Annotated in this window: 45 protein-coding genes (2 of these 45 running past the window's edge); 20 read left to right on the top strand and 25 right to left on the bottom strand. The window is 73.5% G+C overall.

Annotated elements, in window-relative coordinates; translation table 11 throughout:
• Window positions 1–713: the end of a cellulose binding domain-containing protein gene (locus SRB5_RS13700; protein WP_153452206.1), read on the top strand. Its footprint begins 2,359 nt before the window's first position; the window shows 713 of its 3,072 coding nt (coding positions 2,360–3,072); its start codon lies off the left edge, out of view; the stop codon is at window positions 711–713.
• A gap of 45 nt (window positions 714–758) precedes the next feature.
• Here the strand turns inward: SRB5_RS13700 and SRB5_RS13695 are convergent, their stop codons facing one another.
• The 9 genes from SRB5_RS13695 to SRB5_RS13655 all read right to left on the bottom strand — a co-directional run bounded on the left by SRB5_RS13695 (window position 759) and on the right by SRB5_RS13655 (window position 16,583).
• Window positions 759–2,594 carry a serine/threonine-protein kinase gene (locus tag SRB5_RS13695; RefSeq protein ID WP_153452205.1) on the bottom strand — a complete coding sequence of 612 codons (1,836 nt, stop codon included), beginning with the start codon at window positions 2,592–2,594 and terminating at the stop codon, window positions 759–761.
• Window positions 2,595–2,684: 90 nt separating this feature from the next.
• A complete protein-coding gene (locus SRB5_RS13690; RefSeq protein WP_153452204.1) occupies window positions 2,685–3,407 on the bottom strand; it encodes an SIR2 family NAD-dependent protein deacylase in 723 nt (240 codons plus the stop codon).
• Window positions 3,408–3,453: 46 nt separating this feature from the next.
• On the bottom strand, window positions 3,454–4,872 hold the full coding sequence (locus SRB5_RS13685) for an Hsp70 family protein (protein WP_153452203.1): 1,419 nt from the start codon (window positions 4,870–4,872) through the stop codon (window positions 3,454–3,456).
• Entirely contained in the window at window positions 4,872–7,013 is a 2,142-nt protein-coding gene (locus tag SRB5_RS13680) for an Hsp70 family protein (RefSeq protein WP_153452202.1), read from the bottom strand. The genes SRB5_RS13685 and SRB5_RS13680 overlap by 1 nt, the downstream gene beginning before the upstream one ends.
• Window position 7,014: 1 nt before the next feature.
• On the bottom strand, window positions 7,015–7,470 hold the full coding sequence (locus tag SRB5_RS13675; protein WP_153452201.1) for a nucleotide exchange factor GrpE: 456 nt from the start codon (window positions 7,468–7,470) through the stop codon (window positions 7,015–7,017).
• Between the two features lie 19 nt (window positions 7,471–7,489).
• A complete protein-coding gene (locus SRB5_RS13670; RefSeq protein ID WP_153452200.1) occupies window positions 7,490–7,939 on the bottom strand; it encodes a hypothetical protein in 450 nt (149 codons plus the stop codon).
• Window positions 7,936–13,350, bottom strand: a complete 5,415-nt coding sequence (locus SRB5_RS13665; protein WP_153452199.1) for a CHAT domain-containing protein — start codon at window positions 13,348–13,350, stop codon at window positions 7,936–7,938. The genes SRB5_RS13670 and SRB5_RS13665 overlap by 4 nt, the downstream gene beginning before the upstream one ends.
• Before the next feature lie 13 nt (window positions 13,351–13,363).
• Window positions 13,364–16,114: a hypothetical protein gene (locus SRB5_RS13660; RefSeq protein ID WP_153452198.1), complete on the bottom strand. Its 2,751-nt coding sequence runs from the start codon at window positions 16,112–16,114 to the stop codon at window positions 13,364–13,366.
• 4 nt (window positions 16,115–16,118) lie between these two features.
• Window positions 16,119–16,583, bottom strand: a complete 465-nt coding sequence (locus tag SRB5_RS13655; RefSeq protein WP_153452252.1) for a hypothetical protein — start codon at window positions 16,581–16,583, stop codon at window positions 16,119–16,121.
• A 141-nt stretch (window positions 16,584–16,724) separates the two neighbouring features.
• Between SRB5_RS13655 and SRB5_RS13650 the strand changes: the two genes are divergently transcribed.
• Genes SRB5_RS13650 through SRB5_RS13640 form a run of 3 tightly spaced genes read left to right on the top strand, consistent with a single transcriptional unit; the run spans window position 16,725 to window position 20,846 of the window.
• Window positions 16,725–18,521 carry a gamma-glutamyltransferase family protein gene (locus tag SRB5_RS13650; RefSeq protein WP_153452197.1) on the top strand — a complete coding sequence of 599 codons (1,797 nt, stop codon included), beginning with the start codon at window positions 16,725–16,727 and terminating at the stop codon, window positions 18,519–18,521.
• A 31-nt stretch (window positions 18,522–18,552) separates the two neighbouring features.
• Complete coding sequence (locus SRB5_RS13645) at window positions 18,553–19,383, top strand: inositol monophosphatase family protein (RefSeq protein ID WP_323377873.1); 831 nt, start codon at window positions 18,553–18,555, stop codon at window positions 19,381–19,383.
• 50 nt (window positions 19,384–19,433) lie between these two features.
• Entirely contained in the window at window positions 19,434–20,846 is a 1,413-nt protein-coding gene (locus SRB5_RS13640; protein ID WP_153452195.1) for a phytoene desaturase family protein, read from the top strand.
• 10 nt (window positions 20,847–20,856) lie between these two features.
• On the opposite strand, the gene SRB5_RS13635 is transcribed toward SRB5_RS13640, so the two are convergent.
• Window positions 20,857–21,990, bottom strand: coding sequence for a helix-turn-helix domain-containing protein (locus SRB5_RS13635; RefSeq protein WP_153452194.1), 1,134 nt, complete (start codon window positions 21,988–21,990; stop codon window positions 20,857–20,859).
• A 149-nt stretch (window positions 21,991–22,139) separates the two neighbouring features.
• Between SRB5_RS13635 and SRB5_RS13630 the strand changes: the two genes are divergently transcribed.
• The 7 genes from SRB5_RS13630 (at window position 22,140) to SRB5_RS13600 (ending at window position 29,257) form a co-directional block, all read left to right on the top strand.
• Window positions 22,140–22,547, top strand: coding sequence for an ATP-binding protein (locus SRB5_RS13630; RefSeq protein ID WP_153452251.1), 408 nt, complete (start codon window positions 22,140–22,142; stop codon window positions 22,545–22,547).
• Between the two features lie 263 nt (window positions 22,548–22,810).
• Complete coding sequence (locus SRB5_RS13625; protein ID WP_153452193.1) at window positions 22,811–23,620, top strand: ABC transporter ATP-binding protein; 810 nt, start codon at window positions 22,811–22,813, stop codon at window positions 23,618–23,620.
• Complete coding sequence (locus tag SRB5_RS13620; RefSeq protein ID WP_153452192.1) at window positions 23,617–24,435, top strand: ABC transporter ATP-binding protein; 819 nt, start codon at window positions 23,617–23,619, stop codon at window positions 24,433–24,435. Before SRB5_RS13625 ends, SRB5_RS13620 begins: the two co-directional genes overlap by 4 nt.
• The gene (locus SRB5_RS13615; RefSeq protein ID WP_323377872.1) at window positions 24,432–25,322 is read left to right on the top strand and encodes a branched-chain amino acid ABC transporter permease; all 891 of its coding nucleotides are present in this window, start codon (window positions 24,432–24,434) and stop codon (window positions 25,320–25,322) included. The genes SRB5_RS13620 and SRB5_RS13615 overlap by 4 nt, the downstream gene beginning before the upstream one ends.
• Before the next feature lie 4 nt (window positions 25,323–25,326).
• Complete coding sequence (locus SRB5_RS13610) at window positions 25,327–26,364, top strand: branched-chain amino acid ABC transporter permease (protein WP_153452250.1); 1,038 nt, start codon at window positions 25,327–25,329, stop codon at window positions 26,362–26,364.
• A gap of 37 nt (window positions 26,365–26,401) precedes the next feature.
• The gene (locus SRB5_RS13605) at window positions 26,402–27,691 is read left to right on the top strand and encodes an ABC transporter substrate-binding protein (protein WP_153452191.1); all 1,290 of its coding nucleotides are present in this window, start codon (window positions 26,402–26,404) and stop codon (window positions 27,689–27,691) included.
• Window positions 27,692–27,790: 99 nt separating this feature from the next.
• Entirely contained in the window at window positions 27,791–29,257 is a 1,467-nt protein-coding gene (locus tag SRB5_RS13600; RefSeq protein ID WP_323377871.1) for a hypothetical protein, read from the top strand.
• 338 nt (window positions 29,258–29,595) lie between these two features.
• Here the strand turns inward: SRB5_RS13600 and SRB5_RS13595 are convergent, their stop codons facing one another.
• A complete protein-coding gene (locus tag SRB5_RS13595; RefSeq protein ID WP_323377870.1) occupies window positions 29,596–30,747 on the bottom strand; it encodes a glycerate kinase in 1,152 nt (383 codons plus the stop codon).
• 143 nt (window positions 30,748–30,890) lie between these two features.
• Here SRB5_RS13595 and SRB5_RS13590 point away from each other — a divergent pair, with 143 nt between their 5' ends.
• From SRB5_RS13590 to SRB5_RS37485, 3 genes are all read left to right on the top strand, one after another.
• Window positions 30,891–32,321, top strand: a complete 1,431-nt coding sequence (locus SRB5_RS13590; RefSeq protein WP_153452189.1) for a BCCT family transporter — start codon at window positions 30,891–30,893, stop codon at window positions 32,319–32,321.
• A gap of 11 nt (window positions 32,322–32,332) precedes the next feature.
• The gene (locus SRB5_RS13585) at window positions 32,333–33,118 is read left to right on the top strand and encodes a nucleotidyltransferase domain-containing protein (RefSeq protein ID WP_153452188.1); all 786 of its coding nucleotides are present in this window, start codon (window positions 32,333–32,335) and stop codon (window positions 33,116–33,118) included.
• A gap of 142 nt (window positions 33,119–33,260) precedes the next feature.
• Window positions 33,261–34,490, top strand: a complete 1,230-nt coding sequence (locus tag SRB5_RS37485; protein ID WP_323377869.1) for a vanadium-dependent haloperoxidase — start codon at window positions 33,261–33,263, stop codon at window positions 34,488–34,490.
• 55 nt (window positions 34,491–34,545) lie between these two features.
• Here the strand turns inward: SRB5_RS37485 and SRB5_RS13575 are convergent, their stop codons facing one another.
• From SRB5_RS13575 to ccrA, 9 genes are all read right to left on the bottom strand, one after another.
• A complete protein-coding gene (locus SRB5_RS13575) occupies window positions 34,546–35,058 on the bottom strand; it encodes a methylated-DNA--[protein]-cysteine S-methyltransferase (RefSeq protein ID WP_153452186.1) in 513 nt (170 codons plus the stop codon).
• 6 nt (window positions 35,059–35,064) lie between these two features.
• Window positions 35,065–36,543, bottom strand: coding sequence for an AlkA N-terminal domain-containing protein (locus tag SRB5_RS13570; RefSeq protein WP_153452185.1), 1,479 nt, complete (start codon window positions 36,541–36,543; stop codon window positions 35,065–35,067).
• Window positions 36,544–36,672: 129 nt separating this feature from the next.
• Window positions 36,673–37,524, bottom strand: coding sequence for a CDP-diacylglycerol--serine O-phosphatidyltransferase (gene pssA, locus SRB5_RS13565; protein ID WP_153452184.1), 852 nt, complete (start codon window positions 37,522–37,524; stop codon window positions 36,673–36,675).
• Window positions 37,511–38,158 (bottom strand): phosphatidylserine decarboxylase, encoded by a 648-nt coding sequence (locus tag SRB5_RS13560; protein ID WP_153452183.1) that lies wholly within the window; start codon window positions 38,156–38,158, stop codon window positions 37,511–37,513. Before SRB5_RS13560 ends, pssA begins: the two co-directional genes overlap by 14 nt.
• A gap of 166 nt (window positions 38,159–38,324) precedes the next feature.
• Window positions 38,325–39,530, bottom strand: a complete 1,206-nt coding sequence (locus SRB5_RS13555; protein WP_153452182.1) for an acyl-CoA dehydrogenase family protein — start codon at window positions 39,528–39,530, stop codon at window positions 38,325–38,327.
• 3 nt (window positions 39,531–39,533) lie between these two features.
• Window positions 39,534–40,040, bottom strand: coding sequence for a MaoC family dehydratase (locus SRB5_RS13550; RefSeq protein WP_153452181.1), 507 nt, complete (start codon window positions 40,038–40,040; stop codon window positions 39,534–39,536).
• A 2-nt stretch (window positions 40,041–40,042) separates the two neighbouring features.
• Entirely contained in the window at window positions 40,043–41,008 is a 966-nt protein-coding gene (locus tag SRB5_RS13545) for an HpcH/HpaI aldolase/citrate lyase family protein (protein ID WP_153452180.1), read from the bottom strand.
• The gene (locus SRB5_RS13540) at window positions 41,005–43,017 is read right to left on the bottom strand and encodes a protein meaA (protein WP_153452247.1); all 2,013 of its coding nucleotides are present in this window, start codon (window positions 43,015–43,017) and stop codon (window positions 41,005–41,007) included. Before SRB5_RS13540 ends, SRB5_RS13545 begins: the two co-directional genes overlap by 4 nt.
• Entirely contained in the window at window positions 43,014–44,351 is a 1,338-nt protein-coding gene (ccrA, locus tag SRB5_RS13535; protein ID WP_323377868.1) for a crotonyl-CoA carboxylase/reductase, read from the bottom strand. Before ccrA ends, SRB5_RS13540 begins: the two co-directional genes overlap by 4 nt.
• Window positions 44,352–44,897: 546 nt before the next feature.
• Here ccrA and SRB5_RS13530 point away from each other — a divergent pair.
• Window positions 44,898–45,980 carry an RDD family protein gene (locus tag SRB5_RS13530; RefSeq protein WP_194292922.1) on the top strand — a complete coding sequence of 361 codons (1,083 nt, stop codon included), beginning with the start codon at window positions 44,898–44,900 and terminating at the stop codon, window positions 45,978–45,980.
• Window positions 45,981–46,438: 458 nt separating this feature from the next.
• On the opposite strand, the gene SRB5_RS13525 is transcribed toward SRB5_RS13530, so the two are convergent.
• The 3 genes from SRB5_RS13525 to SRB5_RS13515 all read right to left on the bottom strand — a co-directional run bounded on the left by SRB5_RS13525 (window position 46,439) and on the right by SRB5_RS13515 (window position 49,836).
• Complete coding sequence (locus tag SRB5_RS13525; protein WP_153452178.1) at window positions 46,439–47,221, bottom strand: TetR family transcriptional regulator; 783 nt, start codon at window positions 47,219–47,221, stop codon at window positions 46,439–46,441.
• A 22-nt stretch (window positions 47,222–47,243) separates the two neighbouring features.
• Complete coding sequence (locus tag SRB5_RS13520; RefSeq protein WP_153452177.1) at window positions 47,244–49,055, bottom strand: 3-hydroxyacyl-CoA dehydrogenase family protein; 1,812 nt, start codon at window positions 49,053–49,055, stop codon at window positions 47,244–47,246.
• Window positions 49,056–49,296: 241 nt separating this feature from the next.
• Window positions 49,297–49,836, bottom strand: coding sequence for an SRPBCC family protein (locus tag SRB5_RS13515; protein WP_153452176.1), 540 nt, complete (start codon window positions 49,834–49,836; stop codon window positions 49,297–49,299).
• Between the two features lie 129 nt (window positions 49,837–49,965).
• On the opposite strand from SRB5_RS13515, the gene SRB5_RS13510 reads away from it, so the two are divergent.
• Complete coding sequence (locus SRB5_RS13510) at window positions 49,966–50,589, top strand: HEAT repeat domain-containing protein (protein WP_153452175.1); 624 nt, start codon at window positions 49,966–49,968, stop codon at window positions 50,587–50,589.
• A 6-nt stretch (window positions 50,590–50,595) separates the two neighbouring features.
• Here the strand turns inward: SRB5_RS13510 and SRB5_RS13505 are convergent, their stop codons facing one another.
• Complete coding sequence (locus SRB5_RS13505) at window positions 50,596–51,636, bottom strand: Rv2578c family radical SAM protein (protein ID WP_153452174.1); 1,041 nt, start codon at window positions 51,634–51,636, stop codon at window positions 50,596–50,598.
• 456 nt (window positions 51,637–52,092) lie between these two features.
• Between SRB5_RS13505 and SRB5_RS13500 the strand changes: the two genes are divergently transcribed.
• On the top strand, window positions 52,093–52,449 hold the full coding sequence (locus SRB5_RS13500) for a YciI family protein (RefSeq protein WP_153452173.1): 357 nt from the start codon (window positions 52,093–52,095) through the stop codon (window positions 52,447–52,449).
• A gap of 7 nt (window positions 52,450–52,456) precedes the next feature.
• Here the strand turns inward: SRB5_RS13500 and SRB5_RS13495 are convergent, their stop codons facing one another.
• Window positions 52,457–53,653, bottom strand: a complete 1,197-nt coding sequence (locus SRB5_RS13495; protein WP_153452172.1) for an RNA polymerase sigma factor — start codon at window positions 53,651–53,653, stop codon at window positions 52,457–52,459.
• A 104-nt stretch (window positions 53,654–53,757) separates the two neighbouring features.
• On the opposite strand from SRB5_RS13495, the gene SRB5_RS13490 reads away from it, so the two are divergent.
• From SRB5_RS13490 to SRB5_RS13480, 3 genes are all read left to right on the top strand, one after another.
• Window positions 53,758–54,201, top strand: a complete 444-nt coding sequence (locus SRB5_RS13490) for an SRPBCC family protein (protein WP_153452171.1) — start codon at window positions 53,758–53,760, stop codon at window positions 54,199–54,201.
• A gap of 199 nt (window positions 54,202–54,400) precedes the next feature.
• Complete coding sequence (locus SRB5_RS13485; protein WP_153452170.1) at window positions 54,401–56,839, top strand: MFS transporter; 2,439 nt, start codon at window positions 54,401–54,403, stop codon at window positions 56,837–56,839.
• A 196-nt stretch (window positions 56,840–57,035) separates the two neighbouring features.
• A protein-coding gene (locus tag SRB5_RS13480; RefSeq protein ID WP_153452169.1) for an ATP-binding SpoIIE family protein phosphatase crosses the window boundary here: on the top strand, window positions 57,036–57,671 show its 5' end (the start). Its footprint extends 1,770 nt past the window's final position; 636 of the gene's 2,406 nt are visible here — the first part of the coding sequence; it begins with the start codon at window positions 57,036–57,038; the stop codon falls past the right edge of the window.

Genomic DNA, 57,671 nt, shown 5'->3' with positions numbered 1-57,671 from the left:
ACCTGCGGCTCACCGCCGTCACGGCCGACTCGGCCACCCTGACCTGGACCGCGTCCACCGACGACACCGGGGTCACCGGCTACGACATCTACCGGGACGGCGCCCAGGTGGGGCAGTCCACGACGCCGGCGTTCACCGACACCGGCCTGGCGGCGTCGTCGTCCTACCAGTACCGGGTCCGCTCCCGCGACAGCGTCCCGCGCGTCTCCGAGCTCTCGGCGCCGATCACGGTCGTCACCGCGCCGGACACCCGGCCCACGGGCGCCCTGACGGTCCGCTACCGCAACGCGGACTCGAGCGCGACGGACAACGCGATCCGGATGAGCCTCCAGGTCGTCAACTCCGGCACCGGGCCGGTGGACCTGGCCGGCGTCACGCTCCGCTACTGGTTCGCCGAGCCGGGCTCCGCGACGTACCAGACGTTCTGCGACTGGGCGCAGCTCGGCAGCGCGAAGGTCACCCACCGGGTGGTCGCCGCGGCCTCCCCGAAGACCGGCGCCTCGCACTACCTCGAGGTCGGCTTCACCTCCGCGGCCGGCCCGCTGGCGGCGGGCGCCTCGACGGGGGAGATCCAGCTGCGGGTGCACAAGGGCGACTGGTCGGCGTTCGACGAGGCGGACGACTACAGCCGCGGCACGAACACCTCGTTCGCGGACGCCCCGAAGGTGGGCGCCTATCTGGGCGGGGCGCTGGTCTGGGGGACCGCGCCCTGATCGAAGGTCCGCCCCGGGGCCGCGCGTCCCCCGGGGCGGACCGGGTCAGCGCCGGCGCCTGAGGGTCCAGGGGAGCCGTTCGAGGTTCCACGCCTGCTCGGAGAGCGCGTCGCGGGCGTAGGGGTCGTCCGGGCCCAGGACGCGGATGTAGGCGTCGATGAACGCGTCGTACGCGTCGGCGGCCTCGCGGTGGCGGCCGCACATGCTCAGGTTCCAGGCCAGGTTGTGGTGGGCGCGCAGGGTCTCCCGGTGCTCGAGGCCGAGGACGCGGTCGGAGTCGCGGACGACGCCGGTCAGCTGGTCCGCGGCCTCGGCGTGGCCGCCGGACTTGCCGATGCACCAGGCCAGCCCGTGCCGGGCGTCCAGCATCTGCGGGTGGTCGGCGCCGATCGCCCGGATGCCGGCGTCCAGGACGACGCGGTAGTGGCGGGCGGCGCCCGTGTAGTCGCCGCTCTCGCTGAGGTTCCAGGCCAGGTCGTGGCGGGCCTTGCGGCAGTCCGGGTGGCCGGCGCCGAGCACCCGGGCGGCGTCCTGGACGACCTGCTCGAGCAGCAGTGCCGCGCGGGTGTGGTCGCCGGTCTTGCCTATGTTCCAGGCGCGGTTGTGGCGGGCGCGCAGCGAGTCCTGGTGGTCGGAGCCGAGGACGCGGATGTACGCGGACGAGAAGGCCTCGTACTCGGCGACGGCCTCCGCGTGGTAGCCGCAGTTGCCCAGGTTCCAGGCCAGGTTGTGGCGGGCCTTGAGGGCGTCCGGGTGGTCCGGTCCGTGCACCCGGGCCAGATCCTTCACGGCCTGGGTCAGCAGGGGTACGGCCTGCGCGTGCTGCCCGGTGTTGCCCAGGCTCCAGGCGTGGTTGTGGCGGGCGCCGACCGTCTCCGGGTGGTCGGTGCCGCGGATCGCCGCGCTGCGGCGGGCGAGTTCGGCGTACCGGGTGGCGGCCTCGTCCCAGTTCTCCGCCCCCGTCGCCGCGGCGGCCTCGGCGGCGAGCCGGGTCAGGTCCCCGGTGCCGGGCGGTTCGGTGGCCGGGGGCGGTTCCGTGCGGGTCTGCTGCCGGGTGGTCGGGCCGGCGGACTGCGACAGGACGCGGCGCAGCCGGTCGCGGACCTCGGCGGCGGTGGACGGGCGCTCCCCGGGGGTCTTCGCGAGGAGTTCGGCGACCAGCGCGTCCAGGGCCGGGGGGATGCCCGCGCGGTGGGAGCTGGGCGGGTCGGGGACTTCCTGGACGTGTGCGTACACGACCTGGGCGAAGTTCGCGCTGCCGAACGGGGGCTGACCGGTGAGCAGTTCGTACAGGACGCAGCCCAGCGAGTACAGGTCCCCGCGGCCGTCGCCCGCCTTGCCCGCCAGCCGCTCGGGCGGCATATAGGCGGGAGTGCCGATGACACGGCTGGCGAGGGTGGCCGCCGAGACGTAGCGGGCGATGCCGAAGTCGAGGATCTTCACGGATCCCGTCGACGTCAGCATGAGGTTGTCCGGCTTCAGATCGCGGTGCACCACGCCGGCCTCATGGGTCGCGGCGAGCGCGTCGGCGGCCAGCGCCGTCCACTCCACGGCCTGTTCGACCGTCAGGGGCTGGTCCTGGCGCAGCACGGAGCGCAGATCGCGGCCGGTGACCAGCTCCATCACCAGGAACACCGAGTTGTCCTCCGCGCGCCCCAGGTCGTAGACCGTCACCACACCCGGATGGGTCAGGGCGCCGGCGGTGCGGGCCTCGCGGAAGAACAGCTCCTGCGTCTCCTCCGACGCCGCGTGCTCGTGGATGATCTTCACCGCGACCCGCCGCTCCAGCAGCCGGTCCTGGGCGGCCCAGACCTCCCCCATCCCGCCCCGCCCCAGCATCCGCTCGAGTTGGTAACGCCCCGACAGCACCCGCCCCAGCACAGAACACCCCTCACGACCCGCGTCGGTCAACAGCCGGAGCCACCAGCATGGCGGATCCCGACCCGCCGCGAGCCGTGATCGGCGACGAGATCAGGCCAGGTCCCCCAGCAGCTTCGGCAGCGCCGTGCCGATCGGCTCCCGGATGACCTCGGCGGCCAGTACGTCGTACGGGGTGGGCTCGGCGTTGACGATCGTCAGCCGGGCGCCGTGCTCGGCGGCGAACATCGCGAGACCGGCGGCGGGCTCGACCTGAAGACTGGTCCCGACGGCGATGAACATCTGGCACGCCTTGGTGATCGCGACGGCCTCCCCCAGCACCATCGGGTCCAGCTGCTCACCGAACATCACGGTGGCCGTCTTGAGGATCCCCCCGCAGTTCGGACAGTCGGGATCGGCCTCCCCGGCGTCGATCCGCGCGAGCGCGTCCGCCATGGAACCGCGGGCGTGGCACGTCGTGCACACGACGGCGCGGGCGGTGCCGTGCAGTTCGATCACCTTGCGCGCGGGCATCCCGGCGAGCTGATGCAGCCCGTCGACGTTCTGCGTGATGACCCGCACCGGCACCCCGGACCGCTCCAGCTCGGCGATCGCCCGGTGCGCGGCGTTCGGCTCGGCGTGCAGCGTCTGGTTCTCCCGCCGCATCAGCCACGACCGCCGCCGGATCTCCGGATCCCGCATGTAGTAGTCGTACGTCACCAGCTTCTCGGCGTCGGGATCCCGCCGCCACAGCCCGTTGGGGCCGCGGTAGTCGGGGATACCGGAGTCGGTGGAGATCCCCGCTCCACTGAGGATGGCGACGAGAGGCTTGTCCATGCCGCCGAGGGTAGGCCCGCCGCCCGGCGGGGGCGAGCGGATATCGTCATCCTCCCAGCCGCTCGAGCAGCGCCTGTGCCCGGCGGTGGTCCGGTTCCAGGGAGACGCACTTGGTCAGGGCCTCGCGGGCCTCCGTCGGGCGGTCCTCGGTGGCCAGCGTCACCGCACGGGCGTAGAGGCGGGCGGCCAGGAGGGTGCGGACGCGGGTGTCGGACGGGTCGTGGAGGAGGGCGCAGCCCAGCCAGCGCTCCGCCGCGTGGGGGTCGACGCCGTCCGCGTTGGCCGCGTCGATGTGGACGGCGAGCATTTCTTCGAACACGTCGGGGTCCAGGGGGCGCAGCTCCCAGGCCAGGTGGGACGTCTTCACCGCCGCGTCGAACTGGCGCCGGTCCAGCAGCCGCCGGGCCTCGGCGAGTTGCGGCGGCGGTACGGACGGTGCCGGGCGCAGCTCCGGCAGCGCGGGGGCCGGCAGCGTGACGGTGGGGTCCGCCGGAGCCTCGGCGAACGGGGCCGGCGGCGCGTCCAGGCCCGACGCGTACGCCAGGGCGCCGCGCGCCGGCAGCTCCGGCGTCCCGTCGGTGAGCCGGTCGTGGCCGGCGGCGAACACCTCCCGCAGCCCCGCCGCCGCCGTGCAGCCGCCCGTCAGCAGGACGGTGTCGACGTCGCCCGCCGTCACCCCGGCGCGGTCCAGGACCTCCGCGGTGAGCCGGCGGACGGCCGGCGCGTAGTGGGCGTACAGCGCCTCGACGTGCTCCCGGTCCAGCAGCACCCCCCGCCCGCGCCGCGGGTCGAGGTACACCGGGACGGGGCGCGGTGACGTACCCAGCCGCTCGCGTGCCGACGCCACCTGTGCCCGGAGCGTCAGCCAGTCACCCTCCGAGAGGGCGGACGGCCGTACGAACCCGGTGAGCGCGTACAGCAGATGCAGGTCGAACAGCGATCCGCTCGGCACCGTCACGCCCTCGTGCGCCAGCGTCCGGCAGCTGTCCCGCACCCGGCGGACGACCGCCGTCTCGTAGCCCCCGTACCCCAGACAGTGCACGAGATACGTCCGCGCCCGCCCGCCCCCCTCCCGCCCCAGCACGGCGGCCACCGCGTCGCTCAGCAGCCGCGGCGCCGGCAGCCCCGCCCCCGCCGCCGCCTCCCGCAGCGCACCCCGGGCGGCGGACCCGAAGCGGAAGGGCACGGACACCACCAGCGAACCGACCCTCCCCCCGGTGTCCTCCTCCACCATCCGCCGCACCCGCGCCAGCGCCCCGGCGACCTCCGTCACCGCCGCGGGGGAGCGCCCCAGCCGCTCCTTCGCCGTCCAGAACGCCACCGGCAGCGGCCCGCCCGCCACCGTCTCGCAGCGCGGCCACGACCAGTGCTCCTCCGCGAGCCGCCCGTCGCGCACCGAACCGTCGTCCGCCGTCCACGCGACGCGCAGCCCCGTGCTGCCCAGGTCCAGCCCGACGTCCGCCATCAGCCCTCGTACCGCGGCAGGTACTCCTCCGAGACCTCCAGCAGCCCGTCGCGGTTCAGGTCGTCGCCCCCCGGCACACTCCGCTGCACGAACACCCGCGCCACCAGAGCCTTCAGCAGCCGCGCCTGCTCCGCCGCCTGCTCGGTGTTGCCGCCGCGGTACGACCGCTGCACGCTGGCGACCGCCGCGTTGATGTCCCGCGCCAGCTGCGGCGGCGCCCCGTCCGCCGCCCGCTCCGCCAGCAGGAACTGGGAGGCGATGCCCGAGCTGTACATGTCCTGCCGCAGCAGCGCGATCATCCGCCGGCACTCCGGGGTGTCACCGAAGTTCAGCACGTGCTGCGCCTGGTCGATGTCCCGGCGGATCTTCATCGTCTGATGCTCCTGCACGAACTCCCCGTAGGAGTCGAGGAACCGGTGCGCGTCGGAGATGGTGTACGTCAGCTGCTCGCGCACCGTCGCGGCGTCGTCCTCCTTCTCCTGGTCCGGCGGCGGAGTGCGCCGGGTGTCGGTGCGCAGAGTGGTCTCCTTGGCCATGTCCGTGCCCGGCACGGAGATGAGCACGGTGACGATCCGGTCGGAGTCGTAGTTGAACGTCACGTCCACCCGGCTGGCGGCGCCGATGTCCTGCGGCAGCTCGAACTCGATGACCCCCTGCTCGTTGTTGCGGCTGGCCACCGGGTTGTCGCCCTCGTACACCGGCACCCGGATCCGCCGCCCGTCGGTGGCGTTGAACGACTTGCGGCGCGGCTCGGCCAGCGGATACGGCGTGCCGCGGGGGATGATCGGGACGAAGATGTCCCGCTGGGTGCCCTTCACCGCGCCGATGCCCAGCGCCATCCCCGTGACCTCGTAGATCACCGGCGCCTGCAGCGGCTGCGCGCCGGCGAGGGAGGCGTCGCACGACTCGCAGACGGCGGCGGTGTCCTCGTTGGACTTGCCGCACTGCGGGCACTCCACGCCCTGCATCGTCCCCGCGAGCAGCCCGGCGCCGAGCGCCACGCACTCCATGGGGTTGATGTCGCGGCGGACCTTCCCGGCGCCGAAGAAGCTCTCCACCGTCTGGTAGACGAGCGGGGTGAGCGTGGAACCGCCGACCAGCAGGACGTCGGTGATGTCGTCGCGCTCGAGGGACTGCCGGTTCAGCGCCTCCTTCACCAGCCGCATGGTGCGGTCCACCAGCTCGCGGACCATCGCGTTGAACTCGTCGCGGGTGAGCGTCATCTCCACGTCGACCAGCGGCCCGCCGTCGTCCGGGCGGAACGCCGCCGGGATGATGATGTCCGCCTCCTGAACCTGGCTGAGCTGCCGCTTCGCGGACTCGGCCGCGGCCTTGGCCAGGTAGCGGAACTGCCGGTCGCCGGACGGGTCCACCCCGCACTCGGCCTTCACCCACTCGACGATCCGCTCCACGATCGCCAGATCGAAGTCGTCGCCGCCCAGCCAGCTGTCCCCGTGGAAGTCCAGCACCTGGAACTGGCCGTGGCCCTGCGTGCCCTTGACCATGTTGAGGATCGAGATGTCGAACGTGCCGCCGCCCAGGTCGTACACCAGGATCCGGCGCCGCTCCTGCCCGGCGTCCATGCCGAACGCGATGGCCGCCGCCGTCGGCTCGTCGATGATTTTCTTTACGATCAGCCCGGCCTGGTGCCCGGCGTCCCGGGTGGCGGCGCGCTGCGAGTCGTGGAAGTACGCCGGGACGGTGATCACGGCGTGGGTGACCTCGTCGCCGACGAAGCGGGAGGCGTCCTGCTTCAGCTTCTTGAGGATGAGGCCGGACACCTCGGCCGGCCGGTAGCGACGGTCGGAGAGCATGACGTGGGCGCGCGGGTCCTCGTCCGGTCCGGCGACGATCGGGTACGCGAGCCGGTCGCGGGCCTCGACGACCGCCGGGTCGGCGTAGTCCCGGCCCATCAGGCGCTTGACGGAGACGATGGTGTTCTGCGGCTGCCGGCCCGCGTAGTTGACCGCCGTACGGCCGACGAGCAGGGACTCCTTCCCGTCGCGCGAGCGCATGGCGACGACGGACGGGGTGAGGACCTCCCCCTCGCCGTTGGTGAGGACGGTCGCGGCCGAGCGTCCCTCGTCGTAGCGCGAGATGACGCTGTTGGTGGTGCCGAGGTCGATGCCGATGGCCTTCACTTCACTGCTCCTCGTTCCGGTTGCCGGCCTCGTCGGCCTCTGATGGGACTGCGTCCGCTGTCTGGACCACGTCCGCCACGGCCACCCGCGCGGGCCGCAGCAGCCGTCCGTCGGCGCTGTGCCGGTAGCCGCGCTGCAGGACCTCGAGCACCTCGTCGGCGCGCGCCCCGGCGGCCACCGGGCGTACCTCCGCCGCCTGGTGCACGGCGGGCTCGAAGTCCTCGCCGACCGCCCCGACGGGCTCCAGGCCCATCGAGCGGGCGAAGCGCTCCAGCTGTCCGGTGAGCATCCGCAGCCGCTCGTGGCCCGCCGCCGGATCCGGGTCGGGGCCGGCGGCCAGCACCCGGTCGAAGGAGTCCAGCACCCCCGCGAGTTCGAGCAGCAGCGCCTCCTGCCGCTCCTGCGCGGCGAACACCAGGAACCCGGCGTAGTCGGCGTCCGACAGTGGTTCGTTCATCGCTCCCTGTCCCCCCGGATCAGCTGTCGAACGTCAGGAACTCGTCGAGCAGGGCCGGCGGCTCCACCCGCTCCAGCTCCGCGACGGCCGGTATGGCCGGTGCCTGCGCCTCGAGCGGCCGCAGTTCGTCCGCCAGCCCGTCGAAGTCCGCCCGCCGCAGCGTCAGGCACTCGCGTACCTGCGGCGGCTCCTGGGCGTCCGCGGGCTCCTCGGCGAGGGCGGCGAGCAGCGCGGGGATCTCCGCCGCCGGGTCGGCGTCGAACAGCACCAGGTCGATCAGCAGCCGCTGCTCCACGGAGCGCAGCTCGTGCCAGGCGGTCTGCGTCTCGGTGCCCATCAGCCCGTGCTCCATCAGCGCGAAGGACACGTCCTGCATCTCCTCGTGCGTGGTGTCCGGCGTGACGCCGGCGGGGGCGAGCACGTCGTACGGGAACGGGGACGGCCACTGCAGCCCCGGGTCCTTGATCATCGGGTGGGCTCCTGCGGGGTGTTCGGTCCGGTCAGTTCGGTCAGCCGCTGCTCCACCGCGCCGATCAGGCGGCGGCGGACGTCGGAGTTGTACGGGTCGGCGCGGGTGGCCCGCACCAGCCGGTTCAGCGCGCCGGTCGTGTCGCCCGCGAGGAACCGCTGTTCGGCCTCCTCGGCGAGCTGCACGGCCTGTTCGGCGGGCGGCAGGGGCGGGCCGGAGGGCGGCACCTGCTGGATGCCGGTGATGAGCTCCTGGAGCGTGAGGTTGCCGAACACGATGGTGTCGACGTCCGTGAGGGCCTCGCCCAGGGACTCGTGGTAGCGCCGGTGCCGGGGCAGCCGCTCCAGGCCCTCGTGGACGAGCCGCAGCGCGTCCAGCACCACGGTGAGCCGGTCGACGGCGCTCGTACCGGAGTCCAGGCCAAAGACGAGGGCGCGGACCAGATTGTCGCGGGCCTTGGGAGACTCGGGGTTGAGCTCCAGGGCACGGCGCAGGTCCTTCTCCGCGGGCACCCACTCGCGTTCGCGGCCGTACGCGGAGCAGCCGAAGCCGTACCAGATGCCGCGGCTGGAGAGCAGTTCGGCGAGCCGGGCGGTGAGCGGTTCGCGGCCGAATCCGCCGAGCAGGGGGAGGGCGCGTTCGATCAGGGCGATGGCCTCGCCCAGCGCGTCGCCGCGGGTCTCCGTCTCGTCGGCCGCCAGGGTCTCCGCGTGGCCCAGCACCATCCGCAGTACGGCCCGTTTGGTCCGTACCGCCGTCTTGGCCTGGCCCGCGACGGCGATGGCGGCCGTCCAGCCGGTGAACGCCCGCTCCAGTCCGCCGTCCGCGTCGGCCAGGGCGGCGCCCGCGAGGGCGAGATGGGCCCGTACCGACAGATCGGCGGTGTCCTGTACGAGGCGGGCGCGGCGGTGGGGGAGCAGCAGATACGCCGGGTCGGTGTCCAGCCAGCGGCGGCAGTGCCCGCAGTCCGCGAGGTGTCCGTCCCGGGTGCGGGGCTGCGGCGGGCAGTCCTCCGCCAGGGCGCTCAGGTCGTCGACGGCGGGCAGCGAGCGCAGTGCCTGCTCGAACCGGTGGCGGCTGAAGTAGCTGAGGGACGCCGACAGGGAGCTGAAGGCGCAGCGCACCGCCTGCACGGTGAGCTCGCCCGGCTCCTCGCCCCGGCGCACGGCGGCGTCCAGGTCCGCGACGCGGGCGGCGACGGCGCGCGCCAGCTCCTGCCGGCCGGTGTACGCCGGGCCGGCCGCGAGGACGGTGCCGTCGTCGAGGGGCAGTCCGCCGGCCTCCTTCAGCCGGCGGGCGGCCTCCAGCTCCTCCTCCAGCGCGGTGATCAGGTCCTCGTGTCCGCGCGCCTGCTCGGCGCGGCCCTGGGCGGCGTGCCGTTCGGCGTGGGCGGAGAGCCGGTCGAAGAGGTCCTGGTGCAGGTCCCAGCGGAGCTTCGACAGCGCCTCGGCGGTCAGCGCGTGGCCGAAGCAGTCGGCGCGGCCGGTGCGCCAGCGGGTCCAGTACGTGTCGTCGGTGAGGACGGCGGGCCAGTAGGCGAGGGTGTGCCGCCAGGCGGTGACGGCGTGTTCCCAGGCGCCGCTGTGTTCACGCTCCTCCGCCTCCCACAGCCACGCCACGGCCAGCGCGTGCGCGGTGCGCATGTCGCCGGGGCTCTCGCGCAGCCGCCGCTCCCACAGCTCGATCGCCTCCTGCCGGCCGCGGGCCAGCAGCACCAGCAGCGGCGCGTCGGCGGGCAGCCGGGCGCAGAGCGTGGCGAGCAGCGAATCGCCGTCCGCCGGAGCGAGTTCCGCCAGAGTTCCGGCGAGCTCGCGCGGCTCGCGCAGGGCGTACAGCTGGGCGTCGAGCAGCAGCCGCCCGGCGGGCTGGCGCAGCTGGTCCAGGGCGACGCGCTGGCGCCAGTCCATGCCGCCCTGCTCCATCAGCGTGTACGCGGCGTTCTGCACGTCCTCCGTCGAGGAACCGGGGGTGATGCCGGCGGCCCGCAGCGCCTGATACGGATGCGTGCCGTCCCCGACGGCGAACCGGTCGGCCACCAGCCGGCCCTCCGCCAGCCCGTCGGCCCAGGGCAGCGCCTCCCGCAGCCGCCGCACCCGCAGCAGCCGCTCCCCGTCCCCGGCCGCCTCGTACGCCTCCGCCGCCGCCGTCCACTGCCCCGTGGCCTCCAGCAGCCGTCCCCGCGCCCGCGCGGCGCGCTCCCCGGCGTCGGCGCGGTCGCCGCAGCCGGCGTAGCACTCCACGGCGGCCGTCCAGTCCCCGGCGTCCTCCGCCAGCCGCCCCCCGGCGTACGCCGCGAGCCCGGCGGCGTCGCGGTAGCCCCCCAGGCCCGCGGCCTCCGTCCGCGCCCGTGTCCAGTCGGCGGCGGCCTCCGCACGGCGCGCGCGGGCGTAACCGGCGCGCAGCCGGGTGTCGGAGAACTGCGCGGGCACCGGCCCGTACGCCTCCGCCACGGACCGCCAGCCCGCCGTGCCGTCGGCGCCCTCCTCCGCGATCCGCGCCCGGGCGTAGGCGGCGCGCGTACCGACGTCCGCGTGGTCGTCGGGCAGCGTGTCGTACAGGGCGAGCGCGCCCGCCCAGTCCTCCGCCAGCTCCGCGGTGCGGGCGCGGGCGTAGTCGTGCAGCACCCGCAGCTCCGGGTCCGCGTCGGCGACCTCGGCGTACGCGGCCTGCGCGCGCGCCCACCGCCCGCCCGCCTGCGCGGTCATCCCGGCCGCCCGATGCCGCAGCAGCCGTACGCCGCCCTCGCGCGCCTCGTCCGGCACGCCCTCGAGCAGCGTCGTCACCGCCGTCCACTCGCCGCGTCCGGCGGCGAGCCGGGCGCGGGCGAACCGGCGCCTGCGGCCGACCTCGCCGTCCGCGTAGCCGTCCGCCAGCCGCCCGAAGCCCTCGATGACGGCCGCCCAGTCGCCCTGCGCGTCGGCGAGCCGTCCGCTGACCCACAGCATCCGGTCGGCGGTGTCGTGCAGATGGGGCGGCAGGCCGGCCAGATACTCGCGGGCCTCCTCCCACAGCCCGCCCAGCTCGCAGGAGCGCGCCCGGGCGTACGCCAGCCGGTCCGGCGCGTCGGCGCGCGCCGTGGCCTGGAACGCCTGCACGGCCGTCGCCCAGTCGCCCGCCCGTTCCGCGAGCCGCCCGCGTACGTACGCCGACCGGTCCGCGGCGTCCGGCAGCACCGCCAGCAGCCCGGCGGCCCGCTCGAAGTCACCGCCCGCCTCGCACTCGGCGGCCAGCTCCGCCACCCGCGCACGCGCCGCCGCCAGCTCCCCGCCCGGATCGCCGCCGGCCTCCCGCAGCTCCTCGAACGCCCGCACCGCCCCCGGCCAGTCACCCTCCGCCCCGGCGGCCCGCCCCCGCGCGTACAGCAGCCGGTGCGCGCCGTCCAGCACCCCGCCGGAGTACGCCCGCGCCGCCTCCGCCCAGTCCCCGGCGTCCTCCGCCAGCCGTCCCGCCGCGTACCCGGCCCAGCCCTTGCCCAGGTCCACGCACCGCGCGAACGCCTCCCGGGCGGCCGCCCAGTCACCGTCCGCCGCGGCCCGCCGCCCGCGGGCGAAGTGCAGCCGCCCGCCGGCGTACCCGGGGCAGTCCTCGTACGCGGCCACGGCGGCCGTCCAGTCGCCGGCGTCCTCCGCGATCCGCCCCACCGTGAAGCAGGCGCGGGCCACGGAGTCCCGGTAGCCCTCCGGCCGGCGTCCGGCGATCCGCGCGTACGCCTCCCGCGCCGCCGCCCAGTCACCGTCCTCCTGGGCCGCCAGGGCCGACTCGTACACCTCGTCCAGCTCCAGCTCCTCCTCGGCCAGCGCCATCAGCCCGGCCGCGTCCAGGAAGCCGTTCGGTCTTCGTCCCAGCACCCTCGCGCACCCCTCCCGTACCGTCCGCCAGTCCTCCGCCATCCGGGCGGCGTCCAGCAACTCCCCCAGCTCCCGCGCCTCGGCGGCCTCCACCCGCAGACAGCGCGCGTACCCCTCCGGCAGCCCCGCGACCAGCGTCTCGGCCGCCCGCCGGTCACCCAGGACCAGCGCCCGGCACAGCTCCTCGACCCGCGGCCACGCCAGCTCCACGGCCGCCTCCTCCTCCAGCGCGGCGGCCTCGTCGGCGTACCCGCGGGGCAGCTCCCGGGCCAGGCGCCGCACCTGCTCCCAGTCGCCGCGGATGTCCCGCAGGAACCGGGCCGCGCCGAGCATCTGAGCCGGTGTCACATGGCCGAAGGGATGCTCGTACGACCGCCACGCCCGCAGCCCCTCGGCGAGGGGATCCTGCCCCTCCTCCGCCTCGTCACGCACCTCCCGGGCGCGGAACAGCCAGCCGTGCCGCAGCTTCTCGTGCAGGAACACCGCGGGCACCGTCCACTCGTGCGTGGTGTGCCCCGGCAGATCGGAGATCCGCCGCCGCGCCGTCGTCATCGCCTCGTCCAGCGAACAGTTGCGCCCGACGGCGCGCAGCAGCGCGGGGGAGAACACCGCCGAGGCGGTCTCCGTGATCCGCGACTGCATCGCCACCACCGCCGGCAGCCCGCGCCCGACGAGCGCCTGCGCCAGCCCCGAGTACGGTTCCAGCCGTGTGCTCTCCGCCCCCGAGCAGAGATTGAGCACCACCAGCCGCAGCCCCGCCGCCCGCACCAGCATCCCGCCGAGCACCGAACCGGGCACCCGGTCGCTGCCGCCGTCCTCCGTCTCCAGCAGCACGAAACCCTCGCCGCGCGCCCCGTCGTACACCCCGTGCGCCGCCAGCAGCAGCGCCGTGGGCTCGTCACCGCGCTCCGTCAGCAGCTCCTCCAGCCGCGACCGGGTGGCGCCGTGCAGCACCTCCATCCGCACCGCGACCCGCGGCAGCTGCGCCTCCAGGGCGGCGATCTCCGCCGCCGACAGCACCGGCGGACAGCCGCGCGGCGAGGCCGTCGCCACCAGCAGCCGGATGTGCGTGGGACGGCCCGCCGGATCGGGCAGCCGCGGCTCGGGGCTGTCGCCGTTCAGCGTGCGGATCAGCGACAGGTTGTGGTTGACGGCGAGGGACTGCTGCGGCTGCTGCGCCGGGGCGGTCAGCGTCTCCAGCGGCAGCTCCCGCAGCTCCGGCGGCAGATCGAAGCGCAGCCGCAGCCCGTGCGCAGGCTGCCGCTGCTGGGCGGTGTCCATCGCTCGGTCCAGCACCCCGGGCAGCGGCTGCTCCAGCAGTACGTCGAACAGCTCCCGCCCCAGCTCCCGCAGCCCCGCCGCCACCTGCGTGCCGCCGGCCGGCGCCAGCCCCAGCTCCTTCTCCACCAGCCGTTCGAAGCGCCGCCGGTACTCCGCGGGCGCCGCGGGCAGATCGACGACCCCGGCCGCCGCCGCGGCGCCGGAGGCGGCGACCAGATAGCGGCCCGGGGCCAGCATCCGGGCCCGGATCCGCAGTTCCTCGTAGCGCTGCACGGTCTTCACCTCCACAAGGGTCTCAGTGGCCGAACGGGTCGAGGAATATCTCCAGTTGGTACGACGCCTTGTCGAGCAGCTCCATCAGCTCACGGTTCTCCGGCAGGAGCCCGAGCGCCAGGGTCAGTTCCTCCACGGACTCCTGGAGGATGAGCGATGCCTCCGCCGTGAACCCCGCCTGCCAGCGTTTGACGGCGTGCGCCCGCCGCACGATGGCCAGGCTCGCCTGGGCGCGCAGCAGATGCGGGTTGAGGCCCGTGGCGCGGCGCAGATCGGCGATCGGCTGCTCGTAGCTGTCGGGCCGCTGGTTGGCGGTGTGGATGGCGCGGGCGGTGAGTTCGGCGGCCAGCGCGCCGGTGATCTGCTCGTGCTCCTCGCCGTGCGTGAACGCCTGCGCGAAGTCCAGCAGCATGACCGCCGCGTCGAAGTCCTCCGCCCGGCTGAGGGCGTCCGAGCGGCCCAGCGCCACCTCGGCGACCTGCGCCTGCGCCTCCGCGCCCCGGCCGATCCGCTGGGCCCGGTCCAGGGCGGCCCGCCAGTGCGCCGTGGCCGCCGCGACGTCCGGCTCCGCCCCCGACAGGGCGCTCTGCCCGAGGCTCAGCCCCGCCTCCATGGCGAGGGCCGCCGCGTCGTCGGCGAACCGGCGGCGGCCGTCGGGCAGCGCCGCGTGCGCCGGGTTGCCGGCGGCGAACCCCGCGCAGGCCTCCGGACAACCGGCCGGCTCCGCCCGGCACTCGGGACACCGCAGCGCCTCGAGGGCGTCCAGCGCCGCCTTCGCCCGCCCGGCCCGCAGCTGCGCCTGCGCCGGCCCCAGCAGCGAGAACCCGATCCGCAGCCGGTCCGTCTCCGCACCCGCCGCCAGCGCCGCCGCGTACGACCCGAACTGCCGCTGCAGCCCCATCTCCGCCACCCACAGCGGCCCGCAGACCAGCGCCACACCCCCCGGCAGCGGCAGCCCCCCGGCGTCCCGCAGCGCCTGCGCGGCGTCCGTCTCGCACCGCAGCAGCAGCCGCAGCTCCCCCTCGGCAGGCAGCCGGTCCTCCAGCAGTTGCCGCATCCGCCCCGCCAGCCCGTCCACCGCCTCCTCCGGCACGGGCTCCCCGTACCGCTCCTCGGCCCGCGACCGCACGGCCGCCCGGAAGTCCTCCCGGTACAGCACCGACGTCCACGCCGCGATGCACTGCCGCCACATTCCCGGCGTCGACAGCGCCGCCACCGCCAGTGCGTGCGCCGGCCGGTGGTCGCCGGGGGAGCGGCGGGCGGCGTCAATGAGCAGGTCGACGGCGTGCCGGCGGCGCCCGCCGAGCAGCAGCACCAGGGCGTCGAGGGGGCCCTCCGCCCGGTCCCGGTCCAGCAGCTCCGCGGCCGGCCCCCAGCGGCCCGCCGCGGCGTGCGTCAGGGCGGCGCCGCGCAGCAGCCGGGCGAGCTCCCGTCCGGTGCGCACGTCGGGGGCGGGGCCGGCGTGGCGGAGCACCTTCACGGCGGTGCGGTGGTGGCCGGCGCGGCACAGGGCGGCGGCACGCCAGTGCGGGCTGCCGACGGCGGCGGTGAGCTCGCCGGAACGGTAACCCGCCTCGGCGGCCAGGGAGTCGCGCAACGGACCCGGGGGCAGGGGGTCGAGCAGCAGGGCGGTCTGCTGCCAGCGGCCGGCGCGGATGTGCAGCGCGGCCAGCGCGAGGGCGGGCCGGTCGTCGCCGGCGTCCCGCAGCCCGTCGAGCTCCTCCGTCGCACCGTCCGTGTCGCCGTCGCGCGCCCGCTCCAGCGCCAGGGCGAACCGGGCCCGACGGTGCCCCGGATCGAGCCGCAGCACCCGCCGCCACAGCAGCGCCGCCTGCCGCCGCTCGCCCTCCAGCGACTCGAGCACCCCCAGGTAGTGCAGCGGGCGCGGATCGTCCGGCCGGTCCAGACACGCCGCCCGCAGCAGCTCCCGCGCCCGCTCCGTCCCGTCCGCCGCCCCGCTCGCCATCGCCTGCCACGCGGCGTGCAGCCGCAGCTCCGCGAACTCGGCGTCCAGCTCGCCCTCCGGGTACAGGGCCTCGACCCCCGTGAGGATCGTCAGGGCGGACGTGAAGTCCTTGTCCCGGGCGGCCCGTACGGCCGCCGCCCGTCCCGCGTCGGCGGCCAGCCGGCGGACGGCCGGCAGGTCGGCGCGGCGGCCGGCGAGCTCGCGCCAGAGGGCGGCGCTCACGTCGTACCGCTCCAGCCGGTGGGCGAGCAGGGCGTGGCGGTGCAGGGAGCCGTCGGTGTGCTCCGCGATGCCCTCGTACGACGCGAGCGCGGCGTGCGGCAGCCCGCGGCGCTCCTGGGCGTGGGCGATCAGGGAGAGCGCGAGGCCGCTGCGGTCGCCGGCGCGGGCGAGGAGCTGCTTGAACGCCAGCTCGGCGCCCGCCCATTCACCGGCGCGCAGCTGCAGCAGCGCGGACACCCAGCGGGCGTCGTCGTCCAGCCCGCGGTGCCGGGCGGCGGACAGCAGGTCGCCGCGCGCCGGTCCCGTCCGGCCCAGGCGTAACCGTGCGTAGGCCCGCTGCACGTAGGCGCGGCCCTGCGCCGGATCACGCTGCAGGGCCTCCGTGAAGTGCCCCTCCGCCGCCGCGTGGTCGCCGAGGCGGGCGGCGGCGCACCCCGACCAGTACCAGCCCTGCCAGTCCCGCGGGATCAGCCGGCAGAGCCGCTGGAACGTCTCCAGCGCCGCCCCGTCCCCGTGCGCCAGCTGCTCCCGGCCGGCCGCGAGCAGCCGCCGGGCGTCGTCGTCCAGCACCGGGCCATGCGCCATACGATCACCCGGCCGCCGCTTCGTCCAGCTCCGACCGCCACCGTCCGGCGTCCCGGTCGTAGTGCAGCGGCCCGATCCGGAACGACGCGAGGTCCAGCGTCAGCAACTGCTCGTACGCCTCGGCCGGCAGCCCCGCCTCCACGACGATCCTCAGCTCCGTCGTGGGGTCCTGCAGGACGAGCGGCACGGGCCGCGGCCGCTCCTCGGGGACGGGCTCCGGCGGCCGGATCCGCGCCACCAGCCGCGCCACCGCGTTCTGCACGCCCGTCGCGGCGCCCGCGCCCAGCCCGCTGAGGAACGCCTGCAGCGGGAGCGCCAGCAGCACCAGCCACGTCAGCTCCTCGGCCGCGCGGTGGTCCAGCACCTGCCGGGTCCGCACCGTGTAGCCGTGCCCGGCCACCTCGCGGACCAGGTCCTCCGCGGCGCCGCCGACCTCCTTGCTCAGCAGCAGCTCCGCCTCCGGTGCCATGGTCACGACCGGCCCCCTCCTGATCCGTACGCCCCGTAGTCGATAAGTAGCACGCGAAACCCGGACGTGTGGTTCATGTGGACGAGAAAGCCCGGGATGCGGCCGTTCCGGTCGCCGGGAGTCGGGCATAGGGTGATCCACATGTTCACCACCAGGCCCACGCTCCAGGGCACGTTCGGCATGTGCGCCAGCACGCACTGGCTCGCCTCGCAGTCCGCGATGGCCGTGCTCGAGGACGACGGGAACGCCTTCGACGCCGCCGTTGCCGCCGCGTTCGTGCTGCACGTCGTCGAGCCTCACCTCAACGGCCCCGCCGGCGACGTGCCCGCGATCATCGCGCCCGCCGGCGGACCCGTCCGGGTGCTGTGCGGCCAGGGCCCCGCGCCCGCCGGCGCGACCGTAGAGCACTACACCTCCCTCGGCCTGGAACTCGTACCCGGCACCGGCCCCCTCGCCGCGCCCGTCCCCGGCGCCGTCGACGCCTGGCTCACGCTGCTGCGCGACCACGGCACCAAGTCCCTCGAGGACGTGCTGAAGTACGCCGTCGGGTACGCCGAGAACGGGCATCCGCCCGTCGAGGCCATAGGCGACACCGTCGAGTCCGTACGGGAGCTCTTCGAGACGGAGTGGACCACCTCCGCCGAGCTCTACCTCCCCGCCGTCCGCCCCGGCGCCCTGATGACCAACCGCCCCCTCGCCGCGACCTGGCGCCGCCTGATCGCCGAGGCCACCGGGCCCACCCGCGAGGCCCGCATCGACGCCGCCCGCCGGGTCTGGCGCGAGGGCTTCATAGGCGAGGCACTCACCGCCTTCGCCGCCCGCCCCGCGATGGACACCTCCGGCGAACGGCACGCCGGGACGCTCACCGGCGACGACCTGGTGCGGTGGGAGGCGACGTACGAGGAGCCCGCGACGTACGACTGGAACGGCTGGACCGTCTGCAAGGCGGGACCCTGGTCGCAGGGCCCGTCCTTGCTCCAGCAGCTCGCCCTGCTGCCGGCGGACGGCCTCGAGTACGGCACCCCGGACTACGTCCACACGCTGGTCGAGGGCACGAAGCTCGCGATGGCCGACCGCGAGGCGTGGTACGGGGACGCCGCGGACGTACCGCTCGACGACCTGCTGTCCGCCGAGTACAACGCCGGGCGGCGGGCGCTGATCGGGGCGGAGGCGTCGTACGAGCTGCGTCCGGGCGCACCCGGCGGACGTACGCCCCGGCTGCCGAAGCTGCCGGCGCCGGCCACCGGCGGCGCGGCCGGCGCGGGCGAACCCACGATGAAGTCACACGACCCGATGGCCGTCCCCGGCGACGACCCCCGCGACCAGTCGCACCGCCGCGGCGACACCTGCCACATCGACATCGTCGACCGCTGGGGCAACATGATCAGCGCCACCCCCTCCGGCGGCTGGCTGCAGTCCAACCCCGTCGTCCCGGAGCTCGGCTTCCCCCTCGGCACCCGCCTCCAGATGACCTGGCTCGAGCACGGCCTCCCCAACTCCCTCACCCCGGGCCGCCGTCCGCGCACCACCCTCACCCCGTCCCTCGCCCTGCGTGACGGCGTTCCCGTCCTCGCCTTCGGCACCCCCGGCGGCGACCAGCAGGACCAGTGGCAGGCGCACTTCTTCCTCGCCGTCGCCCTGCGCCCGCCCGTCCGCGGCGGCTACGACCTCCAGGGCGCGATCGACGCCCCGAACTGGCACACCGACTCCTTCCCCAGCTCCTTCTACCCCCGCGGCATGACCCCGGGCGCGGTCACCCTGGAGTCCCGTTTCGGCGCGGACGTCGTCGACGGCCTGCGCCGCCGCGGCCACGACGTGACGCTCGCCCACCCGTGGTCGGAGGGCCGCCTCTCCGCCGTCGCCCGCGACCCCCGCACGGGGCTGCTGTCGGCAGCCGCTAACCCGCGGGGCATGCAGGGGTACGCCGTCGGTCGCTGACTTGTCATACGTCCATGATTCGATGGGACGCGTGATCGAGGACTTTCTCGCCGGCGACGGGCCGGCCCTGGTGGAGGCGGCGCTGCGACAGGCGTCCGCCGACGAGGTGATGCCGCGCTGGCGGCAGCTCGAGGCGCACGAGATAGCCGAGAAGCGCGGGCCGTACGACCTGGTGACGGTCGCCGACCAGGGCGCCGAGCGGCATCTGGCGCGGTCGCTGGGCGCGCTGCTGCCCGGCTCCGTGGTGGTCGGCGAGGAGGGCGTGTCGGAGGACCCGGAGCTGCTGGCGGCCGTCGGCGGGGACGCGCCGGTGTGGATCGTCGACCCGGTCGACGGCACCTGGTACTTCGCGCACGGGGAGCAGGGGTTCGCCATGCTGGTCGCGCTGGCGTACCGCGGTGAGGTGGTTGCCTCGTGGACGTACGCGCCGGCGCACGACGTGATGGCCGTCGCCGTGCGCGGCGGGGGCGCGCGGGTGGACGGGGAGCTCGTTTCGGTGGGCGCGCGGGCGCCGGGGGCGGACCTGACGGTCGCCACGTCGAGCCCGCAGTACATATCCGACGCGGAGCACCGGCGGCTGCTGCGGCTGGAGACCCCGGGCGTGGCCCGGCGGAACACCGGCTCGGCGGGGCTGGAGTACCTGCGGATAGCGCGCGGGGAGCTGGACGCCGTCGCGTACACCTGGGAGAACCCGTGGGACCACGCCGCCGGACTGCTGCTCGTCACCGAGGCGGGCGGGGTGCACCGGACGGCGGGGGGAGTTCCGTTCCGGGTCACCGGGGGTAATGAACTGCCGTTCGTCACGGCGCGGGACGAGGCGACATTGGGCCACATCCTTGGGTTGCTGGGAGGCGGCGCATAAGGTGCGGGGCGGCCGGTCCTCGGCCGCGGATGGAAGGAGTGCGGGCGAGAATGACGTCGCTGGTCGATGTGGTGGTCGTGGGTGCGGGGCCGAACGGGCTGACCGCCGCGGCCGAACTCGCCCGCCGCGGCTTCTCGGTGGAGGTGTTCGAGGCCGCGGACACCATCGGCGGCGGCGCCCGCACCGAGGAGCTCACCCTCCCGGGCTTCCGCCACGACCCGTGTTCCGCCGCGCATCCCTTCGGGATCAGCTCGCCGGCCTTCCGGGCGCTGGGACTGGAGCGGCACGGGCTGGAGTGGGTGCACGCGGAGCTGCCGATGGCCCACCCGTTCCCCGACGGCACGGCCGCCGTGCTGTCCCGGTCGGTGGGGGAGACGGCGATGTCCCTGGGCTCCCGGGACGCGGGGGCGTGGCGGCGGCTGGTGGCCCCGTTCGCCGGCCGGTGGGACGTACTGGCGCGGGACTTCCTCACGGCCTCCCCCGGCACGATCCCCCGGGACCCGCTGCTGCTCGCCCGCCTCGGCCGCTTCGGGCTGCCGGCGTCGGCGGTGATGCGGCGCTTCACGGGGGAGCGGGCGCGGGGACTGTTCGCGGGACTGGCGGCGCACTCGGCGGCGCCGTCGGGCGGTTTCCTGACGGGGGCGATGGGCCTCGCGTTCGCCCTGGCGGGGCACGCGGTGGGGTGGCCGTTCGCGCGCGGGGGGTCACAGTCGATCTCGGACGCGCTGGCGTCGGTGCTGCGGCTGAACGGGGGCGTGGTGCACACGGGGGTGACGGTGAAGCGGCTGGACGAGCTGCCGCCGGCCCGGGCGTACGTCTTCGACACCTCGCCGACGGCCCTCGCCCGGATCGCGGGGCTGGGGAACGTGTACGAGGGGTATCGGTACGGCCCCTCCGTCTTCAAGATCGACTACGCCCTGTCCGGCCCGGTCCCGTGGACCTCGGCGGACGCCCGCGCGGCGGGGACGGTCCATCTGGGCCCCACGTCGGCGGAGATCGACGCGTCGGAGCGGGCGGCGGTGTCGGGCGCCGACCCGACGGTGCCGTTCCTGATCACGACGCAGCCCACGCCGGCCGACCCGTCGCGGGCGCCGGAGGGCAAGCACGTGTTCTGGGCGTACGGCCACGTCCCGAACGGCTGGCGGGGCGACGCGACGGAGGCGGTCGAGCGCCAGATCACCCGCTTCGCCCCGGACTTCCGCGACCTGATCCTGGCCCGCTCGGTCATGGGCCCACCGGAGCTGGCCTCGCGCAACGCGAACTACGTGGGCGGCGACACGGCCTGCGGCGCCTTCGCGGGCCTCCAGTCCCTCCTCCGCCCCCGCCTGGCCCGAGTCCCGTGGGCGACGCCGCATCCGCGGGTGTTCATCTGCTCGTCGGCGACACCGCCGGGGCCGGGGGTGCATGGGATGGGGGGTCATAACGCGGCTCGGGCGGTTTGGCGGGCGTTGCGGAGGGGGTGAGCTTGTGGGGTCACCTTGTGCTCACCTCACGTGCGAGTTCCACGAACCACGCCGGACCGTGGAGCTCCACGGACCGCATGGTGGCGTGCAGGCGGGCCCGGGTGCGCGAGGACGTGACCGTACGCAGGACGGGCGCGAGCCGTAGCAGCGGCGCCTCCGCCTCGCGCCAGGCGTGGAGTCGGACGAGGGCGGTCAGCTCCGCCAGGATGTTGCCGAACGCGCGCCGGCCTCCGTCGAGGGAGGCGACCGAACTCTGCCGAAGGTGCGGGAGCGCGCCGCGGGGATCGTCCAGGCTGAGGAGGGCCTCGCCCGTGTGCAGGGCGACTTCGGTCGGATCGATCCACCAGGTGAACGCGGGATCGGTGGGCTGGATCGAGTCCTGCAGCGCTCCCGTGGCCCGCTCGAGGGCGTCCAGCGCGCGGGTCCGGTCGCCCGCCTGCGCGAGCCCCCGGGCACGTCGGACCTGGGCCATCAGCGCCACCCGTCCCCGGACCTGACGGCCGGTCAGCATCTCGTCCGTGATCGCCAACGCCTCACCCACCGCGCCGGTGTGCACGTCGACCATGGCGATCAGGTCCAGGATGAACCACTCCAGCGGCGGGTGTCCGGCGAGACGGGCCAAGGTGTGGGCCTCGGCCAGGGTGGCGCGGGCTTCGCGGAACCGGGCCGCGTCGTGCAGCAGCCAGCCGGCGACCTCGCCGATCTCCGCGACCTGGGCGAGGCGCAGCTTGTCGTCGCCGGCGATCGCGGCGCGTTCCGCCTCCCAGACCTGGAGGGCGGCGTCGGCCACGTGGTCGCCACCGTGTCGGTTGTCGTGGGCCAGCAGCCACCCCACGGCGTGCTGCACGTACGCGTCCGGCTCTCGCTCGTCGGGGCTCTCCACCGCCTCGACGACGCCCCGGGCCCGGGCGGCTCCGTGCCGCAGGTCGTCGAGGGGCGTTCCCAGCGCCTGCGCCAGCGACGGCAGCCAGGCGTCGGGGATACACCCACCCCGTTCCCACCGGGAGACCTCGTGGCGGGTGAGGGTGGTGATCCCGGCGATGAGGCACAACCGCTGTGCGAGCGCTCGCTGTGATAACGCGGCCTGCTTGCGCAAGCCTGCCAGATAGGAACCGAACTGCTCGCGCCCTGCCTGGTTGCCCATACGAGTCAAGCTACCCGGCGGCAGGCCCCTCCCGAGGCCACCCCGGTGGCCCCTCCCGTCAAGGGTGAACAGCGGTTTCCTGATGCCACGGTGTTCGGCGGCCGTACGAACGGTTCCGGGCGTCAGCCGACATGAGGAAGCAGAACGACATGCCGCAATCCGTGACCCACGTCCGCGACACCGGCCACCCCGGGTACAGCGAGACCCTGCCCCGCCAACCCGGGAGCGCTGCCGTCGCCCGCCGCCTGGTGCGTACCGCCTGCACGGCGTGGGGTCTGGGGCGATTGGCCGATGACGGTGCCCTGATCGTTTCGGAACTGGTGACCAACACCTTGCGGCATGCCCGGGGTAGGTCTATTCGCGTGATGGTGGAGCGGACGGACCTCGCAACGGTGCGTGTGGCCGTGTCGGACCTTTCCCGTGAACTGCCCGTGTCATGCGTGCGGAACGACGATGCGGAGGACGGACGTGGGCTACTTCTCGTGGCGGAGCTGGCGGCGGACTGGGGGACAGATGCGCGGCGCTGGGGCAAGGTCGTGTGGACTACGTTGAGTTGAGTCTGTTGGGGTCGCGGTGTCCTGCGGCTCGATGCGGGCGTAGCCGCTGCCGAGGACCTCACCCCAGCCCGGCCGGAGGCCGGATGCGCGAGAGCCGACGCGACCGGCAGCCGAAGACCGACGCCCACCTCCGGGCCGCTCCCGTTGTGCCCGTGCACAACCCCCCACCGCCCCCGGTGGTCAGCGGCAGCGATTCCGCCCCGCGCCGTGGACGGGGCCCCGGCGTGGTGCTGGGCTGTGCGCCACCCACGGAAGGAGTGCCGATGACGGCTGCCGCGCTGCAGGTGAGTGAACTCACCGTCGGCTACGGCCCGGTCCAGGCCCTGGAAGGCGTCGACCTCGAGGTGCCCGAGGGCGCCGTCGTCGCCGTGCTGGGCGGCAACGGGGCCGGGAAGACGACCCTGATGCGCGCCGTGTCCCGCACCCTCGGCTTCCACGGCGGCGCGATCCGCGGCGGGAGCGTGACCTTCGGCGGGCGGCGGCTGGACCGGCTGCCCCCGGACAAGGTGGTGGCCGCCGGGGTGGTGCAGGTGCCCGAGGGGCGCCGGGTGTTCGCCCGGATGACGGTGGCCGACAATCTGCGCGCCGGCGGGCTCGGCGCGCGCGGCGGACGGCGGTCCGCGGCGGCGGCCCTGACCAGGGTGCACGAGCTCTTCCCGGTGCTGCGGGAGCGGGCGGGCCAGCCCGCGGGACTGCTGTCCGGCGGCGAGCAGCAGATGCTCGCCCTCGGCCGCGCCCTGATGGGGGGACCGCGGCTGCTGCTCCTCGACGAGCCGTCGCTGGGGCTCGCGCCGCTGATGGCGGAGCGCATCGCCGAGGCCGTCCGGGAGATCAACGCCCAGGGGACGTCCGTACTGCTGGTGGAACAGAACGCCGCGCTCGCCCTGGGCGTGGCGGTCGCCGCCGTGGTGCTGGAGGTCGGCCGGGTCACCCTCTCCGGGACGGCGGCCGAGCTGAAGGGGTCGGACGAGGTACGGCACCGCTATCTCGGCGTCGTCGACGAGACGGCCGCCGCCGACGCGGAGCAGGCCGTCGACGCCTCCGTACCGGCGCTGACGAGGTGGGTGCCATGACCCGGGAGGCACCTCCACCGCTCGCGGTACGCGGACTGACCGTGCGGTTCGCGGGACTGCTGGCGCTGGACGACGTGTCGTTCACCGTCGAGCCCGGGTCGCTGCACGCCCTGATCGGGCCGAACGGGGCGGGCAAGTCCACCACGCTGAACGTCCTGTCGGGCGTGTACCGGGCGACCTCCGGCAGCGTACGGCTGGGGGACGCGGAGGTCACCGGGCTGCGGCCGCACCAGATCGCGGGGCTCGGGATGGCCCGTACCTTCCAGAACCTGGCCATCTCACCGTTCGCCACCGTCGAGGACGCGCTGCTGCTGGGCCGCCACCGGCTGACCCGCACCGGCTTCGTCGCGGCGGGGCTGCGGCTGCCGTCGGCCGCCCGGGAGGCGGCACGGCACCGGGAACGGGTCCGGGAGATCGCCGCGTTCACCGGGCTGGAGCCGTATCTGGGGCAGCCGGCGGCGGCGTTGCCGTACGGGCTGCGCAAGCTCGTCGAGCTGGGGCGGGCGGTGTGCATGGAGCCGCGGGTGCTGCTGCTGGACGAGCCGGTGGCGGGGATGACGTCCGACGAGCGGCGGCGTACCGCGTCCGTGATCGCGGGGGTGCGGGAGAGCCTGGGGATCTCGGTGGTGCTGGTGGAGCACGACATGGGCGTGGTCATGCGGCTGGCCGACACCGTCACGGTGCTCGACTTCGGGCGGTGCATCGCGGACGGGCCGCCCGCGTCCGTACAGAACGATCCGGAGGTGATCCGGGCGTATCTGGGGTCCTCCGGGGCACCCGAGTCCCCTGACTCCCCGAAGGAGGTGCGTCCGTGACGACCTTCCTCGAGCTGCTGATCAACGGCCTCTCGATCGGCTCCGTGTACGCCCTGATCGCCCTCGGCTTCGTGGTCATCTTCAAGGCCACCGAAGTCGTTAACTTCGCCCACGCGTCGCTCCTGCTCACCGGCGGGTTCATCGCCGCGACCCTCAGCGACGACATCGGCTTCTGGCCCGCGCTCCTCGTCGGCATCGGCGGCGCCGCGGCCGTCGGGGCGCTCGTGGAGTTCCTCGTCATCCGCCGCTACCGGGGCTCCGACCACAGCGTGCTGGCGATCGTCACGATCGGCGTGGACATCCTGCTGCTCACCGAACTCACCCGCCGCATCGGCACGGACGTCCTCGCCCTCGGCGACCCCTGGGGCGACCGCGTCGTCACCCTCGGCTCGGTCACCGTGCCGCAGACGCGGATCGCGGCCCTCGTCGCCGCCGCCCTGATCATCACGCTGTTCCTGCTGGCGTTCACGTACACCTCCTGGGGCGTCGCCATGCGGGCGGCGGCCGAGGACCGGGAGACGGCGGCGCTGATGGGCGTACGGCTGGGGCGGGTGTCCCTGGCCGCGTGGGCGGTGGCCGGTGCGCTGGCGGCGGTGGCGGCGCTGTTCCTCACGGTGTTCCCGACGCCGGGGCTGGCGGCGGCGACATCGTTCGCCGCGTTCAAGGCCTTCCCGGCGGCGATCATCGGCGGCCTCGACTCCACCACGGGGGCGCTGGCCGGCGGGCTGATCGTGGGCGTCACGGAGGCGCTGGTGACCGGCTACCAGGACGACCTGAGCTTCCTGGGGCGGGGGATCGGCGAGGTGGCGCCGTATCTGGTGATGCTGCTGGTGCTGCTGGCGCGGCCGGCGGGGCTGTTCGGGACGAGGGAGCTGAGCCGTGTCTGACGTGATGCGCCGTCCGCGTTTCTGGCTGGGCGGTGCGGGAGTGCTCGTCCTGCTCGTACTGCCGTTCTACGTGGACCGGTTCTGGCTGCAGTCGGGGCTGTTCGCGATGGCGGCCGCGATCGGGGCCATCGGGCTGAACATGCTGACGGGTGCCACCGGCCAGCTCTCCCTGGGCCACGCCTTCTTCCTCGCGGTCGGGGCGTACGGCTACTGCGTCCTGGCCGGCACCGGTGACGACGGGGTGACGGGTCTGGGGCTGCCGACGCTGGTCGCCGTGGTCGGCGCGGTGCTGCTCGCGGGGCTCGCCGGGGGGCTGCTCAGTCCCATCGCGGGGCGGCTGCGGGGGGCGTACCTCGGCATCGCGACGCTGGCGCTGATCTTCATCGGGCAGCATGTGCTGTTCAACGCCCGGGATCTGACCGGGGGTTACAACGGGCGTGACGTCCCGCCGCTGAACGTCTTCGGGCTGCGGCTCGACGACGAGACGGCGACGCTGCTGCAGGTGCCGTTCCAGTCGATGGAGAAGCTCTGGTACGCGGGCCTGGTCCTGCTCGCCGTCGGTGCCTTCTTCGCCCGCGGCGTGCTGCACGGCCGGCCGGGGCGGGCGATGAACGCGATCCGCGACCACCAGATCGCCGCCGGGGTGATGGGCGTGCCGGTGGCGCGGGTGCGGGCGCAGGCGTTCGTGGTGTCGTCGATGTACGCCGGGCTGGCGGGCGTACTGCTGGCGCTCGTCTTCCAGCGGACCGTACCGGAGTACTTCGGCTTCGCCCTGTCCCTCGAGTATCTCGCGATGGTCGTCATCGGCGGCCTCGGCTCGGTCTCCGGAGCCGTGCTGGGCGCCGTGTTCGTCTCGCTGCTGCCCCAGCTGCTCGACCGCTACAGCGACGCCCTCCCCCTGGTCTCCGCCCCCGGCACGGGCGGCGTGGCCCCGGGCGAGGCGTCCCGCTATCTCTACGGCGCCGCCGTGGTCGCGGTGGTGCTCTTCCTTCCCGGCGGTCTGACCCGGCTGCGCGCCGGGACCGCCCGCAAGCCTTCGTAACAAACCCTCACGAGGTCCTTCCGTAAAGGAGCACCGCATGCACACTCCGTTCCCCGCACCCGCCTCAAGACGCGTGGTCGTCGCGCTGGCCGCGGTGCTCGCGCTGACCGCCGCCGGCTGCAGCAGCAAGGCCGAGGACGACGAACCCTCCGGTACGGACAAGGGCGGCGCCTCCGCCGTCAAGACCGACAAGGGCGTCGACGCGAAGACGATCACCCTGGGCGCGCTGACCGACATGACGGGCGTCTACGCGACGCTCGGCAAGAGCGTGACGCAGGCCCAGCAGCTGTACGTGAAGCAGACCAACGCGGCGGGCGGCATCTGCGACCGGCAGCTGAAGCTTGAGGTCAAGGACCACGGCTACAACCCGCAGAAGGCGGTGTCCGCGTACACCGAACTGGCGCCGCAGGTCCTCGGGTTCCCGCAGTTCATCGGCTCGCCGTTCGTCGCGGCCGTCAAGCAGCGGATCGACGGGCAGGACAAGGCGCTGGTCATTCCGCAGGCGTGGTCCTCGACGCTGCTGGGGTCCGACTCGATCCGGCAGATCGGGGCCACGTACGACGTGGAGATGATCAACGCGGTGGACTTCCTGGTCAAGGACAAGGGGGTCAAGAAGGGCGACAAGATCGGCCACGTGTACTTCGAGGGCGACTACGGCGAGAGCGCCGTCGCCGGGTCGAAGTTCGCGGCGGAGAAGGCGGGGCTGACGATCGTCGAGCAGAAGATCAAACCCACCGACCAGGACATGACGGCGCAGGTCACGGCGCTGAAGAAGGCCGGCGTCAAGGCCATTCTGATCAGCGCGGGCCCGGCCCAGTCGGCGTCCCTGGTCGGGGTCGCGGCGGCGGCCAAGCTGGCGGTGCCGGTCGTCGGGTCGAACCCGACGTACTCCCCGCAGCTGCTGAAGACGCAGGCGGCGCCGGCGCTGCTGGCGAACTTCTTCTTCGCCGCGTCCACCCTCCCCATCGGCTCCTCCGAGCCGGGCCCGGCGAAGCTGGTGGCCGACTACGAGGCGGAGTACCCCGGTGAGCTGGTGGACAACGGCATGATCGCGGGCTACACGGCGGCCGCGGTGTTCGGCGAGGCGATCAAGAAGGCGTGCGAGTCGAAGGACATCACGCGGGCGGGGGTGACGAAGGCCCTGCTGTCGATGACGTCGTCGGACATGGGCTTCGGCATCACGCACGACTTCTCGGACCCGAGCCAGCCGTCGACGCGGGAGAGCTACATCCTCCACCCGGACGAGAAGGCCAAGGGCGGGGCGTCGGTGGCGAAGGAGAAGTTCACGTCGGAGGCCGCTACGTCGTTCACGCCGTCGGCGGGGTGAACGCCGGGGCGCCGGGGTGCCGTTTGGGTACCCCGGCGCCCGTAGGGCCGTCGTAGACTCGGCAACCCGTCTGCCCGATCTTGAAAAGGGGCGCCTGCCGTGTCGGACGTCACGCCTGCCCACCTGGACAAGGTGCTGGACGGCCTCGCGGAGAACCCCGCGCTGCCGCCGGAGTTCATCCGCAGGCTGTTCGCCCGCCGCACGGGTCTGGGGCGGGTCGCCAAGCGCCCGGACCTGACGGACGACTTGATCCGCGAGATCATCGCCCTGGACGACCATTGGCTCACGCACTCGCTCGCGCTGAACCGCGGCCTGCCCTCCGCCTTCCGGCTGACACTCGCCGGGCATCCGGATCCGTCGGTACGTGTGGCCGTGGTGGTTGCCGCGGAGCACTCGCCGCGTGAGCTGTTCGAGCGCCTGATCGGCGACACCGACTCGAAGGTACGAGACCAGCTCGCGCAGAGCGATCACGTACCGGCGGATCTCCGTGCGAGGCTGGTCTCCGACCCTGACCCCGAGATACGGGCGACCCTCGCCCGCTGGTGGCCGCAGGCGCCGGAGGAGGCACGGCGGCTGCTGCTCACGGATCCGGAGGGGACGGTCCGCGCGCACGCCTGCGCGACGTATTACGCCCGGCTCCCCCATCCCGTCCCGCCCGCTGATCTGATCCCGTCGTTGCTGGCCGACCCGGTTACGCGCGTCGGGGCGGTACGGCACTGCTCGCTCGACGCGGACACGGCGCGGCGGCTGGCGGAGGACCCGGACGAGGAGGTACGTATCGAGGTCGCCGCGCACTCCAGTCTCCCGCCGTCGTTGCGGGACGTACTGGCCGAGGACACCAACCCCCGGGTCATGCTCCGGATCTTCGCCCGCCGGGACACACCGGAGTCGACGCGCTCCACGATCCACGCACATCTGCTGGCGAACGCGTCTCCGAAAGGCTGGCTCGCCGACCTCGAAGGCATGGACGACAACGCCGTCGAACGGCACATCGAGTACGAACTGGCGCGGACGGAGCTCGGCTCCCTGCGGCTCCCGTGGGTGACCGCCGACCCCCTGCCCCACGTGGACTCGCCGTACACCTGCTTCCGCGCCTCCGCCGCTGAGTCCGACACCCTCCCCCCGTCGGTCGTGGCCCGGCTGCTCGACGACAAGTCGAACAGCGTCCGCACCACGATGGCCCGGCACGCCCGCGACCAGGTCGACGCGGCCACCGCCGAACGCCTGGAACGCACCTACCCCCCAACGAACAAGATCCGCTGGCGCCCGGCCGACGACTTCCCCCTCCCGCCCTCTGTCCTCCGCCGCCTGGCCACGGACCCGGACCCGAGAATGCGTGAACTCTCCCCTCGGGACCCTGACCTGCCCCTGAATCTCATCCGCCGCCTGGTTGCCGACCCGGAATCGTCGGTCCGCCGCGAAATCGCGGCCCACCCCGGCGTACCGCCCGATGCGCTGGCCCAGCTCGTGGCCGACGAGTCGGGTTGGGTGGCCGCCGCCGCAGCTGCCAACCCGGGGCTCCCGCTGGATCAGATGGACCGGATCCTCGGGCTGGCGGGCCTGTGAGACCGTCTGGGACGCGGGCCTCTGGTCCAGTGTTCGGGTCTGCCGAGGTGCGCTCAAGCCGTCGAGCGGGTCGGGGCCGCCCGACACACCTACGCGCGTACTGCCGCGTCGTGGTCGGGTTGGGAGCGTTTCCCGTACGCGCGCAGGCGTGTCGGACGTCCCCTTGCTTTCTTTGGCGGCTACCGGAATGTCCCTGGTCACCGCTTCCTGTAGCCCGCCAACCGTGGGGAACTCTCCCGGGTGCAGACATCCGAACGGCTACCCCCGCAGACGCCTGTAAGCGCAACGCTGAGCGCGGTGCCGTACGCCGTGAGGTGACGGGACAGCGTCCCGTCACCTCACAGCCACTCCCGCCCCACTCGCTCCGCCACCCGCTCCAGCAGCGGTCCCGCCTCCGCCATCGACCGGGCCGGGTCCGGCTCCAGCGCCGACAGGGGGTACGCCCGTTCGATCCCCGCCCCCCGCAGGGCCGCCTCGTCGATCGCCAGCCGGCCGCAGACCGCGACGACCCGCTTGCCCGCCGCCCGGGCTGCCGCGGCGACACCCGCCGGGGCCTTGCCGTGCAGGGTCTGGGCGTCCAGCGAGCCCTCGCCGGTGATCACCAGTGACGCACGCTCCAGCGCCGGGGCGAAGCCCAGCACCTCCAGGAGTACGTCGATTCCCGGCCGGAACCGCGCCCCGAGGCCCACCAGCGCCCCGTATCCGATCCCGCCCGCCGCCCCCGCGCCCGGGCGGCCCGCCAGCTCCAGCGCGCGCGGGCCCAGGGTGGCCGCCAGCACCGAGGCGTAGTGCGCCAGCGCCGCGTCCAGCGTGCCGACGTCCCGCGGCGTCGCCCCCTTCTGCGGGCCGTACACCGCGGGGGCGCCCTTCGGGCCGGTCAGCGGGTTGTCGACGTCGCTCGCCAGGATCAGGTCGATGTCCGTGAACCGGGCGTCCAGCCCCGTCAGATCCGCCGACGCCAGCGATGCCAGCGCCCCGCCCCCCGGCCCCACCGGCGCCCCGGCCGCGTCCAGCAGCCGCGCGCCCAGCGCCGTCAGCATCCCGGCGCCGCCGTCCGTCGTCGCGGACCCGCCGACGCCGAACACCACCGTCCGCGCGCCCGCGTCCAGGGCCGCCCGCAGCAGCTCACCGCTGCCGTACGTGGTCGCCGTCAGCGGCGCCAGGGCGTCCGGCGGCAGCAGCTGCAGCCCGGAGGCCTCCGCCATCTCCACCACGGCCGTGTCACCGCGCAGCGCGTACGCCGCCGTCACCGGCGTCCCCACCGGGCCCGTCACGACGACCTCGCGTCGCTCGAATCCGGCGGCCACCGCCGCGGCGACCGTGCCGTCACCGCCGTCGGCGACGGGCAGTGCCTCGATCTCCACCCCGGGCCGCACCCGCCGCAGCCCGGCGGTGACCCGCTCGGCGACCTGTACGGCCGTGAGTGACCCCTTGAACTTGTCCGCGGCGATCAGCACCCGCCCCGGCCTGCTTTCTGCTCCGCCCGTCACATCGCACCCCTTGCTGGTCGAACAGGCAGTCGCGCCGCTGCGACCATATCCGCAAACGCGCCGGAAGGGATCACCGCGCGGGGCTTCCCGCGGGGGAACCGTCAATGCGGCATGCGGAACAAAGGCCCGCATAAAGTGCGATCATGCGTGCCGTCGAGGGGGATCCGCCCAGGACCGACGACTTACCGCGGCCGGACCGGGCGGTGCTCGCGTTCGCCGTGGCGGTCGTGCTCGCCGTCACGGTCTGGGGCGCCGCCGCCCCCGCCACGCTCCGGGGCGCCGGCGGCTGGGTGCTGCGTAACTTCGGCTGGCTCTACGCCGCCGTCGCCGACGTCTTCCTCGTCCTGCTGGTCGTCGTCGCCCTCAGCCGGTACGGGCGGCTGCGGCTGGGCGGCTCCGGCGAGCGGCCGGAGCTCACCACCGTGGCGTGGCTCGGTCTGCTGGCCGGCGCGGGGATGGGCGTCGGCCTGCTGTTCGCCGGCGTCGGTGAACCCCTCGCCGACTACACCGTCCCGCCCCCCGGCTCCGGTGCCGCCCCGCGGACGGACGACGCCGCGCGTACGGCGCTGGAGTACGCGCTCCTGCACTGGACGCTGCATCCGTGGGCGGTCTACGGCGTCACCGCGCTGGCCCTGGCGTACCCGGGCGTACGCGGGATCGGCGGCGCCCTCACGCCGCTGCTCGGCGCCCGGGCGGGCCGTGGCGCCGACGCGCTCGCGGTGTCCGCGGCGGGCGTCGGTACGGCGACGGCCCTCGGCCTGGCGGCGCTGCAACTGACGGCGGGTGCCGGCATCGTGACGGGCCTCGTACCGGGCACCCGGCTGCGGCTGATCGTGTTCGCGGTACTGACGGCCGCCTTCGCCGTATCGGCCCGGCACCGGGGGCTGCGGCGGCTGACCCTGGCGAGCGCCGTCCTCGCCGTCCTGCTCGTGCTCTGGGTGTGGCTCTTCGGGCCGACCGTCCACGCCCTCGACACCCTTCTGACGTCGACGGGCGGATACCTCGCCGAACTGCCCGCGCTCGCGACGGGGGCGGGGACAGGGACGGTCTTCCACTGGGCGTGGTGGCTGTCGCTGGCGCCCGTCGCCGGCGTCTTCCTGGCCAGGATCTCCCGGGGCCGTACGGTCCGCGCGTTCCTGGCCGGCGTGCTGCTGGTGCCGGCCGCGGCCACCGCCGTCTGGTTCAGCGTGCTGGGCGGCGGCGCGATCCGGATGGACCAGCAGGGGACCGCGGAGCTGACGCGCCCGGTGCCGGACGACACGGGGGCGTCGCTGTTCGACCTGCTCAAGGCGCTGCCGCTGGGCGCGGTCACTCCCGTACCGGCGATGATCCTGGTGCTCGTGCTCTTCGTCGCCGCCGCCCGCGCCGGGGCCGGGGCGACGGGCTGCGACCCCCCGACGTGGGCGGCGATCACCTGGGGCGTCCTGATCATCGGCGCGGCGGCGACCCTCCTGACGGCCGACGGCCCCGACGCCCTGCGCACGGCGACGGTCCTGACTGCCCTACCGCTCACCGCCGTCCTGCTCGCCCTGTGCGTGGCCCTCCTGAAGTCCCTCCGCGATCACAGGCCCTAGACTCCCCGCCCATGCCCGACATCAACGCGATCGCCGACCAACTCACCCGCGTCGACGGCGTGGTGGCCGTCCTCCTCGGCGGCAGCCGAGCCCGCGGCACCCACCGCCCCGACTCCGACTGGGACCTCGGCGTCTACTACCGCGGCGACCTCGACACCGACGCCCTGCGCCGCCTCGCCGCCGACCTCACCGGCGCGCCCGTCGAGGTCGCCGGACCCGGCGGCTGGGGCCCGTGGGTCGACGGCGGCGCCTGGCTGACCACACCCGAGGGGGAGGCCGTCGACTGGATCCTGCGCGACACCGACCGCGTCCACGCGGTGTGGCGGGACTGCCGCGAGGGCCGCTACGAGATCGGCGTCCAGCCCGGCCACCCGCTGGGCTTCTTCTCGCCCGTGTACGCCGGCGAGGTCGCCCTGGGGCAGGTGCTCGCCGACCCGTCGGACGAGCTGACGGACCTGCGCGCGCAGACCACGGCGTACCCGCAGGCCCTCGGCAAGGCCCTGTACGAGGGCGCGCTGTGGGAGGCGGGCTTCTGCCTCGACATCGCCGCCAAGGCCCCGCACGACGCCCTGTACGTCCATCTCTGCCTGGCCCGCTGCGTCGGCCTGCTCACCCAGGCCCTGCACGCCCGCGCCGGCCGCTGGTGCCTCAACGAGAAGGGCGCCCTGACCGCCGCCGCGGACCTCCCCGGCGCACCCGCGGACTTCGCCGACCGCGCCACCCGCGCGCTGGCCACGGGCTCGCGGCGCACGGCCCGCGACCTCGTCACGGAGGTGGCGGCCGGTGACCGGGCGTGACCGGATCCGTACCCGGCGCTCTGCCGCGCTGTCAGAGGTGCCCGATACGCTCGGACGAATCCGGCATCGACGAACGCATGGGGGTTGACCGATGAACCGTTCCACCGCTGGACCCTTGCGCAGCTTACGCACAACGGCGGTCGTGACCGCGCTCGCCGTGACCGTACCGCTGGCGGCCGCGACCACCGCCGAGGCGCGGACCGAGCCGTCCGACGCCGTCATCGCCTGGAACGTCCATGCCCAGACGGCCATCTACGAGAACGCCCGCCAGCCGCCGACCACGGCCGCCCGCAGCTTCGCGGTCGTGCAGGGAGCCGTGTACGACGCGGTCAACGCGATCGCCGGCAGCCCGTACGAGCCGCTCGTGACCGCGCCCCGCAGCCGGCGCGGCGACTCGACGCCCGCCGCCGTCGCCGCGGCCGCGCACGACGTACTCCTGTGGATGTTCCCCGCCCAGGAGGAGTCCCTGGACGCGCAATACGACGAGGCGCTCGCCGCGGTCCCCGACGGCCGCGCCGAACGGGGCGGTGTCGCCGTCGGGGAGGCCGCGGCCGCCGCCATGATCGACAGCCGCCGCGACGACGGCTTCGACCCCGCCGCGCCCTGGCCCGTCGGCGCCGAGCCCGGCGACTGGCGCCCCACCCCGCCCGGCTACATCGGCGTCGGCGCCTGGACCCCCTTCCTCAAGCCGTTCGTCATCCGCGACGCGGGCGACTACCCCGTCAAGCCGCCGCCGGCCCTGACCAGCGCCGCCTGGGCCCGCGACCTCAACGAGGTGAAGGCCGTCGGCTCGGCCGGCAGCACCGTACGCACGCAGGACCAGAAGGAGGCGGCGATCTGGTGGGACGACCCGCGCCAGGTCGAATGGGCCATCGGCCGCCAACTGGCCACCACGCACGGGCTCGGCGCCCTGCAGACCGCCCGGATGCTCGCGATGGTCTACGTGACGGCGATCGACGCGCTGATCCCGTGCTACGCCGCCAAACTGCGCTACAGCCTCTGGCGCCCGGTGACGGCGATCCCGCTGGCCGGCACCGACGGCAATCCGGCCACCGGCCCCGAGGAGGGCTGGACCCCGCTGCGGGGCACGGCGCCGTCGCCGGAGTACCCGTCGGGGCACGCGTGCTTCACGACGGCGACGATGGCGGCGCTGCGGGTGTTCTTCGGGCGTGACGACGTGTCGTTCGGCGCCGCCAGCGCAGACTCCGGTACGACGCGGCACTTCGACAGCCTCGCGGCGGCGGCGCGGGAGGTGCAGGGGGCCAGGATCTGGGCGGGCGTGCACTACCGCTCCGCCGTCGAGGAGGGCGACATACTCGGCCGGGAGGTCGCGCGCGACGTCCTGGACCGCGCGTTCGTCCGCCGCCGCTGACGGCGCGTCCTCCGGTCTCTCCCTCCTGACGCGAGGGGAAGGCCGGAGGATCCGGTCAGAACAGGGCGCCGGCGTCCTCCTGCGCCTTCCCCGTGGACTCGAAGCCCAGCAGATACCGCTTGCGCTCCAGGCCGCCGCCGTAGCCCGTCATGCTGCCGTTGGCGCCGACGACGCGGTGGCACGGGACGATGATCCCCACCGGGTTCTTGCCGTTGGCCAGGCCCACCGCGCGGGACGCGGCGGGGTTGCCGACGCGCTCGGCGAGTTCACCGTACGAGATGGTCTCGCCGTACGGGATGGCGCGGAGCTGCTCCCAAACCCGCTGCTGGAACTCCGTGCCCGCGAGCCGCAGCGGCAGGTCGAACGTGGTGCGCTCGCCGGCGAAGTACGCCGTGAGCTGGGCGGCGGCCGAGGCGAACGGCTCGTCGGCCGGATCGCCCCGGACGCCGAAGGTCTCCTCCGCGGGGCGGTGGCGCTGGCCCGTCATGTAGAGGCCGGTGAGATGGTCGTCGTCCGCGACCAGCGTGAGCGGGCCGACGGGGCTGTCGACGACGGTGTGCGTACGCATCTGGTGTCACTCCTGGGGCATGAGGTTGATCGGATGGTCGTCGGTGGCCCAGAGGTACTGGACCGCGTACGCCCGCCACGGCTGCCAGGCCGCCGCGTGACGGGTCAGCGCGGCGGGCGCGGACGGCAGCCCGAGAGCCTGGGCGGCCTTGCGGATCCCGAGGTCGGTGGGGAGGAACGCGTCCGGGTCGCCGAGCCCGCGCATCGCGATGACCTCGACCGTCCACGGCCCTATCCCCGGCAGCGCGGCCAGCCGCTCCCGGGCCCGCGCCCAGTCGCTGCCGCCGCCCAGGTCCACCTCGCCGGAGGCCAGGGCGGCGACGAGGGTGGTGAGGGTCGTACGGCGGGACCGCGGCATGGCGAGGGTCTCCGGGTCGAGGCCGGCGAGGGTCTCCATGGCGGGGAAGAGGTGCGTCAGGCCACCGCCGAAGGGATCCTCGACGGGTGTCCCGTACGCCTTGACGAGCCGCCCCGCGTGCGTGCGCGCCGCGGCCGTCGACACCTGCTGCCCGAGCACCGCCCGTACGGCGAACTCCGCGCCGTCCACCGTCCGCGGCACACGGCGCCCCGGGGCCTTGGCCACGAGCTCCGCGAGCTGCGGGTCGCGGCTCAGCTGCTCGTCCACGGCCACCGGGTCCGCGTCAAGGTCCAGCATCCGCCGGCAGCGGGCGATGGCGACCTGGAGGTCCCGCTGGTCGGTGAGGGCCAGGCGGCAGCCGATGTGGTCGGGGGCGGGCGTCAGGCTCACGACGCCGTGGCCGTACGGGAGGCGCAGCGTGCGGCGGTACGAGCCGTCGCGCCATTCCTCGACGCCGGGGACGGCGGTGGCCACGAGGTGGCCGAAGAGATTGTCGGGCGTCAGGGGGCGGCGGAAGGGCAGCCGCAGGCCGATCACACCGGGGACGGCCGGGGGCTTCGCGGCGCGGGCGGCGCGGCGGCGGAGCTCGGTGGGGGAGAGGGCGAAGACCTCCTGGACGGTGTCGTTGAACGTCCGGATGGAGGAGAAGCCGGCGCCGTACGCGATGTCGCTCATCGGCAGCCCGGAGGTCTCGATGAGGACGCGCGCCGTCTGCGCCCGCTGGGCCCTGGCCAGGGCCAGGGGACCGGCGCCGAGCTCCTCGTTGAGCTGGCGCTCGATCTGGCGGGTGCTGTAGCCGAGCCTGGTCGCGAGGCCGGTGACGCCCTCGCGGTCGACGACGCCCTCGGCGATCAGACGCATGGCGCGGGCGACGGCGTCGGCGCGGACGTTCCACTCGGGGGAGCCCGGGCTGGTGTCGGGCCGGCAGCGCTTGCAGGCCCGGAAGCCGGCGGCCTGCGCGGCGGCGGCGCTGGGGTGGAAGACCATGTTCGCGGGCTTCGGGGGGACGGCGGGGCAGCTGGGGCGGCAGTAGATGCCGGTGGTCCTCACCGCGGTGAAGAACCACCCGTCGAAGCGTTGGTCCTTCGCCTGGACGGCCCGTATGCAGCGTTCCCGGTCCCTGTACATGCCCCTAGCCTCTCCTGAGCCCGGGGCCCTCGGCTAGCGGGAATCCGACATCACTGTCTTCCCCCCCGCGAGGGCACGGCAAAGGGGCCCGGGGAAGAACCCCGAGCCCCTCAGACGCAAGAGAACCGATCACCCCTGGGCGGCAGCCCTGGCCTCACGGCGGTTGTCGCGGATCGTGTTCACCCGCCGCGCCGTGGCGAACAGCGGGATCGTCGCCGCGGTGACCACCTGAAGCGCGCACCCGGTCTGCAGCAGCGCCGAGGCACCGGGCGCGTCGAAGGCCCACGCGGTCAGGCACCCCATGCTGATCAGGATCCACAGCAGCGTGGCCGCGGCCAGCCGCCCCCGGGGCTTCGGGTACTCGACCCGGCTCACCATCAGCCAGGCCACCCCCACGATCGCGAGCAGCGTCGGCACGAACGGCAGCTCGAGCAGCACGATCGACACGACGGTCAGCGCGCCGAACGGCGACGGCATCCCCTGGAACACCCCGTCCCGTACCGTCACGCACGAGAACCGCGCCAGCCGGAGCACGACGGCCAGCAGCACCACGACGGCCGCCACCGTCGACACCCGCTCATGTGCGTCCACGGCCACGATGCCGTACACGAGCACGAAGTACGCCGGCGCCAGCCCGAAGCTGACCAGGTCCGACAGGTTGTCCAGCTCCGCCCCCATCGCGGAGGACCGGAACTTGCGCGCGACCAGCCCGTCGAAGAGGTCGAAGACGGACGCGAGCAGCATCAGCATCACGGCCGTGGCGGCCGAGTGCCGGGCGATGCCCCCGTCACCGTCGGTCCCCATCAGGTGCGGCATCAGCACACCAGTGGTCGTGTAGTACACGGCGAGGAAGCCGCACGTGGCGTTCGACAGCGTCAGGGCGTCCGCGATGGACAGCCGCGTGGACAGCGGCATGTCCTTCGTGGCGTCGTCCACGGCGTCGTCGACCCAGGTCGTCTTGTCGGGATCAATCACGGTCAAGGCGAGTCACCCCCGCGACAGTGGCCTGGCCGACCTCGACCCCGGCCTCGACGCCCTCCGGGAGGTAGACGTCGACGCGCGAGCCGAAGCGGATGAGGCCGATCCGGTCACCCTGCTCCACCTTCGTGCCGGCCGGCACGTAGGGCACGATCCGGCGCGCGACCGCGCCGGCGATCTGGATCATCTCCACGTCGCCGAGCTCCGTGTCAAGGTGCCAGACGACCCGCTCGTTGTTCTCGCTCTCCTTGTTGAACGCGGGCACGAACCCGCCGGGGATGTGCTCCACCGACGTGACGGTGCCCGCCAGGGGCGCGCGGTTGACGTGGACGTTGAGCGGGCTCATGAAGATCGCGACGCGGGTGCGTCCGTCCTTCCACGGCATGATGCTCTGCACCACGCCGTCGGCGGGCGAGATCACCCTGCCGTCGGCGATCTCACGGTCGGGGTCGCGGAAGAACCACAGCATGCCCGCCGCGAGCGCGGTGGTGGGCACAGCGGCCACGGCCCACTTCCCGGAGCGCCGGGAGCGGGCGAGGCTGACTGCTGCGGTGGCCAAGGTCGGGAGGAGCCACGGCGACGCACCGCGGGCCAGGCGGACCTTGCGACGCGGCTCTTCGGAGTTGCTGTGGGGCATGGATGACCTTCGTAGCGGAGGGTGCCGCGTAGACAGGGGGGACGGCGGCTTTCCGGGATGTTACCGGTTGTGACGGGCACCTCGGCAAGCTCGCGGGGACCGGCGGTGGGAACACAACGGCTAAGAACCGCCGTCGTGTTCCCGGCTTCTCCCCACAAAAACGACACTACCCCTGACTTCTGTACTCCTCGAGTAGCCGGCGGCCAATGATCATTTTCTGGATCTCGGCGGTACCTTCCCCGATGAGAAGCATCGGCGCCTCACGGTACAGACGCTCGATCTCGTACTCCTTGGAGAAGCCGTAGCCACCGTGGATGCGGAACGCGTCTTCCACCACCTCCTTGCAGTATTCGGAGGCGAGATATTTCGCCATCCCTGCTTCGAGGTCGTTACGTTCCCCGGTGTCCTTTTTGCGTGCTGCTCGGACCATCATGGCATGGGCAGCCTCGACTTTGGTAGCCATCTCCGCAAGCTTGAACTGAATCGCCTGGTGGTGCGCGATCGGCTTGCCGAAGGTATGCCGCTGCTGGGCGTAGTCCACGCCCAGCTCGAAGGCACGCTGGGCCACCCCGCAGCCACGGGCGGCGACATTGACCCGGCCGACCTCGACGCCGTCCATCATTTGGTAAAAACCTCGGCCGGTGGTGCCGCCGAGTACCCGATCACCCGGAATGCGCAGTCCGTCCATGATGAGCTCGGTGGTGTCGACCCCCTTGTAGCCCATCTTGTCGATCTTCCCGGGAATGGTCAGCCCCGGCCGCACCTCGCCGAATCCGGGCTCCTTCTCCACCAGGAACGTCGTCATCGACTTGTGCGGCGCCGTGCCCTCGGGATGCCCCTCGTCGGTCCGGCACAGCACCGCGACCAGCGTGGACGTGCCACCGTTCGTGAGCCACATCTTCTGGCCCGTGAGCAAAAAGTCGTCCCCGTCGCGCACACCCTTGGACGTGATGGCCGACACATCCGAGCCCAGCCCCGGCTCGGACATCGAAAACGCGCCACGCACCTCACCGGCCGCCATCCGCGGCAGGAAGTGGTCCTTCTGCTCCTGTGTGCCGTGCTGCTTGAGCATGTACGCCACGATGAAGTGCGTGTTGATGATTCCCGACACACTCATCCAGCCGCGCGCTATTTCCTCCACGCACAGCGCGTATGTGAGAAGGGACTCACCGAGCCCGCCGTACTCCTCCGGGATCATCAGCCCGAAGACGCCGAGCTCCTTCAGGCCCTCCACGATCTCGGTGGGATATTCGTCACGGTGCTCCAGCTCCGTGGCCACCGGGATGATCTCTTTGTCGACGAATCCGCGGACCGTCGAGACGATCTCCCGCTGGATGTCGGTCAGACCCTCGGTCTGCGCCAGTCTGCCCATGGCTCAGCCCTCCCGGAGTTCCGGACGCCCGGGCTGTTCGCCGCCGCGCGCCTCGATGTACGTGGCCGTGGGCACCATCACCTTGCGCCGGAACACGCAGACGAGGGTGCCGTCCTGCTTGTAGCCCTTGGTCTCGACGTAGACGATGCCCCGGTCGTTCTTCGACTTGGACGGCCACTTGTCGAGCACGGTCGTCTCGCCGTAGAGGGTGTCGCCGTGGAACGTCGGCGCCACGTGCTTGAGCGACTCGATCTCCAGATTGGCGATCGCCTTGCCGGAGACGTCCGGCACGGACATGCCCAGCAGCAGGGAGTAGATGTAGTTGCCGACGACGACGTTGCGCTTGAAGTCGGTCGTCTCCTCCGCGTAGTTCGCGTCCATGTGGAGGGGGTGGTGGTTCATGGTGAGCAGACAGAACAGATGGTCGTCGTACTCGGTGACCGTCTTGCCGGGCCAGTGCTTGTAGACGGCACCGACCTCGAACTCCTCGTAGGTGCGGCCGAACTGCATGGTCAGGCCCCCGGAATCTCGAACTTGGACGTCCGGGTCATCCCGGCCGCCCGGCCCTTGCCCGAGATGACCAGGGCCATCTTCCGGCTGGCCTCGTCGATCATCTCGTCGCCGAGCATCGCGGAGCCCTTCATGCCGCCGGCCTCGGACGTGCAGTACTCGTACGCGTCCAGGATCAGCTCGGCGTGGTCGTAGTCCTCCTGCGAGGGCGAGAAGATCTCGTTCGCCGGGCCGATCTGGTCCGGGTGCAGGGTCCACTTGCCGTCGAAGCCCAGCGCCGCGGCCCGGCGGGCCACCGTCGCGAAGGCGTCCGTGTCGCGGATCTGGAGGTACGGGCCGTCGATCGCCTGCAGGTCGTTGGCGCGGGCGGCCATCAGGATCCGCATCAGGATGTAGTGGTACGCGTCGGCGTCGTAGCCGGGCGGCTGCTCGCCCACGACGAGCGACTTCATGTTGATGGACGCCATGAAGTCCGCCGGGCCGAAGATGATTGCCTCCAGCCGCGGCGAGGCGGCGGCGATCTCGTCGACGTTGACGAGCCCCTTGGCGTTCTCGATCTGCGCCTCGATGCCGATCTTCCCGACCTCGAAGCCCATGGTCTTCTCGATCTGCGTCAGCAGCAGGTCCAGCGCGACGACCTGCTGGGCGTCCTGCACCTTCGGCAGCATGATGCAGTCGAGGTTCTGGCCGGCGCCCTCGACGACCGTGACGACGTCGCGGTACGTCCAGTGCGTGGTCCAGTCGTTGACCCGCACGACACGGGTCTTGCCGGTCCAGTCACCCTCGTTCAGGAACTTCACGATGGTGTGCCGGGCGTCCGGCTTGGCCAGCGGCGCGCACGCGTCCTCCAGGTCCAGGAAGACCTGGTCGGCGGGCAGGCCCTGCGCCTTCTCCAGGAACCGGGGGTTCGATCCCGGGACGGCGTGACAGCTGCGGCGCGGGCGCAGACGGTTGACAGGGCCGGTCATGCGGATACCTCCAGGGGGTCGAGCTTGTTCGCTTGGCGGATCTCGTCGACGATACGTCCGATGATCTCCGTGATACCGAAGTCCTTCGGCGTGAAGACGGCTGCCACACCGGCTTCGACCAGGACTTTCGCGTCCGCCGACGGGATGATCCCGCCGACGACCACCGGGATGTCGTCCACCCCCGCCCGGCGCAGCCGCGCCAGGACGTCGGGGACCAGCTCGGCGTGCGAGCCGGAGAGGATCGACAGGCCCACGCAGTGCACGTCCTCGGCGACGGCCGCCGAGACGATCTGCTCCGGGGTCAGCCGGATGCCCTGGTAGACCACCTCGAACCCGGCGTCCCGGGCCCGTACGGCGATCTGCTCGGCACCGTTGCTGTGCCCGTCCAGACCGGGCTTGCCGACGAGCAGCCGCAGCCGACCGGCCCCGAGGTCCTCGGCGGTACGGGACACCTTCGCCCGTACGGAGGCCAGCGAACTGCCCTCCTCCCCGCCGGTCGACACGGGCGCCGACGACACGCCCGTGGGGGCGCGGAACTCGCCGAAGACGTCCCGCAGCGCCCAGGACCACTCACCGGTCGTGACACCCGCCCGGGCGCACTCCAGCGTCGGCTCCATCAGATTGGCGGTCCCGGCCGCGGCCGACTTCAGCGCGGACAGCGCCCGCTGGGCGCGCTCCTCGTCGCGCTGCAGCCGCCAGTCGTGCAGCGCCGACACCACCCGGTGCTCGGTCGCCGGGTCCACGGTCATGATCGCGGTGTCCAGGTCGGCGGTGAGCGGGGAGGGCTCGGTCTCGGTGTACGAGTTCACCCCCACGATCTTCTCCTCGCCCGACTCGATCCGGGCCCGCCGCTCGGCGTGCGAGGCGACCAGCTGCGCCTTCAGGTACCCCGACTCGACGGCCGCGACCGCGCCGCCGAGCTCCTCGATGTGGTCCATCTCGGCCAGCACCTCGTCGACCAGCCCGGCCACCTTCGCCTCGATCACCGTCGAGCCCGCGAAGATGTCCTCGTACTCCAGCAGGTCCGACTCGTGCGCCAGCACCTGCTGGATCCGCAGCGACCACTGCTGGTCCCACGGCCGGGGCAGCCCCAGCGCCTCGTTCCAGGCGGGCAGCTGCACCGCGCGGGCGCGGGCGTCCTTCGACAGGGTGACGGCGAGCATCTCCAGCACGATGCGCTGGACGTTGTTCTCCGGCTGCGCCTCCGTCAGGCCCAGCGAGTTCACCTGCACCCCGTACCGGAACCGCCGCTGCCGCGCGTCGGTGATGCCGTACCGCTCGCGGGTGACCTGGTCCCAGATGCGGGTGAACGCCCGCATCTTGCACATCTCCTCGACGAACCGCACCCCGGCGTTGACGAAGAAGGAGATCCGCGCGACGACGTCGCCCATCTTCCCGGCCGGCACCTGCCCGGAGTCGCGCACCGCGTCCAGCACGGCGATCGCGGTGCTCATCGCGTACGCGATCTCCTGCACCGGCGTGGCCCCGGCCTCCTGCAGGTGGTAGCTGCAGATATTGATCGGGTTCCACTTCGGGACGCTGGCGACCGTGTACGCGATCGTGTCCGTCGTCAGCCGCAGGCTGGGTCCGGGCGGGAAGACGTACGTCCCCCGGGAGAGGTACTCCTTGATGATGTCGTTCTGCGTCGTCCCCGACAGTTTCCCCAGGTCGGCGCCCTGCTCCTCGGCGACCACCTGGTACAGCGCCAGCAGCCACATGGCGGTGGCGTTGATGGTCATCGAGGTGTTCATCCGGTCCAGGGGGATGTCCTGGAAGAGCCGGCGCATGTCACCCAGATGCGAGACGGGGACCCCGACCCGGCCGACCTCGCCGCGGGCGAGGACGTGGTCGGGGTCGTACCCGGTCTGCGTGGGCAGGTCGAACGCGACCGACAGGCCCGTCTGGCCCTTGGCGAGGTTGCGCCGGTAGAGCTCGTTCGAGGCCTCGGCGGTGGAGTGCCCCGCGTAGGTCCGCATCAGCCACGGACGGTCCTTGCTCCGTGCCATCAGATGTTCCTGAAGCGGTTGATCGCGTCGATGTGCTGACCGCGCATCTCCTCGTCGCGCACACCCAGACCCTCCTCGGGGGCCAGGCACAGCACGCCGACTTTGCCCTGGTGGAGGTTGCGGTGCACGTCGTACGCGGCCTGGCCCGTCTCCTCCAGGGAGTACGTCTTGGACAGCGTCGGGTGGATCTTGCCCTTGGCGACCAGGCGGTTGGCCTCCCACGCCTCGCGGTAGTTGGCGAAGTGAGAGCCGATGATGCTCTTCAGCGACATCCACAGATACCGGTTGTCGTACTCGTGCCGGTAGCCCGAGGTGGACGCGCAGGTCACGATGGTGCCGCCCTTGCGGGTGACGTACACCGAGGCGCCGAAGGTCTCGCGGCCCGGGTGCTCGAAGACGATGTCGACGTCCTCGCCGCCGGTGAGCTCGCGGATGCGCTTGCCGAAGCGCTTCCACTCCCGCTGGTCCTGGTTGTGCTCGTCCTGCCAGAACTTGTAGCCCTCGGCGTTGCGGTCGATGATCGCCTCGGCGCCCATGGCGCGGCAGATCTCGGCCTTCTGCGGGTTGGAGACCACACAGATCGGCGTGGCGCCGCCGGCCAGCGCGAACTGGGTGGCGTAGCTGCCGAGCCCGCCGCTCGCGCCCCAGATCAGCACGTTGTCGCCCTGCTTCATGCCCGCGCCGTTGCGTGAGACGAGCTGGCGGTACGCGGTGGAGTTGACCAGCCCCGGGGCGGCCGCCTCCTCCCAGCTCAGGTGCTGGGGCTTGGGCATCAGCTGGTTGGACTTGACCAGGGCGATCTCGGCCAGGCCGCCGAAGTTCGTCTCGAAGCCCCAGATGCGCTGCTCGGGGTCGAGCATCGTGTCGTTGTGCCCGTCGGAGCTCTCCAGCTCCACGGACAGACAGTGCGCGACGACCTCGTCACCGGGCTGCCAGGAGTTGACGCCGGGGCCGGTGCGCAGCACCACGCCCGCGAGGTCGGAGCCGATCACGTGGTACGGCAGGTCGTGGCGCTTGGCCAGGTCGCTGAGCCGCCCGTAACGCTCCAGGAAGCCGAAGGTGGACATGGGCTCAAAGATGCTCGACCACACCGAGTTGTAGTTGACCGAGCTGGCCATGACGGCGACGAGGGCCTCGCCGGGGCCCAGGGCGGGCACCGGCACCTCCTCGACGTGCAGGGACTTGCGGGGGTCCTTCTCGCGGCTCTCGAGGCCCTCGAACATGCCGGCCTCGTCCTTGTGGACGGTGACGGCGCGGTAGGACTCCGGTACGGGCAGCGCGGCGAAGTCCGCGGTGGTCGTGTCGGTCGCCATGATGGCGTCAAGGATCTGGTTCACGGTGTGTGCCTCCGGCGAAGCGCGTGGTGCGGGAACGCTTGGGGGACGTCGGGGGTGTTGCCCGTCGGTTCAGTGAGAAAGCTGGGTGCGCGGGTGTGCGCCGTGCCTGTGACGAGGCGTGTCCGGGCGCGCGGTGATGCGTTTGCGGGGACAGCCGACGCACTTCTGTTCGATATGCGCCGGCCGCCCGGACACCCTCAAGGTATGGCACGGCGTGCCACTCGGCAAGACACTCGGTGCCAGGAATTTCACTCAGATGTCGATTGGGGTGGCACGGATGAGCGATCATCGTTCGTTGCTTTGACACGGACTTGCCACAAAACGGCCGGAAGCGTTGCCGCCGCCGCGGGCCGGTGGGCATGATCCGGAACCATGAACGACGCTCACGCCCCGGACGGGGACCGGTACGTGATACCCCAACAGCCCGGCACGGCGGGCGGGTTCGGCCCGCCGCCGCCGATGGGACCGGGCGGGCCGCTAGCTCCCGGCGGCCCGCCCGCTCCGCCTCCGGGTCCGCCCGTGGGCGGTCCTCCGGCACCGCCTCTCGTGGACGAACGGCCGCGGATCGCGCTCGCGCAGGGGGAGGCGCTGCCGGTGGCCCGGACGGGGAAGCGGCTGCTGGCGTTCACCGTCGACCAGCTGATCGCCTGGACGCTGGTCGTGGCCCTGGGGGCCGCCGTCAGCGGGGCGCTGGTGGCGTACGTGCAGTCGCAGGTCTCCGACCCGGTGTTCTGGCAGGACATCCTCCGGCACGCGTTCAGCAGCGCCTGGCCGCGGCTGGTCGCCGGGCACGCGGAGGCGGCGGGGGAGGCGGCGCTGGACACGGCCGTGCAGGACCTCGTCGACAAGCTGCTGGTCCCGGTGCTCGCCGGTGTCGCGGTGATCGTCCTCGCGGTGGCGTTCCTGCCGGTGGTGTACCAGTGGGCGGGCCTGAACTGGTTCGGTACGACGCCGGGCCGGCTGCTCGCGGGCGTCAAGGTGGTCCGCCCGCCGCACCCGCACGACCTCCCCGACCGCCGGCCCCGCCGCCTCCCGGCCCGCCACGCCCTCGTACGGTCCCTGATCGGGCCTCCGCTGCTGGTCCTGGGCCTGCTGCTGGCGATCCCCGCGGGGATCGGGATGGCGGCCCTGGGGGTGACGATCACGGGCGTCCTCGTCCTCGCCCTGGGCGCTCTGCTCGTCTGCGTCGGCGCCTGGGACCCGATCCACGCCCTGACGGGTCCGGACCCGACGCGCCGCACGCTGCACGACCGCGCGTCCGGCACGCTGGTCGTCGACCTCTGCCGGGCGGAGGCGGCGCGACGCCTCGCGGGCACGGCGGGCGCGCAGATGAAGGGGCTGGCAGGCGGGGCCGTCGGCCAGGCGGGGTCCCGGCTGGCGGGGCTCGGCGCTCAGGCCCGGGACAGCCAGGCGGTCCAGTCCGCGGGGGCGCGGCTGGCGCAGGCGCGGGACTCCAGTGCGGCTCAGGCGGCGGCGTCCCGGTTGGCTCAGGCCCGCGACAGCAACGCGGCTCAGGCGGCGGCGGCCCGGCTGGCGCAGGCGCGTCAGAGTGACGCGGCGCGGCGGCTGGGGAGCCGTCTCCGTCAGGCGAAGAACCGGCTCTCGCCGGGGGACGACGCCCCTCGCTGAGGGGGGCGGGCGTCGACTGCCGGTCACCGTCGAGTCGGCGCTGCGCGCCTCGTCCTCAAACGCCGGACGGGCTTGAGGGGGCTGCTTTGCGCTCTTGGCCGACGGTATGGCTGATGATGCCCGATCCAGCCGCAGGTCGAGAGCGGGAAGAACCCCCTTCCAGCCCGTCCGGCGTTTGAGGACAAGGCGCGCAGCGCCGAGCTGCCTGCCGGCGGCCGAGAGCGCAAAGACACCCCCTTCCAGCCCGGCCGGCGTTTGAGGCCGGAGGCGCGCAGCGCCGACTCCGCACGGCCGACGGCCAAGAGCGCGAAGACACCCCATCCCAGCCCGTCCGGCGCTTGAGGACAAGGCGCGCAGCGCCGTAACAGCCCGGCCGGCGCTTGAGGCCAGAGGCGCGCAGCGCCGATTCGGGGTCTGGGGGCGGAGCCCCCAGGAGCGAGCCGCGGCCCCTTGGGGGCCTACCGCGCCTGCGAGCCCAGGGCCTTCTCGATCGTCCGCATGACCTCCCCCAGAGGGGCGTCCGTGCGCGCGACCGCCACCAGAACCTCGTCCCCCGCGGTAGCCGTCACCGACGGAGTCGCCGCCGCGCGGGGGTCGACCCCGCCCCAGCGGCCGACCCCCGTGCCGAAGGTTTCGCGGACCACGTCGAAGGCGTGGTCCAGCTGCGTGTCCACGTCCCCCTGACCGCCCGCGCGCAGCCACCGCCGCAGGACGTGGTTGTGCGCCGTGACCACCGCGGACGCCGCCACCTCCGCGAGGAGCGGGTCATCGCTCCCGCCCCGGTGCGCGACCTCGTCGAAATGCCCGAGCAGATACCGCGTGAACAGCCGCTCGTACCGCGACACGGACGCGATCTCCCGCTCCCGCAGCGTCGGCACCTCACGCGTGAGGCGATACCGCTCGACGGACACCGCGGGGGAGGCCGCGTACATCTTCATGACCTCCTTGATCCCCCGGCACACGGTGTCGAGCGGGTTCTCGTGCGGCGGGGCCGCGTCGAGGACCGCGTTCACCCGCTCGAGCGTGTCGTCGTGGTCCGGGAAGATCGCCTCCTCCTTGGACCGGAAGTGCCGGAAGAACGTCCGCCGGGCCACCCCCGCGGTCGCCGCGATCTCGTCCACCGTCGTCGCCTCGTAGCCCTTCGTGGCGAACAACTGCATTGCTGCCGCCGCGAGTTCGCGGCGCATCTTCAGGCGCTGTCCGGCGGCGTTCGTACGGGTGGGCTTTGCAGGCTGCGACATGAGTGTGAACGTACTCCATGCGTCAGCGGCGGGCATACTCGCGGAAACCCCGGCCGGTCTTACGGCCCAGGCACCCCGCCGCCACCAGGTGCTCGAGCAGCGGCGCGGGCGCCAGCCCGGGGTCGCGGAACTCCCGGTACAGCACCTGCTCGATGGCCAGCGACACGTCCAGACCGACCACGTCCAGCAGCTCGAACGGCCCCATCGGATAGCCGCCGCCCAGCTTGATGGCCGCGTCGATGTCGTCCGGCGTGGCGTAGTGCTCCTGGACCATCTTGACCGCGTTGTTCAGATACGGGAACAGCAGCGCGTTGACGATGAACCCCGCCCGGTCCCCGCAGTCCACCGCGTGCTTGCGCACCTCGCCGCAGACCTCGTGCACCGTGGCCCGCACGTCGTCGCCGGTGAGGACGGTGCTCACCACCTCGACCAGCTTCATCGCCGGCGCCGGGTTGAAGAAGTGCATGCCGATCACGTCCTGCGGCCGCGACGTGGCGCGGGCGCAGGCGATCACCGGGAGCGACGAGGTGGTGGTCGCGAGGACCGCGCCCGCCTTGCACACCTTGTCCAGCGTCGCGAACAGCTCCCGCTTGACGTCCAGGTCCTCGGCGACGGCCTCGACCGCCAGGTCCACGTCGGCGAACGCGTCCAGCGAACCGGCCGGGACGATCCGGCCGAGCGCCGCCTCCGCGTCCGCCGCGCTCAGCCGGCCCTTGTCGACGGATCGCCGGAACGACTTGCCGATACGGGCCTTCGCCGCCACCGCCTTCTCCTGGCTGCGCGCGGCGAGGACCACCTCGTACCCGGCCTTGCCGAACACCTCCGCGATCCCGCTCGCCATCGTGCCGGAGCCCGCGACACCGACCCGGCGGACGGTGCGCCCGCCGGCGTCGGCGTCACGTCCGGCGGGCGTGAGCCCGTCCGGGACCACCTGCGCGCTCCCCGGCGCCGCGTAGGTGTAGAAGCCGCGCCCCGCCTTGCGGCCGGTCAGCCCCGCCGAGGCCAGCTGGGCGAGGATCGGCGCGGGGGCGTGCAGCCGGTCCTGGGAGGCCGCGTACATCGCCTCCAGCACGGTGCAGGCGGTGTCGACGCCGATCAGGTCGAGCAGCGCGAGGGGGCCCATCGGCAGCCCGCAGCCGAGCCGCATGGCCGCGTCGATGTCCTCGCGGGTGGCGTAGCGCGCCTCGTACATGGCGGCGGCCTGGTTGAGGTAGCCGAAGAGCAGGCCGTCGGCGATGAACCCGGGCCGGTCGCCGACCGCGACGGGCTCCTTGCCCAGATCGAGGGCCAGATCGGTGACGGCCGCGACCGCGCGGGGGTCGGTGAGCACGCAGGAGACGATCTCGACCAGCTTCATGGCCTGCGCGGGGTTGAAGAAGTGCAGCCCCAGCACCCGCTCCGGGCGGGCCGAGTCGGCGGCCAGCCGGGTGACGGACAGGGCGTTGGTGCCGGTGGCGAGGATGGCGTCAGGGCGCACGACGCGGTCCAGGCCGGCGAAGACCTCGCGCTTGGCGTCGTAGCTCTCGGGCACGACCTCGATGACCAGGTCGGCAGCGGCCACCGCGTCGATCTCGGTGAACGTGCGGAAGCGGGCGAGCACGTCGACGCGCTCGGCCTCCGTCAGCCGGCCGCGCTCCACGGCGCGCGCGGTGGAATGCTCCAGGGACACGGAGGCCCGGCGGGCGGCGTCGGGGCTGATGTCGACGCCGATCACCTCACGGCCGGCGCGGGCCAGCACCTCGGCGATGCCGGTGCCCATGGTGCCGAGGCCGACGACGGCGACGGTACGCAGGGAGGGGCGGGTGTCGGGGGAAGGCGAAGTGGAAGGGGACATGGCAGGACTCCAGGCGCAGTCGGCTGCCGCGGGGCGCGAGGGCGCACGCGCGCGGCGGGGGAGTGAGCTGAGATGAGGGCGGCCGGCCCTGTCCCGGGGCCGGGCCGTACTGAAGTCACTGAACCGAATGCGACAACGGAGGCCGCGTCACCGGCCACCGGAGCGGGTTCCCGCTCGTACGAGCAGATTAACCCACGGGTAACTTCGGCGCCAGAGGGCCGCGTATCTCTTTTCGGGGACGTCAGTCCAGCCCCGGGACGGGTGCGCCGAACGGGACGCCCGCGGCGATGTACGCGTCGTAGCGGGCCCGCCAGGCCGCGGTGGGCCCCGTGTGGTGCGGCCCCGGATCCTCCTCGCCGTCCAGGGCCGCGGTGAGCGCGTCGAGGCAGACGTCCCAGCCCGCCGCGTCCCGGGCCGCGGTGTCGGCCGACGCCAGCGTGTCGGTGAGGTGGAGCCGCGTGGCCACCGTGCCGTCCGGCTCCAGGTCGAGGCGGATCTCGTCCTCGCCCCAGGTGAAGGAGAGATGCCGGTACGAGGTCACGGCCAGCACCCGCCCGGCCGAGCCCGGCAGGTCCGGGTCGGAGCCGAAGCGGACCGTGCCGCCCGCGCGCAGCTCGACGGCGGCCTCGCACGGGAACCACCGGGCCAGCTCCGCGGGCTGCGTCACGAACCGCCACACGCGCTCCACGGGATGCGCGTACATCCGGGTGCAGCGCACCGCGGGGCCCCCGTCGGCGGGCGGAACGAAGGTGCCGAGGGCTGGTGCGTCACCGGTGGTCATGATCCGACGATCCCACGGCCGACGCGCCGCCGTCCTACACGAAGTAGTGAATACGTGGCGTTTGACCCGTTCGGCCGGGCGGCCCCAGCGCCTACCCTGGATCTGCTGCGACGGGTTGGGGGCGGGCTCATGCATCGGCGCGACGACGACTTCCGGACACTGACGGACCGGATCCGGGGCGAGGTGAAGGGGCACGCCCAATGGGCGCTCTACCAGCGGACCGTCACCTTCGCCCGGCAGGACGCGGCCGCGTCCCGGGACGAGCTGGCGCGAGTACTGGAACTTCCGGGATACCCGCTCTGGGCCCGTGAGCTGGCCGCCTTCACCCTCGGCACGGCGGGTGACCGGCGGGCGTTCGAGACGCTGGTCCTGCTGCTCAACTACCGCGATCCGGTCCGCGCCGCCACGGCCGCCGTCGCCCTGGCCCGCCTCGGCGACCCCCGTACGGCGCGCGCTGCGGCGGCCCTGGCGACGAACCCGCTGCGCACCTCGTACTCCCTGCAGGCCGTCCGGCTGCTGGGCCGGCTGCGCGCGCCGGAGTCGGTGCCCGCGCTGATCAGCGCCCTGGAGCGGCAGGTCCGGGGCCCGGACCACCACTGGTCGGTGGCCGCCGCCTGCATCGAGGGGCTGGCCACGATGGGTGACGAACGGGCGGTCCCGGTCCTGACCTCCGCCCGCGTCTTCGCCGAGCTGCGCGAGCCTGCGGGGGAGGCGCTGGCGCGGATCTGGCGGGGGTCGACCTCGAGCGCCTGAGGCCGCTCAGAGCAGCGTGAGCTGGGTCGGCTCCGGGGTCTCGGGCGCCGCGGGCTCCGGTTCGATGTGCCGGGCCCGGCCCCGGTGCGCGGGGCCGATGCCGGCCTCCCGGGCGAACTCGTGGACCTGGCGGGTGATGTGGCGCTGGTACCAGGTGGGGGCGTAGGTGCCGCCCGCGTACATCGTGCGGTAGCGGTGGACGAGGTGCGGGTGGTGCTGCCGCAGCCAGGCCGTGAACCATTCCCGTGCCCCCGGCCGCAGATGCAGGACCAGGGGTGTCACGGACGTCGCCCCGGCGGCGGCGATCGCGCGGACGGTGGCGCGCAGTTGCTCCGGCGAGTCGCCGAGGAAGGGGATGACGGGGGCCATCAGCACGCCGCAGTCGATGCCGTGCGCGGTGAGGGTGCGGACCACGTCGAGCCGGCGCTGCGGGGCAGGGGTACCGGGCTCGACGGTGCGCCACAGCTCGGGGTCCAGGAAGCCGACGGAGACGGCGACCCCGACGTCCGTCACCCGGGCGGACTCCTTCAGCAGGTCGAGGTCGCGCAGGATCAGGGTGCCCTTGGTGAGGATCGAGTACGGGTTGGCGTAGTCCCGCAGCGCCGCCAGGATGCGCGGCATCAAGGCGTACCGGCCCTCCGCCCGCTGGTAGCAGTCGACGTTGGTGCCCATCGCGATGTGCGCCCCGGTCCACCGCCTGCCGGCCAGCTCCCGCCGGAGCACGTCGCCGGCGTTGACCTTGACGACGATCTGCGAGTCGAACCCGAGGCCGGTGTCCAGGTCCAGATAGCTGTGGGTCTTGCGGGCGAAACAGTAGACGCAGGCGTGACTGCAACCCCGGTACGGATTGACCGTCCACTCGAACGGCATGCGTGACGCCCCCGGCACCCGGTTGATCACCGATCGCGCTCTGACCTCGTGGAACGTGATCCCGGCGAACTCGGGCGTGTCGAATCGCCGCGTCACCACATCGGTGCCGAAGAGGGTCGCCGGTCCGGTGACCCTCCGGTCCCCCGTGTCGTCGTCGCCCAGATTCTCCCACCGCATGCGGACCTCCCGTATCGCTCGAACCTGAGAATAGAACACCTGTTCCCTTCGCGTCGAGTGGGATCCCCCGCCCCGAAAACCTGTGGGGCCGGACCGGGGCTTCGGCCTAAGCTGGTCCGTGTCCGGGCGGTCCTCGACCGCCGGATGCACGACTTCAGGCACCGGGGGCGCCCGGTGCGCTGGGTGACGGTTACTTCGTTTCTGGTACGAGAGGTCCGGGTTCGACTCCCGGCGGCCGGGGATTCCCGGTCGAGGTGCATCGGTTGCACGCTTTGTGATCCGTCGCCGGTCCTTGATCTCGGGCGCCCTGTGCCTCGGCCTCCTCCGTACGCGGGGGAGGCCTTGTTCGTTCCGGGGGTTCCGGAGAAAACTTCGCGGGCGTGTGTCGATTCCGCCGGTGTCCCGTTCGTCATCCCGGGGAAGACAGACGGAACGGCACGAGAAGGAGCACGTCCCATGAAGTACGTCATGCTCATCCACGGCGACGAAGCCGCCTGGGAGGCGATGGACGACCAGCAGAAGAAGGAGGCCTACGCCGCCCGGGGCGAATGGCTGACCAGATGGCGGGAGCAGGGCAAGGTCGAGAGCGGCGGGGCGGAGCTCGACACCCCGCGCAAGGCGAAGACCCTCGCGCCGGACAAGGACGGGCTCCCCGTCGTCACCGACGGGCCGTACCTCGAGCTCAAGGAGGTCATCGGCGGGTTCATCATCCTGCGGGCCGACGACATCGACGACGCCGTGAACGTCGCCGCCGGCTGGCCCGGGATCCGCGAGGGCTGGGAGACCGTCGAGGTCCGGCCCACCGTGCAGTGAGCGGCCGTCAGGCGCCCAGCCGGCGGGACAGCAGCTCCCGCTCCGCCGGGTTGGTGGCCAGGGCCAGCGCCCGCCGGGTGGCCGCGTCCGCCTCCGGGCCGCGGCCCAGGGCGCGCAGCAGCTCCGCCCGCGTTGCGTGCAGCAGGCGGTAGCCGTCCAGGCGCTCGCCGAGGGCGTCGACCTCGGCGAGCGCCGTCCGCGCGTCCACGGCGTACCGCGTGGCCACCGCCCGGGACAGCAGGACGACCGGCGACGGGCTCAGCGCGTGCAGCGTGTCGTACAGCTCGCGGATCACCTTCCAGTCCGTCGCCCCGTAGTCCGGCGCCAGCGCGTGCTGGGCCGCGATCGCCGCCTGCAGCTGGTACGGGCCGGGGGCGTCGCGGGCCGCCGCGCGCCGCAGCCGGGCCACCGCCGCACCGATCAGCGCCCGGTCCCAGCCGCCCCGGTCCTGGTCCTCCAGCAGCACCAGCCGCCCCCCGTCGTCGAACCGCCCCGCCGCCCGCGCCTGATGCAGCTCCAGCAGCGCCGCGAGCCCCGCGGCCTCCGGCTCCGCCGGCATCAGCCCCGCCAGCTGCCGCGCCAGCTCCACCCCCTCACGGGCCAGATCCCGGCGGCCGGCCGACGCCCCGGCCGTCGCCAGATACCCCTCGTTGAACACCAGATACACGACGGCCAGCACGGCCCGCAGCCGCTCCCCGTACTCCCCGGGCACCGGCGGCTCGAACCGCACCCCCCGCTCGCGCAGCCGCCGCTTCGCCCGTACGAGCCGCTGCGCGATCGTCGCCTCCGGCAGCAGGAACGCGGCGGCGATCTCCCGCGTCGTCAGCCCGCTGACCGCCCGCAGCGTCAGCGCCACCTGATGCGGCTCGGACAGCGCCGGATGACAGCACGCGAAGACCAGCGCGAGCCGGTCGTCCCCCGTCGGCTCCGGCACCGGCTCGGCGGCCAGCGCCGCGAGCCTGTCCCGCCCCGCCGCCTCCCGCCGCAGCCGGTCCAGGGCCTTGCGCCACGCCGTCGTGACCAGCCAGCCCGCCGGCCGCTCCGGCACCCCCTCCACCGGCCAGCGGGTCAGCGCCCGGTCGAGGGCGTCCTGCAGCGACTCCTCCGCCAGGTCCAGATCGCCCAGCCGCCGGCCGAGCACGCCGAGCATGCTCGCCGCCTCCCGCCGCCACACCCGGTCCACCGCCGCCGACACGTCCGCCATGACCGCAGTGTGCCGCACGGCACCGACAAAGCCGCCGGACCACACGATGTCAAGCCTTGGGCAGGGGATTTGTCGGGACGGGCGGCGGGTGGTTGGGTTGCGTCATGGGACAGGTCGAAGCCACCACCGAGCGCGTGATCAGCGCCAAGCCCGAGGACGTCTTCGATGCCCTGGCGGACTACGCCGGGGCGCGGCAGCGGGTGCTGCCCGCGAACTACAGCGCGTTCGAGATCCGCGAGGGCGGTGACGGCGAGGGCAGTCTCGTGCGCTGGAAGCTGCAGGCGACGAAGAAGCGGGTACGGGACTGTCTGGTCGAGGTCACCGAACCCACCGACGGCGAACTGGTCGAGAAGGACCGCAACTCCAGCATGGTGACGAAGTGGACCGTCACCCCCGCCGGGGAGGGCCGCGCCCGGGTCGTCGTCACCAGCACCTGGACCGGCGCCGGCGGTATCGGCGGGTTCTTCGAGCGGACCTTCGCCCCCAAGGGACTCGCCCGGATCTACGACGAGCTGCTCGCCAACCTCGCCGCGGAGACCGAGAAGTAGCACGGACGGCCGTCCCACCGGATCACTGGATCGGGTGGTTTCGCGGGGCGGGTGTGGACCCGCCCGCCCCGCGCGTACGACCGTAAACCCCCAGTTGGGCGCCTCGCGCGCCCCCGCCGACCGCTGACGCGCCCCGTGTCCGAGCCGGGTTGCCGCATTTGCCCGCCATCCTCGCCCGGTGCGAGAAAGGGCGTCGGTCATGGCGGGACGACGGGGAGTGGCAGTGGCGACGAGCGTGGTGGGGACGGACGAGCCGCGGGTGGCTGTCACCGGCGACGTCCCGCTCGCCCCGCGCCGGGTCCGCCTGGTCTTTCTCGGTCTGATGCTCGCGCTGCTCCTCGCCGCGCTGGAGCAGATGATCGTCGCCACCGCCCTGCCCGAGGTGGTCGGCGAACTCCACGGCCTGGACCGCATGTCGTGGGCGATCACCGCGTATCTGCTCGCCGCGACGATCGCCATGCCCGTCTACGGCAAGCTCGGCGACCTCTTCGGCCGCAAGGGTGTCTTCCTCGTTTCCATCGTCGTGTTCGTGGCGGGCTCCGCGCTGGCCGGCTGGTCGCCCTCCATGAACGCGCTGATCGTCTTCCGCGCCGTGCAGGGCGTGGGCGGCGGCGGGCTGATGATCGGCGTCCAGGCGATCATGGCGGACATCGTGCCGCCCCGGGAACGCGGCCGCTACATGGGCCTGATCGGCGCCTCGTTCGGCCTCGCCTCGGTGGCCGGACCGCTGCTCGGCGGGTTCTTCACGGACCATCTCTCCTGGCGCTGGTGCTTCTGGTTCAACGTCCCCTTCGGCCTGGTCACCCTCGCCGTCGTCGCCGTCGTGCTGAAGCTGCCCCGGCCCGCCGTCCGGCCCCGGCTGGACATCCTGGGCGCGCTGCTGCTTGCCGTCGCGTCGACCTGTCTGGTCCTGCTGACCAGCTGGGGCGGGATGGAGTACGCGTGGACGGACGACGTCATCCTGGGGCTGGGCGCGGGGGCGCTGGCCGCCGGGCTGCTGTTCCTGCTCGTCGAACGGTTCGCCCCGCAGGCGATCATCCCGCTGCGGCTCTTCCGGATCGGCATCTTCAACATCACCAGCCTGGTGGGGGCGGTCGTCGGCATCGCCCTGTTCGGCGCGGCGAGCTATCTGCCGACCTTCCTGCAGATGGTCGACGGTGCCGGCGCCATGGAGTCCGGGCTGCTGATGCTGCCGATGATGGGCGGCGTCGTCATCGCTTCCGTCGCCTCCGGTCAGCTCATCACCCGTACCGGGCGCTACAAGATCTACCCGATCCTCGGCTGCGCCCTCGCCGCGCTCGGCATGTGGCTGCTGTCGCGGCTCGAGACCGACACCCCGCGCGCCACGTACAGCGTCTGGATGGCCGTGCTGGGCCTGGGGATCGGCCTGGTGCTGCCGGTGCTGATCCTCGCCGTGCAGAACGCCGTGCCGCCCGCCGACATGGGCTCCGCGACCAGCGCGCACAACTACTTCCGGCAGATCGGCGGCAGCGTCGGGGCGGCCGTCTTCGGCACGCTCTTCTTCGACCGGCTGGCCGACCGCCTCGCCGAGGACGTGCCCCGGCGGGCCGGACAGCCGTTGCCCGACGCCGAGTCGATCACCCCGCAGATGGTGCACGCCCTGCCGCCCGAGGTGCGTGACGGATACATCCACGCCTACGCGGAGGCCATGCCGCGGATCTTCCTCTATCTGGTGCCCGTCGTCGTGCTCGGGCTGTTGCTCGCCTGCCGTCTGAAGGAGAAACCCCTCGTGTCCCACGATGCCCGCGAGCCGTCCGGCTTCGACGAGCCCTCCGCGTACGACGACCGGTTCGTCTACGAGCGTCCGGCCGGCGGGGAGACGGACGGCGGTTCGGTGCCCGCCGCGCGGGACGGCGGTGCGGGGCCGGCGGTGCGCGGGACCGTGCAGCACGCGGACGGCAGCTTCGTGGCGCGGGCGGCGCTCACGCTGATCGATGTGCGCGGGCGCCAGATCGGGCGGGACGCGAGCGGGGCGGACGGGCGGTTCACGCTCCCCGCGCCGGACTCCGGTTCGTACACGCTGATCGCCGCCGCCGGCGGGCACCAGCCGCAGGCCGTCACGGTCACCGTCGGGGAGCTCCCGGTGGAGGTCGACCTGGTGCTCGGCGGGGCGGGTCGGCTCGCGGGGCGGATCACCACCGAGGAGGGTGCCGCCCTCGGTGACGCCAACGTCACGCTCACCGACGCGCGGGGGGAGGTCGTCGCGTCGACGCGCAGCGACTCCGACGGGGGATACGCGATCGGGGCGCTGGTCGCGGGGGAGTACACCCTCGCCGCCAGTGCGCCCGCCTTCCGGCCGGCGGCGCTGCCGGTGAGCGTGCGGGCGGCGCGCGAGACGCGGCAGGACGTGCGGCTGGCCGGCGGGGCGGTGCTGCGGGGGACTGTCCGGGGCACCGGGGGGCGTCCGGTCCAGGACGCGCGGGTGACGCTGCTCGACGCCGCGGGGAACGTGGTGGACACCGGGACCACGGGGGACGACGGGGTATTCCGCTTCACGGATCTGGCGGCCGGTGAGTACACCGTGATCGCCGCCGGTTATCCGCCCGTCGCCACGGTGCTGCGGCTCGCGGGCGGCGGGCGTACGGAGCGGGACGTGCAGCTGGCGCACGAGGACTGAGCGCGGGGCCGGCGGGGCCGGCGCGGGTGACGGCGATCTGTGGTCTGACCTGGGGGACTCACGGTCCCGGTGGTCGCACCTTCAACTAGCTGGTCGAGATTGGCGGTTGCCCCTCGGCGAGCCGTGGCCAGGGCTACTGTGGTCCGTAAGCGAGCCCCTCGCCGACCGGAGTGCACGCGCTGAAGGAGCCTGAGTCATGGCCCCAGGCATGAGCAACACGCCCCCGGACGCGGTTCCCGGCAGAATTCCGCTGGGCGTCGTCGTCGTGGACGGGCACGGGCTCGTCACGCACTGGAGTTCGGGCGCCAGACGCCTGTTCGGTTCCAGTCGTGAGGAGGCCGTGGGCGTTCCCGCCGCCGAGCTGATGCCCGTCGCCGGGGCCCTCGCCGCCCGTTCCGGCCGGGCCTCGGGCGGTTACACCGACGAGTACGGCCCCGAGCTGGACCTCGAGGGTGTCCCCGCCGCGTATCCGACCGCCGGTCGGGCCCGGATCGCCGCCCCCGGGCCGGGCGCCCGTGACGTGCTGTGGTGGGGCTATCCGCTGGTCGGGCCGGGGACCGGGCGGCTGCTGGTGCTGGCCGCGGACACCGCCCGGATCACCGGCGCCGATCCGCGGGGGCAGGGGATCGCCCCCGGCTTCGCGCTGCACACCGAGTTCCCGGACGCCGCGGAGCTGGCCCGCCGGCTGCCGGAGATCCTGCCGAACATGAGCCCCGCGGAGAGCGGCCGCGTGGTGTCCCAGGTGCTCGACCTCGGCTATCCGGTGCTGGAGATCAGCCGCCGGCGCCGGGTGCCCGTCACGCCGGACTGGGGCGTCTCGCAGCGGGCCGTC

It is taken from the genome of Streptomyces smaragdinus (assembly GCF_009604385.1).
Classification (GTDB): domain Bacteria; phylum Actinomycetota; class Actinomycetes; order Streptomycetales; family Streptomycetaceae; genus Streptomyces; species Streptomyces smaragdinus.
This window is presented reverse-complemented; position numbering and strand designations above follow the sequence as displayed.

Bases quoted from the DNA above. Each gene is read 5' to 3' on its own strand.
- SRB5_RS13560 (WP_153452183.1), bottom strand. From the start codon at position 38,158: ATGCCCCACAGCAACTCCGAAGAGCCGCGTCGCAAGGTCCGCCTGGCC.
- SRB5_RS13550 (WP_153452181.1), bottom strand. From the start codon at position 40,040: ATGCAGTTCGGCCGCACCTACGAGGAGTTCGAGGTCGGTGCCGTCTAC.
- SRB5_RS13490 (WP_153452171.1), top strand. From the start codon at position 53,758: ATGGGACAGGTCGAAGCCACCACCGAGCGCGTGATCAGCGCCAAGCCC.
- SRB5_RS13660 (WP_153452198.1), bottom strand. From the start codon at position 16,114: ATGGCGCATGGCCCGGTGCTGGACGACGACGCCCGGCGGCTGCTCGCG.
- SRB5_RS13620 (WP_153452192.1), top strand. From the start codon at position 23,617: ATGACCCGGGAGGCACCTCCACCGCTCGCGGTACGCGGACTGACCGTG.
- SRB5_RS13670 (WP_153452200.1), bottom strand. From the start codon at position 7,939: ATGATCAAGGACCCGGGGCTGCAGTGGCCGTCCCCGTTCCCGTACGAC.
- SRB5_RS13675 (WP_153452201.1), bottom strand. From the start codon at position 7,470: ATGAACGAACCACTGTCGGACGCCGACTACGCCGGGTTCCTGGTGTTC.
- SRB5_RS13545 (WP_153452180.1), bottom strand. From the start codon at position 41,008: ATGACCGGCCCTGTCAACCGTCTGCGCCCGCGCCGCAGCTGTCACGCC.
- SRB5_RS13575 (WP_153452186.1), bottom strand. From the start codon at position 35,058: ATGCGTACGCACACCGTCGTCGACAGCCCCGTCGGCCCGCTCACGCTG.
- SRB5_RS13640 (WP_153452195.1), top strand. From the start codon at position 19,434: ATGACGTCGCTGGTCGATGTGGTGGTCGTGGGTGCGGGGCCGAACGGG.
- SRB5_RS13610 (WP_153452250.1), top strand. From the start codon at position 25,327: ATGCGCCGTCCGCGTTTCTGGCTGGGCGGTGCGGGAGTGCTCGTCCTG.
- SRB5_RS13585 (WP_153452188.1), top strand. From the start codon at position 32,333: ATGCCCGACATCAACGCGATCGCCGACCAACTCACCCGCGTCGACGGC.
- SRB5_RS13630 (WP_153452251.1), top strand. From the start codon at position 22,140: ATGCCGCAATCCGTGACCCACGTCCGCGACACCGGCCACCCCGGGTAC.
- SRB5_RS13525 (WP_153452178.1), bottom strand. From the start codon at position 47,221: ATGTCGCAGCCTGCAAAGCCCACCCGTACGAACGCCGCCGGACAGCGC.
- SRB5_RS13500 (WP_153452173.1), top strand. From the start codon at position 52,093: ATGAAGTACGTCATGCTCATCCACGGCGACGAAGCCGCCTGGGAGGCG.
- SRB5_RS13625 (WP_153452193.1), top strand. From the start codon at position 22,811: ATGACGGCTGCCGCGCTGCAGGTGAGTGAACTCACCGTCGGCTACGGC.
- SRB5_RS13590 (WP_153452189.1), top strand. From the start codon at position 30,891: ATGCGTGCCGTCGAGGGGGATCCGCCCAGGACCGACGACTTACCGCGG.
- SRB5_RS13520 (WP_153452177.1), bottom strand. From the start codon at position 49,055: ATGTCCCCTTCCACTTCGCCTTCCCCCGACACCCGCCCCTCCCTGCGT.
- SRB5_RS13635 (WP_153452194.1), bottom strand. From the start codon at position 21,990: ATGGGCAACCAGGCAGGGCGCGAGCAGTTCGGTTCCTATCTGGCAGGC.
- SRB5_RS13570 (WP_153452185.1), bottom strand. From the start codon at position 36,543: ATGTACAGGGACCGGGAACGCTGCATACGGGCCGTCCAGGCGAAGGAC.
- SRB5_RS13605 (WP_153452191.1), top strand. From the start codon at position 26,402: ATGCACACTCCGTTCCCCGCACCCGCCTCAAGACGCGTGGTCGTCGCG.
- SRB5_RS13495 (WP_153452172.1), bottom strand. From the start codon at position 53,653: ATGGCGGACGTGTCGGCGGCGGTGGACCGGGTGTGGCGGCGGGAGGCG.
- SRB5_RS13515 (WP_153452176.1), bottom strand. From the start codon at position 49,836: ATGACCACCGGTGACGCACCAGCCCTCGGCACCTTCGTTCCGCCCGCC.
- SRB5_RS13690 (WP_153452204.1), bottom strand. From the start codon at position 3,407: ATGGACAAGCCTCTCGTCGCCATCCTCAGTGGAGCGGGGATCTCCACC.
- SRB5_RS13685 (WP_153452203.1), bottom strand. From the start codon at position 4,872: ATGGCGGACGTCGGGCTGGACCTGGGCAGCACGGGGCTGCGCGTCGCG.
- SRB5_RS13505 (WP_153452174.1), bottom strand. From the start codon at position 51,636: ATGCGGTGGGAGAATCTGGGCGACGACGACACGGGGGACCGGAGGGTC.
- SRB5_RS13485 (WP_153452170.1), top strand. From the start codon at position 54,401: ATGGCGGGACGACGGGGAGTGGCAGTGGCGACGAGCGTGGTGGGGACG.
- SRB5_RS13655 (WP_153452252.1), bottom strand. From the start codon at position 16,583: ATGGCACCGGAGGCGGAGCTGCTGCTGAGCAAGGAGGTCGGCGGCGCC.
- SRB5_RS13555 (WP_153452182.1), bottom strand. From the start codon at position 39,530: ATGGGCAGACTGGCGCAGACCGAGGGTCTGACCGACATCCAGCGGGAG.
- SRB5_RS13510 (WP_153452175.1), top strand. From the start codon at position 49,966: ATGCATCGGCGCGACGACGACTTCCGGACACTGACGGACCGGATCCGG.
- SRB5_RS13650 (WP_153452197.1), top strand. From the start codon at position 16,725: ATGTTCACCACCAGGCCCACGCTCCAGGGCACGTTCGGCATGTGCGCC.